At 62.0% G+C, this 57671-nt stretch carries 49 protein-coding genes (2 of these 49 cut by a window edge); 30 read left to right on the forward strand and 19 right to left on the reverse strand.

The window, feature by feature from the left end:
• Both nifJ and INF37_RS00805 read left to right on the forward strand, forming a co-directional pair.
• Positions 1-487, forward strand: partial view of a pyruvate:ferredoxin (flavodoxin) oxidoreductase gene (gene nifJ, locus INF37_RS00800; protein ID WP_193535808.1) — the 3' end only. 3050 nt of this gene lie to the left of the window's left edge; the window shows 487 of its 3537 coding nt (coding positions 3051-3537); its start codon lies beyond the left edge, outside the window; the stop codon is at positions 485-487.
• Positions 488-905: 418 nt separating this feature from the next.
• Entirely contained in the window at positions 906-2279 is a 1374-nt protein-coding gene (locus INF37_RS00805; RefSeq protein ID WP_193535810.1) for an MATE family efflux transporter, read from the forward strand.
• Positions 2280-2340: 61 nt separating this feature from the next.
• Here the strand turns inward: INF37_RS00805 and INF37_RS00810 are convergent, their stop codons facing one another.
• A complete protein-coding gene (locus INF37_RS00810; RefSeq protein WP_193535812.1) occupies positions 2341-3114 on the reverse strand; it encodes a protein-ADP-ribose hydrolase in 774 nt (257 codons plus the stop codon).
• Positions 3115-3277: 163 nt separating this feature from the next.
• Here INF37_RS00810 and INF37_RS00815 point away from each other — a divergent pair, with 163 nt between their 5' ends.
• Positions 3278-4525 carry a M16 family metallopeptidase gene (locus tag INF37_RS00815; RefSeq protein ID WP_193535814.1) on the forward strand — a complete coding sequence of 416 codons (1248 nt, stop codon included), beginning with the start codon at positions 3278-3280 and terminating at the stop codon, positions 4523-4525.
• Positions 4526-4568: 43 nt separating this feature from the next.
• Positions 4569-5783, forward strand: a complete 1215-nt coding sequence (locus tag INF37_RS00820) for an amidohydrolase family protein (RefSeq protein WP_193535817.1) — start codon at positions 4569-4571, stop codon at positions 5781-5783.
• Positions 5784-5833: 50 nt separating this feature from the next.
• On the opposite strand, the gene INF37_RS00825 is transcribed toward INF37_RS00820, so the two are convergent.
• Entirely contained in the window at positions 5834-6841 is a 1008-nt protein-coding gene (locus INF37_RS00825; RefSeq protein ID WP_193535819.1) for an ATP-binding protein, read from the reverse strand.
• 3 nt (positions 6842-6844) lie between these two features.
• Positions 6845-7825: a DnaD domain protein gene (locus INF37_RS00830; RefSeq protein WP_193535821.1), complete on the reverse strand. Its 981-nt coding sequence runs from the start codon at positions 7823-7825 to the stop codon at positions 6845-6847.
• Between the two features lie 241 nt (positions 7826-8066).
• On the opposite strand from INF37_RS00830, the gene INF37_RS00835 reads away from it, so the two are divergent.
• The 13 genes from INF37_RS00835 (at position 8067) to cuyB (ending at position 24957) form a co-directional block, all read left to right on the forward strand.
• Positions 8067-8381, forward strand: a complete 315-nt coding sequence (locus INF37_RS00835; protein ID WP_101692419.1) for a cell division protein ZapA — start codon at positions 8067-8069, stop codon at positions 8379-8381.
• Positions 8382-8462: 81 nt separating this feature from the next.
• Positions 8463-10544 carry a U32 family peptidase gene (locus tag INF37_RS00840; RefSeq protein ID WP_193535823.1) on the forward strand — a complete coding sequence of 694 codons (2082 nt, stop codon included), beginning with the start codon at positions 8463-8465 and terminating at the stop codon, positions 10542-10544.
• 33 nt (positions 10545-10577) lie between these two features.
• A complete protein-coding gene (dut, locus tag INF37_RS00845) occupies positions 10578-11027 on the forward strand; it encodes a dUTP diphosphatase (protein ID WP_101692417.1) in 450 nt (149 codons plus the stop codon).
• Between the two features lie 15 nt (positions 11028-11042).
• Positions 11043-11639: a Maf family protein gene (locus INF37_RS00850; protein WP_101692416.1), complete on the forward strand. Its 597-nt coding sequence runs from the start codon at positions 11043-11045 to the stop codon at positions 11637-11639.
• Positions 11640-11657: 18 nt separating this feature from the next.
• On the forward strand, positions 11658-12500 hold the full coding sequence (gene mreC, locus INF37_RS00855) for a rod shape-determining protein MreC (protein ID WP_101692415.1): 843 nt from the start codon (positions 11658-11660) through the stop codon (positions 12498-12500).
• Between the two features lie 12 nt (positions 12501-12512).
• On the forward strand, positions 12513-13025 hold the full coding sequence (locus INF37_RS00860) for a rod shape-determining protein MreD (protein ID WP_193535825.1): 513 nt from the start codon (positions 12513-12515) through the stop codon (positions 13023-13025).
• 54 nt (positions 13026-13079) lie between these two features.
• The gene (locus INF37_RS00865) at positions 13080-15311 is read left to right on the forward strand and encodes a penicillin-binding transpeptidase domain-containing protein (protein ID WP_193535827.1); all 2232 of its coding nucleotides are present in this window, start codon (positions 13080-13082) and stop codon (positions 15309-15311) included.
• Between the two features lie 36 nt (positions 15312-15347).
• A complete protein-coding gene (locus INF37_RS00870; protein WP_193535829.1) occupies positions 15348-17237 on the forward strand; it encodes a glycoside hydrolase family 13 protein in 1890 nt (629 codons plus the stop codon).
• 137 nt (positions 17238-17374) lie between these two features.
• Positions 17375-18520, forward strand: a complete 1146-nt coding sequence (locus tag INF37_RS00875) for an MFS transporter (protein ID WP_193535831.1) — start codon at positions 17375-17377, stop codon at positions 18518-18520.
• Between the two features lie 74 nt (positions 18521-18594).
• Entirely contained in the window at positions 18595-20664 is a 2070-nt protein-coding gene (gene recJ, locus INF37_RS00880) for a single-stranded-DNA-specific exonuclease RecJ (RefSeq protein WP_193535832.1), read from the forward strand.
• A gap of 33 nt (positions 20665-20697) precedes the next feature.
• Positions 20698-22935: a RelA/SpoT family protein gene (locus INF37_RS00885; protein WP_193535834.1), complete on the forward strand. Its 2238-nt coding sequence runs from the start codon at positions 20698-20700 to the stop codon at positions 22933-22935.
• 76 nt (positions 22936-23011) lie between these two features.
• Positions 23012-24220 (forward strand): carboxylate--amine ligase, encoded by a 1209-nt coding sequence (locus INF37_RS00890; protein WP_193535836.1) that lies wholly within the window; start codon positions 23012-23014, stop codon positions 24218-24220.
• Between the two features lie 20 nt (positions 24221-24240).
• Positions 24241-24957 carry a cysteate racemase gene (gene cuyB / locus INF37_RS00895; protein ID WP_193535838.1) on the forward strand — a complete coding sequence of 239 codons (717 nt, stop codon included), beginning with the start codon at positions 24241-24243 and terminating at the stop codon, positions 24955-24957.
• Between the two features lie 50 nt (positions 24958-25007).
• Here the strand turns inward: cuyB and INF37_RS00900 are convergent, their stop codons facing one another.
• The 4 genes from INF37_RS00900 to selD form a co-directional block, all read right to left on the reverse strand.
• Positions 25008-25250: a DUF3343 domain-containing protein gene (locus INF37_RS00900; RefSeq protein WP_101692406.1), complete on the reverse strand. Its 243-nt coding sequence runs from the start codon at positions 25248-25250 to the stop codon at positions 25008-25010.
• A 1-nt stretch (position 25251) separates the two neighbouring features.
• On the reverse strand, positions 25252-25455 hold the full coding sequence (locus tag INF37_RS00905) for a sulfurtransferase TusA family protein (RefSeq protein ID WP_101692405.1): 204 nt from the start codon (positions 25453-25455) through the stop codon (positions 25252-25254).
• A 22-nt stretch (positions 25456-25477) separates the two neighbouring features.
• Entirely contained in the window at positions 25478-26542 is a 1065-nt protein-coding gene (gene yedE, locus INF37_RS00910; protein WP_101692404.1) for a YedE family putative selenium transporter, read from the reverse strand.
• 311 nt (positions 26543-26853) lie between these two features.
• A complete protein-coding gene (gene selD / locus INF37_RS00915) occupies positions 26854-27909 on the reverse strand; it encodes a selenide, water dikinase SelD (RefSeq protein ID WP_101692403.1) in 1056 nt (351 codons plus the stop codon).
• 115 nt (positions 27910-28024) lie between these two features.
• Between selD and INF37_RS00920 the strand changes: the two genes are divergently transcribed.
• A complete protein-coding gene (locus INF37_RS00920; RefSeq protein ID WP_193535840.1) occupies positions 28025-28963 on the forward strand; it encodes a selenium metabolism-associated LysR family transcriptional regulator in 939 nt (312 codons plus the stop codon).
• Positions 28964-29022: 59 nt separating this feature from the next.
• Here the strand turns inward: INF37_RS00920 and INF37_RS00925 are convergent, their stop codons facing one another.
• From INF37_RS00925 to xdh, 3 genes are all read right to left on the reverse strand, one after another.
• Positions 29023-30066 carry a BMP family lipoprotein gene (locus INF37_RS00925; RefSeq protein WP_193535842.1) on the reverse strand — a complete coding sequence of 348 codons (1044 nt, stop codon included), beginning with the start codon at positions 30064-30066 and terminating at the stop codon, positions 29023-29025.
• Positions 30067-30220: 154 nt separating this feature from the next.
• Positions 30221-31294 (reverse strand): BMP family lipoprotein, encoded by a 1074-nt coding sequence (locus INF37_RS00930; RefSeq protein WP_193535844.1) that lies wholly within the window; start codon positions 31292-31294, stop codon positions 30221-30223.
• A 487-nt stretch (positions 31295-31781) separates the two neighbouring features.
• A complete protein-coding gene (gene xdh, locus INF37_RS00935; RefSeq protein WP_101692399.1) occupies positions 31782-34355 on the reverse strand; it encodes a selenium-dependent xanthine dehydrogenase in 2574 nt (857 codons plus the stop codon).
• Between the two features lie 358 nt (positions 34356-34713).
• Between xdh and dpaL the strand changes: the two genes are divergently transcribed.
• From dpaL to INF37_RS00970, 7 genes are all read left to right on the forward strand, one after another.
• The gene (gene dpaL / locus INF37_RS00940) at positions 34714-35967 is read left to right on the forward strand and encodes a diaminopropionate ammonia-lyase (protein ID WP_193535846.1); all 1254 of its coding nucleotides are present in this window, start codon (positions 34714-34716) and stop codon (positions 35965-35967) included.
• Between the two features lie 127 nt (positions 35968-36094).
• The gene (locus INF37_RS00945) at positions 36095-37507 is read left to right on the forward strand and encodes a YgeY family selenium metabolism-linked hydrolase (protein WP_101692398.1); all 1413 of its coding nucleotides are present in this window, start codon (positions 36095-36097) and stop codon (positions 37505-37507) included.
• A 145-nt stretch (positions 37508-37652) separates the two neighbouring features.
• Entirely contained in the window at positions 37653-38852 is a 1200-nt protein-coding gene (ygeW, locus tag INF37_RS00950) for a knotted carbamoyltransferase YgeW (RefSeq protein ID WP_101692397.1), read from the forward strand.
• Between the two features lie 299 nt (positions 38853-39151).
• Entirely contained in the window at positions 39152-40093 is a 942-nt protein-coding gene (arcC, locus tag INF37_RS00955; protein WP_101692396.1) for a carbamate kinase, read from the forward strand.
• Positions 40094-40188: 95 nt separating this feature from the next.
• A complete protein-coding gene (locus INF37_RS00960) occupies positions 40189-40563 on the forward strand; it encodes a Rid family detoxifying hydrolase (protein ID WP_186963141.1) in 375 nt (124 codons plus the stop codon).
• A 251-nt stretch (positions 40564-40814) separates the two neighbouring features.
• Positions 40815-42155 (forward strand): uracil-xanthine permease family protein, encoded by a 1341-nt coding sequence (locus INF37_RS00965; RefSeq protein WP_186963140.1) that lies wholly within the window; start codon positions 40815-40817, stop codon positions 42153-42155.
• A 206-nt stretch (positions 42156-42361) separates the two neighbouring features.
• Positions 42362-43699, forward strand: a complete 1338-nt coding sequence (locus tag INF37_RS00970; RefSeq protein ID WP_193535848.1) for a uracil-xanthine permease family protein — start codon at positions 42362-42364, stop codon at positions 43697-43699.
• 58 nt (positions 43700-43757) lie between these two features.
• Here INF37_RS00970 and INF37_RS00975 read toward each other — a convergent pair whose 3' ends face one another.
• Complete coding sequence (locus INF37_RS00975; RefSeq protein ID WP_101692391.1) at positions 43758-44243, reverse strand: deoxycytidylate deaminase; 486 nt, start codon at positions 44241-44243, stop codon at positions 43758-43760.
• A 191-nt stretch (positions 44244-44434) separates the two neighbouring features.
• On the opposite strand from INF37_RS00975, the gene INF37_RS00980 reads away from it, so the two are divergent.
• Positions 44435-44824: a hypothetical protein gene (locus tag INF37_RS00980; RefSeq protein WP_101692390.1), complete on the forward strand. Its 390-nt coding sequence runs from the start codon at positions 44435-44437 to the stop codon at positions 44822-44824.
• 56 nt (positions 44825-44880) lie between these two features.
• Here INF37_RS00980 and INF37_RS00985 read toward each other — a convergent pair whose 3' ends face one another.
• The gene (locus INF37_RS00985) at positions 44881-45912 is read right to left on the reverse strand and encodes a YeiH family protein (protein ID WP_193535850.1); all 1032 of its coding nucleotides are present in this window, start codon (positions 45910-45912) and stop codon (positions 44881-44883) included.
• Positions 45913-46021: 109 nt separating this feature from the next.
• Here INF37_RS00985 and INF37_RS00990 point away from each other — a divergent pair, with 109 nt between their 5' ends.
• The gene (locus tag INF37_RS00990; RefSeq protein WP_193535852.1) at positions 46022-46882 is read left to right on the forward strand and encodes a LysR family transcriptional regulator; all 861 of its coding nucleotides are present in this window, start codon (positions 46022-46024) and stop codon (positions 46880-46882) included.
• A gap of 83 nt (positions 46883-46965) precedes the next feature.
• Positions 46966-48750 carry an ABC-F family ATP-binding cassette domain-containing protein gene (locus INF37_RS00995; protein ID WP_186963136.1) on the forward strand — a complete coding sequence of 595 codons (1785 nt, stop codon included), beginning with the start codon at positions 46966-46968 and terminating at the stop codon, positions 48748-48750.
• 62 nt (positions 48751-48812) lie between these two features.
• Here the strand turns inward: INF37_RS00995 and INF37_RS01000 are convergent, their stop codons facing one another.
• From INF37_RS01000 to INF37_RS01010, 3 genes are all read right to left on the reverse strand, one after another.
• The gene (locus INF37_RS01000; RefSeq protein ID WP_193535854.1) at positions 48813-50195 is read right to left on the reverse strand and encodes an MATE family efflux transporter; all 1383 of its coding nucleotides are present in this window, start codon (positions 50193-50195) and stop codon (positions 48813-48815) included.
• Positions 50176-50661, reverse strand: a complete 486-nt coding sequence (locus tag INF37_RS01005; RefSeq protein WP_101692385.1) for a MarR family winged helix-turn-helix transcriptional regulator — start codon at positions 50659-50661, stop codon at positions 50176-50178. The genes INF37_RS01000 and INF37_RS01005 overlap by 20 nt, the downstream gene beginning before the upstream one ends.
• Positions 50662-50806: 145 nt before the next feature.
• Positions 50807-51601 carry a DUF4358 domain-containing protein gene (locus INF37_RS01010; RefSeq protein WP_193535856.1) on the reverse strand — a complete coding sequence of 265 codons (795 nt, stop codon included), beginning with the start codon at positions 51599-51601 and terminating at the stop codon, positions 50807-50809.
• 171 nt (positions 51602-51772) lie between these two features.
• On the opposite strand from INF37_RS01010, the gene INF37_RS01015 reads away from it, so the two are divergent.
• Complete coding sequence (locus tag INF37_RS01015) at positions 51773-52717, forward strand: putative ABC transporter permease (protein ID WP_193535858.1); 945 nt, start codon at positions 51773-51775, stop codon at positions 52715-52717.
• Between the two features lie 79 nt (positions 52718-52796).
• Here the strand turns inward: INF37_RS01015 and INF37_RS01020 are convergent, their stop codons facing one another.
• The gene (locus INF37_RS01020) at positions 52797-54953 is read right to left on the reverse strand and encodes a YcdB/YcdC domain-containing protein (RefSeq protein WP_193535860.1); all 2157 of its coding nucleotides are present in this window, start codon (positions 54951-54953) and stop codon (positions 52797-52799) included.
• 145 nt (positions 54954-55098) lie between these two features.
• Positions 55099-55575, reverse strand: coding sequence for a Cys-tRNA(Pro) deacylase (gene ybaK / locus INF37_RS01025; protein WP_101692381.1), 477 nt, complete (start codon positions 55573-55575; stop codon positions 55099-55101).
• An 85-nt stretch (positions 55576-55660) separates the two neighbouring features.
• Between ybaK and INF37_RS01030 the strand changes: the two genes are divergently transcribed.
• Positions 55661-56701 carry a M42 family metallopeptidase gene (locus INF37_RS01030; RefSeq protein WP_101692380.1) on the forward strand — a complete coding sequence of 347 codons (1041 nt, stop codon included), beginning with the start codon at positions 55661-55663 and terminating at the stop codon, positions 56699-56701.
• Positions 56702-56713: 12 nt separating this feature from the next.
• Here the strand turns inward: INF37_RS01030 and INF37_RS01035 are convergent, their stop codons facing one another.
• Both INF37_RS01035 and INF37_RS01040 read right to left on the reverse strand, forming a co-directional pair.
• Positions 56714-57142, reverse strand: coding sequence for a CBS domain-containing protein (locus tag INF37_RS01035; RefSeq protein WP_101692379.1), 429 nt, complete (start codon positions 57140-57142; stop codon positions 56714-56716).
• Between the two features lie 67 nt (positions 57143-57209).
• On the reverse strand, positions 57210-57671 hold the 3' portion of the coding sequence (locus INF37_RS01040; protein WP_193535862.1) for an epoxyqueuosine reductase. 378 nt of this gene lie beyond the right edge of the window; only the last 462 of its 840 coding nucleotides appear in the window; its start codon lies beyond the right edge, outside the window; its stop codon occupies positions 57210-57212.

Raw genomic sequence — 57671 nt, forward strand, 5'->3', positions numbered from 1 at the left:
GGCTCAGTTTGCCGCTGCCGGTAAGCGTGTGGCCAAGAAGAGCCTGTCTGAGATCGCCATGCAGTACGGCTACGTCTATGTGGCTCAGGTGGCCATGGGCGCCAACCCCGCTCAGACCCTGAAGGCCATCAACGAGGCTGTCAACTACCACGGTCCCTCTCTGATCATCGGCTATGCTCCCTGTGAGATGCACTCCATCAAGGGCGGCATGACCAACTGCCAGAGCGAGATGAAGAAGGCTGTGGAGTGCGGCTACTGGAACCTGTTCCGGTTCAACCCCGCCGCCAAGGCCGAGGGCAAGAACCCCTTCACCCTGGACTCCAAGGCCCCTGCCGGCGGCTATCAGGAGTTCCTGATGAACGAGGCCCGCTACTCCTCCCTGACCCGCTCCTTCCCCGAGGAGGCCAAGGAGCTCTTCGCTCAGAACGAGGAGGCCGCCAAGGCTCGTTACGAGCACCTGGTGCGTCTGACCGAGCTGTACAAGTAAGCAGAACCCAAGAGACCCCCAGACACAATGTGTCTGGGGGTCTTTTCATAGGCGGCCTCCTCCCCCGCCGGCGGCGGGGCGGCACGCCGTACAAGCATTTTGCTGGAGGCAAAATCTTGGCGCAGGGGCAATTTACTTGCCCCGAGCAAGTCAAATTGTTCTCTGGGGGCCCGGCAGAGCATGGCTCTGCCGGGAACTGGCCGCCAAGGCTCGTTACGAGCACTTGGTGCGCCTGACCGAGCTGTACAAGTAATCCAGATCTGCAAGATCCCCGGGCACCATGTGTCCGGGGATCTTTTTATCCTTTTTGAAAATAATTAGTTGACCGGTCAACAGGATTGACAACCCATATCCAATCGTATATCCTAATAGAACAGCCATTTTTTTGAGAGAAAAGAGAGAAGAAAGGAATATGTCTATGCCGGAAGAAAAACAGCGGCACAGCCGCTACGAGCGGGACCTGACCGAGGGGCATGTGGTAAAACAGCTCATCCTGTTTGCCCTGCCTTTTTTGGCCTCCAACCTGATCCAGTCCCTGTACAGCGTGGCAGATATGCTCATTGTGGGTAATTTTGCGGGCAATATCAGCATGTCGGGCGTCAACATCGGCAGTCAGATCACCTTTATCCTGACCAACATCGTGGTGGGACTCTGTACCGGCGGAACCATCCTCATCGCCCAGGCCATGGGGCGCAGGGACCGCAAGGCCATTGAAGAGGTGACGGCCACTCTGATGACCACCCTGCTGATCGCGGGCGTCATCATCACGGCGCTGATGATCTTTCTACGGGTGCCCATCCTTCGGCTGATCCAAACGCCGAAGGAGGCTTTTGACGAGGCAAACCGCTATCTGGTGGTGACCTGCGCAGGCATCCTCTTCATTTTTGCCTACAATGTGCTCAGCGCGGTGCAGCGGGGCATGGGAGACTCCAAGCGCCCCTTCTACTTTGTGCTCATCGCCTGTGTGACCAATATCGTGCTGGACTATGTGCTGGTGGCCATTTTCCACATGGGAGCGCTGGGCGCCGCTATCGCCACGGTGTTCTCCCAGGGGCTGAGTGTGGTGCTCTGTATGGTGACCCTGGCCCGGGACAACTTTGTCTTTGACTTTAAACCCAAATCCCTCCGGGTGGACCGGCACTATGTGGGCCGGATCTTCCGCCTGGGCCTGCCCTCTGCGGTGCAGAATGGAGTGACCAGCTTCTCCTTCCTGATCATCACGGTACTCACCAACTACATCGGCGGAGTCAACGCCTCGGCAGCTGTGGGTGTGGTGTCCAAGTTCAACGGCTTTGCCATTATGCCTGCCGTGGCGCTGGCGGCCTCTATCTCCACCATCTGTGCACAGAACATCGGCGCCGACCGCTGGGACCGGGCGGTCAAGACCTGCTGGATCGGCACCGGAATTGCTGCCATCATCAGCGTGCTCATCTTCCTGGTGACCCGGATCTTCCCGGCCGAGATCATCGCCCTCTTTAACCGGGACCCGGAACTGGTGGGGTACGGCGTGGTCTACATGAACACCTTCTGCTTTGATTATCTGTTCGTGCCCTTCTGCTTCTGCATCAACGGCCTGTTCATTGCCAGCGGGCACACCACCTTCTCCCTGACCAACAACCTCATGTCCTCTCTGATCCTGCGTATCCCGGCGTGCATCCTGTTCTCGCTGGTGCTGGACTGGGGCATGATAGGCGTGGGCGTGGGCGCCCCGGTGGCCTCCGCCGGCTCCCTGTGTGTGATCATCGGCTACTATCTCTCCGGAAAGTGGAAAGAGAACCGAGCCGGCCAATAAATAAAATGCACCCCCGGCCATCCATTCGGATGGCCGGGGGTGCTGTTCTGTTGGGAGCGATTCAGAAGAGTAAGGCGCGGTAGAGCACCTCATCCCGGGGGGTAAAGACGTTGAAGATCACCTGCCGGATTTGAGGAAGATGGTCCAGCTCCTCCCGAACGGTGGCCACAGCCAGCGCGGCGGCCTCTTCCCCGGGAAAGCCATATACCCCGGTGGCGATGCAGCAGAAGGCCACCTGCTCGATCTGGTTTGTGGCCGCCAGGGATAGGCAGAAGCGGTAGCAGCTCTCCAGCGCGGTCCGATCTGCCGGGGTGACCTCCCCCTCTACCCGGGGGCCCACGGTGTGGAGCACATATTGGGCGGGCAGGTTGTAGGCCGGGGTGAGCTTGGCCTTTCCGGGCGGCTCGGGGTGGCCCTGGGCCTCCATCCGGGCGTGGCAGGCCAGGCGGAGCTGAATGCCTGCGGCCGAGTGGATCACATTGTCAATGCAGTTGTGCAGGGGACGAAAGCAGCCCAGCAGGGCGGGATTGGCCGCATTGACCACGGCCTGGCATCGCAGGGCGGTGATGTCTCCACGCCAGAGAGAAATGCGGCGGTCCAGGGGGACCGGCGGGAGCGTATCTGCGTCGGTGAGCACGCGGCGGGAGAGGTCATCCTGGAGGATCTGGTCCTGCAAAACCAGCAGCTCCGGGGCAATGGGCTTTGGCGGGCGGGTGTTCATCAGCGCGCGCAGGAGTTTCCGCCGCTCCTCTGGCCCGGCGGGGAGAGACACGGTTTTCCCCTGTTCCTCCAGCAGGGCGGTGAGCAGCGCCCGGAGCGCAGCGTCGTAGGTCATGGGAAGGCCCCCTTCCAGATGGATTTTTCCCCAGTATAGCACAATTTGGGGGAGAAATGGCAGCCCCAAGGGGATCTTTCCTGCTGACAGGGGGGTCGGATGGTGCTATAATGACACCATCCGACCATATGTCCTGTGAAAGGGACAAAAAGAAAGGAATTGTATGGATCAGACGATTTTACTGCCCAACGGCGTGCGCATCTGTACCGAAGCGGTGCCCGGCGTGCGCTCGGCGGCGCTGGGCATCTGGGTGGGCACCGGCTCCCGCCATGAGAAGGCGAGCGAGAACGGGGCGGCCCATTTTATTGAGCACATGGTATTCAAGGGGACCCAGCGGCGCACCGCCGCCGCCCTGGCCGAGGAGATGGACGCCATCGGTGGACAGGTCAACGCTTTTACCACCAAGGAGTGCACCTGCTTCCACGCCCGGGTACTGGACACCCACCTGCCCCTGGCCACCGATATTCTCTGTGATATGTTCTTCTCCTCCCGCTTTGCCGAGGAGGATGTGGAGACCGAGCGGGGGGTCATCCTGGAGGAGATCGGCATGTATGAGGATAACCCCGAGGACCTGTGTGCCGAGCGGCTGGCCCTGGAGGTCTACCGGGGCTCCTCCCTGGCCCGGCCCATCCTGGGCCGGAAGGCCACCCTCAGCAAAATGACGGGCGAGTGGCTGCGGACCTATATGCGGGAGCACTACCGTCCGGACCGGATCGTGGTCTCCCTGGCGGGAAGCTTCCGGAGTCAGGATGTGGAGGAACTCAAGGAGCGCTTCTCGGCGCTGGAGCCGGGCAAATCCCCCGCCTCCCGGCCGGGAGCCTACCAGGCGGCCTTCACCCTCAAGAAAAAGGCCATCGAGCAGAACCACCTGACCCTGGCCTTCCCGGGCCTCCCCTACGGCGATGACCGGCGCTTTGCCCTTCAGCTCCTCTCCACCACTCTGGGAGGCGGAATGTCCTCCCGGCTGTGGCAGGAGGTGCGGGAGAAGCGGGGACTGTGCTACTCGGTCTACTCCTACACGGCGGGCCACGCCGAGACCGGCCTCTTCGCCATCTATACCGCCCTGGGCCGGGAGATGGAGGAGGAGGCCCTGCGCACCATCTGCGCCGCAGTGCGGGACTATGCCGAGCACGGGATCTCGGAGGAGGAGCTCTCCCGGGCCCGGGAGCAGGCCAAAGCCAATATTCTCATGGGACTGGAGTCCACCCAGGCCCGTATGAGCCATATGGGACGGGGGGAGCTGCTCTACGGCCGGGTCCTCACCCCGGACGAGATCATCGGGGGCTATGACGCGGTGGAGCGGGAACAGATCCGCGCCCTGGCCCAGGAGCTCTTTGACTTCCAGCAGGTCTCCCTGTCCGCCGTGGGGCGTGTGGGGAGCGAGGAGATGTACCGCAGTATCATCCACTGACGCGGAAGGGGCCGCGTCCAATCCAAATAAGGAGGAGCAAGCGATGGGTATCTGTGATGTGTTGATCCGTGGAGCGACGGTGTTCGGCGTGGGAAAGGGCCTGGACATCGCCATTTCCCAGGGCCGGATTCAGGCCGTGGGCGAAGGGCTGCCCGATACGGGGGCCATGGAGGTGGAGGCGGCCGGTAAGCTGGTCATTCCCAGCTTTGTGGAGTCCCACACCCACCTGGACAAGGCTCTGACCGCCGTGGAGGAGGACACCCCCAATCTGGAGGAGGCCTACGGGATCTTTGCCCGCTATCTGGCACGCATTCCCGAGGGGGGCATGGTGGAGGACATCAAGGCCCGCTCCCGCCGGGTGCTGGACTGGGAGCTGGCCTCCGGCACCGGCACAGTCAAGACCCATGTACTGGTCTGTCCCGAGTGGGGCATGGCCTCCCTTCAGGCCCTGGAGGAGCTGAAGGAGGAGTACCGGGGCAGACTGGACCTGCTGGGCATCGTGCAGTACCGGGAGGAGTATGACGCCGAATTCCGGGCGGCTGCCCGGGCGGGCCGGGTAGATTTCCTGGCGGGCTATCCCCTCTTTACCCCTGACCCCATGGGGGAGATCGACCGGCTCTTTGCCCTGGCCGACGAGTACGGCCTTCCCCTGGACCTCCACATCGACGAGCATGACCGGCCCAATATCGACTGCTTCCTCCGGGTACTTCAGCGCGCCCGGGAGTATCACATGGCCGGCCGGGTGACCTGCGGCCATGTGACGGCCCTGAGCGCGGTGGACGACGACCTGGCCCGCCGGGCCATCGGGGAGTGCGCCGAGGCCGGCGTCCATGTGATCACCCTCCCCTCCTGCAACATGTACCTGATGGGCCGCAAGGACCATCAGCCCATCCGCCGGGGTGTGACCCGGGTGGACGAGCTGCTGCGGGCGGGCGTCAACGTGGCGGTGGCCTCGGACAATGTGCGGGACCCCTATCGCCCCTTTGGAAACGGCGATCTGCTGGAGGAGGCCCTCTTTGCGGCCCAGGTGCTCCAGTACGGCACGGGGGAACAGCTGGAAAAGGTCATGGAAATGGTGACCTTTGGTCCGGCCCGCAACGCCCTGCTCCAGGACTACGGGCTCTCCCAGGGGTGCCGGGCCGACCTGGTGGTGCTGGACGCGCCCACCGCGAAGGAGGCCATCATCAGCCACTCCAGACGGCTCTATGTGTTCAAAGAGGGACGCCTGGTGGCGAAAGACGGCCAGATCCTCTCCTGACAGAAAAAAGCTTCCCTTCCGGCCATTCGGCCGGAAGGGAAGCTTTTTGTTCAGATCGGACGCTGCTTCCGCAGCAGGCGAATATCCTCGCCGTAGAAGGGCAGGACCCGATACTCTCCCTCCAGACGGGAGGCGGTCTGACCGGAGTAGCGACGGCGCACCTCGTCCATGGACAGGTTGGAGGAGATCACGGTCCGCCGTCCCGCCGTGAGGCGGGTATTGACCAGGGTATAGAGGGCGGACTGGACAAAGGGCGTGGTCATCTCACTGCCCAGGTCGTCCAGAATGAGCAGGTCGCAGTGGAGGTAGCGCCGGGTCTCATCCCGGGCATCCCGGATATCCAGCTCATCCCGGGAGAACTTCTGCTCCTCAAACCGGGCAAAAATGTTCACCGCCGTGTCATAGACCACAGAGTACCCCTTCTCAGCCACCGCCCGGGCGATGCAGGCCGAGAGAAAGGTCTTGCCCAGACCGGGGGCGCCAGTGAGGAAGAGGTTGCGGTAGACGAATTTGGGGAAGCGGCTGGCATAGTTGTAGCACACATCCCGGATGAACTCCATCCGCTCCCGGGGAGACTCCAGCTCACCGGGCCAGGGACGGTCGCTGTAATAGTCCAGGGAGAAGGTGTCAAAGGACTGCTCCCCCAGGTCCAGGAGCTTGGAGAGCTCCCGGATCTGCTCCTGGGCGCAGAGCTTTTTCAGACAGGAGCACATATTGGCCCCCACCCAGCCGGTATCCCCGCAGGTGGGGCAGGCGGGACGGGCGTCCAGGGCATCGGCGGGATAGCCGTTTTCCAGAAGCAGCTGGGTCCGGCGCTCCTGAAGGGCCTGGTTTTTGCGCTTGACCTCCCCAATGGCGGGGGCGGGATCGTCGCCGGTGCGCAGGGAGGCGGCGATGATGTCCACGATGGTGCGGCGCAGCTGCTGGTCGATCTGGGCCACCTGGGGGAGCTTTTGATAGATCTCAGCCCGGCGGCGGTCCTGCATCTCCTCCCGGAGCCGCCGCTCCTCGGAGAGCCGCTGGGTGGCTCGGCGGAGCACATTGGAGTCGTATGCCATGACTTAACCTCCCTTGGGATCGTCGCTCTGCTGGCGCAGGTATTCCCGCATCCGCTCCAGGTCCTCCCGCACCCGGCGGTCGGCCTCGCCGGGGGGCGTGGGCATGGGCTGGGGCGCGGAGGAGACCCGGGGCCGGTCGGAATCTCCGGCCTGGACCTGGGCCACGGTGTGCAGTCCCTTCTGGTGCCAGCTCTTCAGGATGGAGTTGAGATAGGGCCAGTTCATATTGCCCTTTTGCAGGACGGTGCGCTCATAGGCCAGGCGGATGGCCCCGTCCTCAAAGCCCATGTCCAGCCAGGCGGCGATGTATTTGCGCTCGGCCTCCACCGGCGCGCGGCCTGTGATGCCCAGCAGGGGCAGCACGGCGGCGGTGCGGGTGCGCAGGGTGGCCTGCTTGCGCAGATAGGCGTCGGCCGCCTCAAAGGTGTCCACCCCCAGACGCCGCCAGACAAAGCCCTCCTTGCGGATCTGGGAGAGGCGGGGCTTGCGGCCCGGCCCATATTTGTGCTCCATCTCCTCCACACAATAATTGACCAGCAGAAGGATGACCTCCGCCGGGAGGGAGAGAAAGTCGTAGAGGGTGTAGAGCATCTTCAGATCGGAGGTGGAGAGGATCTTGCCCAGGCGGCGCTGGACCTCGCCCACCAGTCCGGGGAAGGGGGAGGAGCCGTCCTCCAGCTCCCGGGTGAGGTCGGCGGCGGTGTACTCGGGGGGCTCTTCAGGCTCCTGGGGGGCGGCCGGCGGGGAGACCTTCTCACTCCGGTCGGCCAGACCCAGCTTCACCAGGGCCTCAAAGGCCTCCTCCACCCGGTCAGGGGACCAGTGGAGCAGGTGGGCGGCCCGGCGGGGATCAAACTCACCCGCCCGGCGCAGCAGATGGAGATAGAGCAGCGCGGCGTCTCCGTTTCCCGCGGAGCAAAGACGGTCGGCACAGTCAGCCGAGAGCGACAGGATGGCGCCGGGATAGAGCAGTTTTCCAGCCATGGAGCCTCCCCCCTTTCCAGTACAGAATTACACATTATCATACCACAAAATCCACCGGGGGGAAAGGCGGGGGTGGGAGAAATCTTTTCCTTCCGCCCGGTCGGAGGGCCTGCGGGCCGGAAAATTCACAATATCAGGCTTTTTAGTTGGGGCGGCGTGTGTTATACTATTGACAAGTCTGAACACCCGAGTTATTGGGTTGACATAATTATAACGAGAGAACAGGCGGGAGGACACAGCTATGAGGAACCACATCACAGTCACCATTGCGGGACAGGAGTATACCATCGTGGCCGCCGAGGAGGAAAACTATGTCCGCCGGGTGGCCGGTCATGTGGACAATAAAGTACAGGAAGTGCTCTCCAGCGGCCGGGCTTCCCTGGTGGAGAGCGTGGTGCTGGCGGCACTGAACATTGCCGATGAATACTATAAAGAGCAGGAGGCGTCGGAGAATCTGCGCCGCCAGCTCAAGGAGTACCTGGAGGAGGGCACCAAGCTGAAAATGGAGCTCTCCGAGGCCAAACGGGAGATCTTCAAGCTCCAGAACCGGAAATAAGACGCCGGGCAGGATGCGGGGCGGTCTCCGGCCGCCCCGTGTTCTGCCTTTATCCATCCCAGATACCACAAAGGAGGACGTATGCTGGAATTGCTCTCACCCGCCGGCTCCATGGAGGCCGTCCATGCTGCCGTACAGAACGGCGCCGACGCCATCTACATGGGATACGGCGATTTCAACGCCCGCCGCAACGCGAAGAACTTCACCCGGGAGGAGTTTGCGGCGGCGGTTTCTTACTGCCATCTCCGGGGCTGTAAGGTCTATCTGACCCTCAACACCCTGCTGGGAGACCGGGAACTGCCCGCGGCCGCCGAGTGTGCCGCCGACGCCAGCGACATCGGCGTGGACGCCATCCTGGTCCAGGACCTGGGGGTGCTGCGCATGGTGCGTCAGGCCGCCCCCGATGTGCCCATCCACGCCTCCACCCAGATGACGGTGCACAACCTGGACGGCGTGAAGAAGATGGCCGATTTTGGCATGACCCGGGCGGTGCTCTCCCGGGAGCTGTCCCGGGACGCCATCGCCTATATCTGTGAGCACTCCCCCATCGAGATCGAGGTCTTTGGCCACGGCGCCCTGTGCATGTGCTACTCGGGACAGTGCTTCATGTCCTCGGTCATCGGCGGGCGCAGCGGCAACCGGGGCCTGTGCGCCCAGCCCTGCCGCATGCGCTATGGCTGGAACGGGAAGGCCGACGGCAACCCCCTCTCCCTCAAGGACATGTCCCTGGCCGGACACCTGCGGGAGCTGCGGAAGATGGGCGTGGCCTGTCTGAAGCTGGAGGGGCGGATGAAGCGGCCCGAGTATGTGGCCGTCATCACCCGGGTCTATGCCTCCGCCATCCGCGAGGGGCGGGAGCCCACCGCCGAGGAGGTGCGGCAGCTGACCGAGGCCTTCTCCCGCCAGGGCTTTACCGAGGGCTTCTACCAGGGCAAAACCGGACCGGATATGTTCGGTATCCGGGAGGAGCAGAAGGAACCCCGGGAGCTCTTTGCCCTGGCCCGGCAGACCTATGAGGACGGGGAGAGCCAGCGGGTGCCCATCACCTTCTACTCCCTGATCCGAAAGGGTGAGCCGGCCCAGGTGGGCGTGAAGGACGACCGGGAGAATGTAGTCACGGTGGAGGGCCCCGTCCCCGAGGCGGCCCGCACCAAGCCCCTCACCCCGGAGGGGGTGGAGAAGCAGCTCTCCCGCACCGGAGGTACACCCTACCGCTGTGAGGGGGTGCGCTCGGTGGTGGACGAGGGACTCTCCCTCCCGGCCGCCGCCCTCAACGCCCTGCGGCGGGAGGCACTGGAGGAGCTCTCTGCCCGGCGCATGGCGCCCCCTGTCCGGCGGAGAGGGACCTTCCAGCCCGGTGTGCGCTATGAGAACCGGCGGGAGGAGCCCCTCCTCACCGTGTCGGTGAGCCGTGCTGAGCAGGTGACGGGCGCCCTTCTGGCCCTCTCCCCCGCCCTGATCTATGTGCCGCTGGAGGAGCTGGCCGCCCATCCGGAACTGGCCGGGCGGGGCAATCTGGCTGTCACTCTCCCCCGCATCGCCTGGGACCGGGAGTGGAAGACCATGACCGAGCAGCTCCGCCGGGTGAGGGATATGGGCGTGGAGGATGCCCTGGTGGGCAATCTGGGCATGCTGGATGTGGCAAAGGAGATGGGCTTCGGCCTGCGGGGCGACTTCGGCCTGGAGATCTTCAACTCCCAGGCCCTCAAAGAGCTGCGCCACATGGGGCTCAAGTCGGCCGCCGTGTCCTTTGAGCTCAAGCTGGCCCAGATCCGGGATCTCTCCAAGGCGGTGGACACCGAGATCATCACCTATGGCCGCCTGCCCCTGATGATCATGGAAAACTGCATCATCCGCAACCGCACCGGCGGCGTGTGCCGCCACGCCTGCGAAGGGGAGGAGAACCTCCTCACCGACCGCAAGGGGGCCCGTTTCCCGGTGGTGCGGACCTACGGCTGCCGCAATGAGATCCTCAACTCCAAAACCCTTTTCCTGGGGAATAAACAAAACGACGTCCGCCGCTGCGGGGCGTGGGCCCAGCGGCTCATGTTCACGGTGGAATCCCCCGCCGAGTGTGTCCGTGCGGTGGAGCGCTACCTGGGGCGGAGCGACTGGGAGCCCAGGGAGTATACCCGGGGCCTCTACTACCGGGACGTGGAGTAAGCGTCCCCACCCTATGACAGGAGAACGATACGCATGAATCTGAAAATCAAAGCCGTGTCCCCCAAGATCGGGACCGATATTCCCTTTCCCTTTTACGCCAGCGCGGGCGCGGCCGGGATGGACCTGTGCGCCTGCATGGATGAGCCGGTGACCATTGCGCCCCGGCAGATCGTCTCTCTCCCCACCGGCATTGCCATTGCCCTGCCCTCGGCGGACTATGTGGCCCTGGTGTTTGCCCGGTCGGGTCTGGGCATCAAGCACGGAGTGGCCCTGGCCAACGGAGTCGGGGTCATCGACAGCGACTACCGGGGGGAGATCCGGGTGGGATTGGTAAACCAGTCGGACGTCCCCTATACCATCCAGCCCGGCGACCGGGTGGCCCAGCTGGCCGTGATGCCGGTGGTGCAGGCCCAGCTGGAGCGGGTGGAGACGCTGGATGAGACTGAGCGGGGAGCCGGCGGCTTCGGCTCCACCGGAAAGTAAAGGAGTTTACAAAAGATGAACATCATTCTGGCTTCCCAGTCCCCCCGGCGCAAAGAGCTGCTCTCCCGGATGGGGCTGAGCGGATTCAAGACCATGTCCCCCGACATCGACGAAAATCTGGGCGGCGGACTCTCTCCGTCGGAGCTGGTCAGCCGCCTCTCCGCCCTCAAAGCCCAGGCGGTGGCCGAGCGGGCGGGCGGAGATACCCTGATCATTGCGGCCGATACCGTGGTGGCGGTGGACGGCGCCGTCCTGGGCAAGCCCTCCGACGCGCTGGAGGCCTTCAAAATGCTCTCCACCCTCTCGGGCTGCCGCCATCAGGTCTACACCGGCGTCACGGTGCTGCGGGGGGAGGAGCGGTACACCGAGTATGAGGTGACCGATGTCTCCTTCCGGGAGCTGTCCGAGCGGGAGATCGAGGACTATATCCGCACCGGGGAGCCCATGGATAAGGCCGGCGCCTACGGCATCCAGGGCTATGGCGCCCTCTTTATCCAGGGCATCCAGGGGGACTATTACAATGTCATGGGCCTGCCGGTGTGCCGCCTGGGCGGTATGCTGGAGCGGCTGGGGGTCCACTGTATGGCCCTGGCCGCTGAGCGGGATGGCTAAGAGAGGGACGGTGCGGCGATGAAGGATTTTCTGCGCAACAACGGTGTGCTCATACTGATCATTGCCGTGCTGCTCACGCTCATCGTGGCGGTGACCTCCGCGCTGATGGGCGGGGTGGCCGATCCACTGTCCAATCTGGTGGGGATCGTGACCACGCCGGTGCGCAACGGCGTCAACGCGGTGGCCAACTGGACCGAGGGGCAGTACCAACGCCTGTTCCTCCAGGATCAGATGCAGGCCGAATATGAGCAGCTCAAGCGGGACTATGCCAAGCTGGAAGAGCAGCTCCGGGAGGCTGAGAGCGACGCGGAGGAAAATGAGCGCCTGCGCAACCTGCTGGGCCTGCGGGAGAAGCGGCGGGACTTTGAGTTTGAGTCGGCCACGGTGACCTCCCACGGCTCCTCCAACTGGGATTCCACCCTCATTCTCAGCAAGGGAAGCTCTGTTGGTGTGGAGGCCGGAGACTGTGTGGTGGATGAATACGGCAACCTGGTGGGTATCATTGATGAAGTGGGAGTCAACTGGTCCCAGGTGATGACGGTGGTGGACTCCGACCTGGAGATGGGCGGCCTCATCGCCCGCACCGACAGCGCCGGTATCCTGGAGGGACAGTTCGATCTGATGGGAGAGGGCAAGCTCAAGCTCTCCTACCTGCCGGAGAACAGCGAGTTCATGGCGGGCGATCAGGTCCTCACCTCCGGTCTGAGCGGCATCTATCCCTCCGGCCTGGTGGTGGGCCACGTGGAAGAGGTCCTCACCGATGCCTCGGGCATGACCCGCTATGCGGTCATCGTACCGGAGACCGATCTCAATTCGCTGGAGCAGGTCTTTGTCATCAAGAGCTTTGATATTATTGAGTAAGGGGGGAGCCATTTGACCCGCCATGATTTTCTGGTGAAATGGGGCGTGTATGCCCTGGCCCTCCTGCCCGTCTGGTTTTTTGAGGGGTATTTCCTCACCCGCCTGCCGGTGACGGCGGTGCAGCCCATGCTTCTGCCCCTGGCCGTGGTGGCGGTAGCCGTACTGGAGGGCTGTGTCGGCGGGGCCGGGTTTGGCCTGGGCGTGGGTCTGCTGTGCGCCTGCTTCTATCCAGGGATGGAGGAGTGGATGCCCCTGGGCCTGGCCCTGGTCGGCCTGGGCGCTGGCCTGCTGGCCCAGTATGTGCTGCGCCAGAACCTGTGGGGCTGCCTGGTGTGCGCCCTGCTGGCCCTGGCCTTTGTGGACGGCGTGCGGATTTTGCTGCGCCTGGCCTGGGGGGAATATGCACTGGGGCCCATGCTCCGTCTGACCGGGATGGAGATCGGCTGTTCCCTCCCCTTTGTGATCCCGGTGTACGCGGTCTTTTTATGGGTGTATCGCCGGGTCCCCAAACGGACCCACTTCTGAGCCGCGTCTGTCCCTGCGTTTTATTTGGAGTTCCCGTAACAGAAAGGTTGCCCTATGGACAAAAAACAATTTCAACGGCGTGTATATGTGGTGTCGGGTGTGTTGGGCCTGCTGTTTTTCCTGTTTGTGGGCGTGCTCTATCAGCTTCAGATCATCCAGGGCCCCTATTACCGGGCCCAGGCTACCAAGCGAAACGCCCAGACCGAGACGGTGGAGGCCGTCCGGGGCGAGATCCTGGACTGCAATGGCCGGGTGATGGTCTCCAACCGCTCCACCTACCAGGTGCGCCTCAACACCAGTGTGATGGGCACGGAGGAGGAGCGCAACGCCATTCTCACCGCCTTGCTTCAGATCTGCCGGGAGCAGGGTGTGACTTGGACGGACACCCTGCCGGTCACCGGCGCACCTCCCTTTGAGTACACGCTGGGTACCGCCACGGGGACCAACCGCCGGGCCTTCCTCAAGCTCATGGATATCCTGAGCGAGAACAACAGCAGCTGGGAGACCGCGTCAGCCTCCGGCGTGGCGCTGGGCGAGGAGTGGGAGGCCTACCGGAAGGCGGTGGATGCCGCCTCCCAGACCACCGAGACCGGGACCCAGGCGGCGGAGACCCCCGCCGCGCCGGAGGATACGGTTTCAGCCGCCCCTCTCATCGCCAAGATGAAGGATCACTTCGGCATCGATCCCACCATGCCCGATGAGGAGGCCAGGGACCTGATCGGCGTGCTCTATGAGCTCACCCTGCGCAGCAAAGGCGCGGCCACCAGCGAATATATTTTTGCCCAGGATGTGGATATCCGCTTTATCACCGCTGTCAAGGAGCAGGGCCTCAAGGGCGTCAAGATCGAGCCCACCACCACCCGGGTCTATGAGACCTCCTACGCCGCCCACATCCTGGGGCGCGTGGGGCCCATTTTTGCGGAGGAGTGGAACGAGGAGGACTCCTATTACAAGAATAACGGCTATAAAATGGACGACATTGTGGGAAAGGAAGGCATGGAGAAGGCCTTCGAGTCCTATCTCCGGGGCGAGGAGGGCACCCAGATCGTGGAGCTCAACAGCGAGGGGAAGGTGGTCAGCGAGACCTGGAAGACCGACCCCGAGACCGGAGAGCCCATGGCCCCCAAACCGGGCAACAATGTGGTCACCACCATTGACCTGCGCCTTCAGGAGGCGCTGGAGCAGTCTCTGGCTACCCGGGTACCCGGACTCTCCGACACGGTAGAGGGTGCGGCAGGCGTGGTCATCGACATGAAGGGCGGAGTGAAGGCTATCGCCTCCTATCCTACCTTCGACATATCCCAGGCCTATAAGGACAGCAGCCTCTACAACGAGCTGCTCAAGGACCCCCTGCGTCCCCTGTATAACCGGGCCACCATGGGACTCTACTCCCCCGGCTCCACCTTTAAGATGATCACCGGTGTGGCCGCCCTTCAGGAGGGGCTGACCACCCCCTATGAGGAGATCCTGGATACGGGTTATTTCCGCTATCCGGAGGGAGAAAAATACCCCTACGGAGACTACCATCCGAAATGCTGGATTTATCGCCAGCAGGGAGGCACCCATGGCTGGGAGGATATGGCCCATGCTATTGAGGACTCCTGCAACGTCTTCTTCTTTACCCTGGCCGACCGGCTGGGGATCGACCTGCTGGATGAGTACGCCGCCATGTTCGGTCTGGGTCAGTCCACCGGCATCGAGGTGCCCGAGTATACCGGCTATGTGGCCGGACCGGAGACCAGTGAGCGTCTGAATCAGGAATGGTATGGCGGACTACTCCTCTCGGCTGCCATCGGACAGGGCAATACCCTGTGTACCCCCCTCCAGCTGGCCAACTACATCGCCACGCTGGTCAACGGCGGAAACCACTATCCTGCCCACCTGCTCCAGACGGTCAAGAGCAGCGACTACTCCCAGGTGGTGCTGGAGAATGAGCCGGAGCCCCTGGACACCATCAACATCAGTGAGGAGAACCTGGAGGCGGTCAAGTACGGCATGTACCTGCTGGGCACCGAGGGCAGCGTATCCAAGTACTTTAAAGACCTGCCCGTAGAGGTGGGTGCCAAGACCGGTACCGCCCAGGTAGGCTCGGAGACCACCGAGGCCAACGCCGTCTTTGTGTGCTTTGCCCCCTATGATGACCCGGAGATCGCCATCGCCCTGGTGGCCGAGCACGGTGACTCGGGCGGCGGACTGGCAGCAGTGGCCGCCGATGTGCTCTCGGTCTACTTCGGACAGTCGGGCACTTCCCAGGCCGTCAATGGCGAGGGCGTGCTCATCCGCTGAGCGCAGTTCAACTTTGGAAGATTGGAAGGAATGCCCATGACGAACCCCTTTATCTTCGACCCCCGGGACCCGGAGAGTAAGTTTCCCTACGGCGCGGTCCCGGCGGGGACCCAGGTACGCTTTACCGTCCGCCCGCCCCGGGCGGGGGGATACTCCCGCGTGATCCTCACCGCCCGGTTTGAGAGCCGGGACAATGCCGTGGTGGAGCGCATCTTGCTCTGGCATGGGATCGAGGGCGCCCGGGATGTCTTCACCGGCACGCTGGAGACAGGGGAATACGTGGGGCTGGTCTGGTATACCCTGCGCCTGGAGGGATTGGACGGACGCAGTGCGGAGCTGGGCAAGTATCAGCTCACCGTCTATGACGACTCTGAGACGGTCCCCGGGTGGTTTGGAGAGGGGCTCACCTACCAGATCTTTCCCGACCGCTTCCGCCGGCGCGCCATTCCCGACCCGACCGGCATGGTGGGCGGACGTACCGTCCATCAGAGCTGGGAGGAGGAGCCGGTCTACCTTCCCGATGAGCACGGAGAGATCCGCAACCGGGACTTTTTCGGCGGGAGCCTCGCCGGGGTCCGGGAGAAGCTGACCTATCTGCGGCGTCTGGGGGTGGAGACCATCTACTTCTGCCCCATCTTTGAGGGGGTGGAAAACCACCGCTACGGCACTGGCGACTATGAGAAGATTGACCCCATGCTGGGGGACGAGGCCCAGTTCCGCCTCCTGTGTGAGGAGGCCCACCACCTGGGGATGCGCATTATGCTGGACGGTGTGTTCAACCACACGGGCTATATCAGCCGCTATTTCAACGGGGACGGCTCCTACCCCTCAGAGGTGCCCGGTGCGGCCCAGTCCACGGAGAGCCCCTATTATCCCTGGTATCATTTCACCCACTGGCCCGACCGGTACGACTCCTGGTGGGGGATCTACTCCCTCCCGGCGGTCAATGAGAGCGAGAGCACCTATCTCGACTATATCATCCGGGGGGAAAACAGCATCGTCAAGCGTTGGCTGCGGGCCGGGGCGGACGGCTGGCGGCTGGACGTGGCCGACGAGCTGCCCGACTCCTTTGTCCACGCCCTTCACACCGCCGCCCGCGAGGCCAAGAAGGACGCGGTGGTCATCGGCGAGGTGTGGGAGGACGGCTCCAACAAGATCGCCTACGGGGTGCGGCGCAAGCACATTCTGGGGGGACACTGCGACGGTCTGATGAACTATCCCTTCCGCAACGCGGCCATCTCCTATCTGCTGGGCGGGGACGCCCGCTGGTTCCGGGAGACCATGGAGGGGTTACGGGCCAATTATCCGTCCACCGCCTACTATTCCGCCATGAATGCCCTGGGGACCCACGATACCCCCCGCATCCTTACCCTGCTGGGGGTAGGCTCCCCCTGCACGGAGTACCCCAAATCCTGGCGGGCCGACTTCCGCATGAGCGAAGAGGAGTATGCCCGGGGCAAGGCCCGGCTCAAGCTGGGTGCGGTGCTGCTCTACGCCTTCCCGGGCTCCCCCACCCTGTATTACGGGGATGAGGCCGGGATGGAGGGCTTTGAAGATCCCTTCAACCGCCGTACCTTCCCCTGGGGACGGGAGGACAGTGAGCTGGTGAGCTGGTTCACCGCTCTGGGCTGCATCCGCAGCTGGTCCCAGGCCCTGCGAAAGGGAGATATTTCCTATGTGGAGGCCGACGGACCGGTGCTGGCTTTCCGGCGTACCTGGGAGGAGGAGAGCATGCTGGTGGCTCTGAACGCCGGAGCAGAACCGGCCTCCCTGCCTCTTTCCGGTCCTATGAAGGATCTGCTCACCGGAGAGGTCTTCCCCGCCCCCGGTGCCCGCACCATGGAGGCGGCCCTGCCCCCCTGTACGGCACGGCTGCTGGTTCCCCTGCGCCTGCATCTTGCCTGCCGGGCGAAGGAAACGATTTAAAAGATTATGAAAAAAAGGAGCGCGGAATCGCCATGTACCGTCCCATCTGATGCCAACTGATCGGATACCGGAGGCGCCCTCCCATGGGAGGGCGTGCTTTGGCATGTGTAAAACATCCGGATCAGGAGGAATCGGTATTGGAACGGAACAGACGAAACCGGACGCTTCTTTTTTTGGCCTATGCCCTCCAGGGCATGGTATTTTATAACCCCATCGCCACCCTCTACCGCCTGCAAGCGGGGGTGACCCTCACCCAGATGCAGGTCATTGAGGGGATCTCCCTGCTGGTCATGCTGGGGCTGGAAGTGCCCTGGGGCCGCTGGGCTGACCGGATCGGGCACCGGCGGTCCATGGTACTGTGCTTCGGCGTGCTGGCCCTCTCCAAGGTGGTGTTCTGGCGGGCTGAGACGGTATGGGGCTTTTTGGCGGAACGGCTGCTGCTTTCCTTTGCCCAGGCCGGGCTGAGCGGCTGTGACACGGCCTATCTCTATGCCTGCTGCCGGGACCCGGAAGAGCACCGCCGGGCCTTTGCCCGCTGGCAGGGCGTGCAGGTGGCGGGATTGCTGCTGGCCTCCCTGGCCTGGCCCCTGCTGGGCGGGGATTACCGCCTCTCCGCGCTGCTGACCGTGGGGAGCTATACCCTGGCCCTAGGGGTCACCTTACTGCTGCGGGAGCCGGAGGGACAGCGGGCCGAGGAGCAGGCCCGGGAACCCCGCCCGCCCCTGGGCGAGATGCTGCGGGAGAGCCGGAGGATGCTGGCCTTTTTGCTGGGTGTGGCCCTCTTCGATCAGACGGCCCAGGCGGCAGTCACCTTTTTCAGCCAGCTCCAGTACGGGCGCTGTGGGATTGCAGAGGGGGCCTTTGGAGTCCTGGCGGCCCTGAGTGCCGGGGCCGGGCTGAGCGGCGCTCTGGCCCACCGGATGGTGGGGCCGGGCGGGCCGGAGCGGGTCTGCCGGCGGCTGATTACGGTGGGGGGCGCAGTCTGTCTGCTGCTGGCCGTCACCACCGCGCCGGCCGTCTCCGCCCTGGGTATCCCCCTGCTGGCTGCCCTGCGCTCCTGTGCAGCGCCCCTGGCCCTTGCGGTGCAGAATGAGCGGGTGAGCCCCGGTGGACGGGCTGCCCGGCTCTCCTGCAATGCCATGGTGCTGGAATGTACCGGGGTTTTACTGGCCCCGGTCCTGGGCTGGACAGCCGAACAGTGGCTGCCCGGAGGTTTTCTGCTGGGGGCGGTCTTCTGCTGGGCGGGAAGCCTTCTGCTTTGGCAGGATGAAAGACGCCGTTGACTTGTATTTTTGGGGTATATTTGATATAATAAAGGGTAATTTTTACCGTCTTACCGGAAAGGAGGGCGAAGCCAATGAAATATCAGCAGTGGAAGCGCCCCGCCGGAGACGGAACGGGCCGGGCGGCCCTGGAGGAGGCGGGCATCCCGGCTCTTCCCGCCCTGGTCCTCTCGGCCCGTGGCATTGACACGCCCGAGAAGGCCAGGGAGTTTCTGGCGGGCGGACCAGAGCGCCTGGAGGACCCCCTCCTGCTCCGGGACATGGACCGGGCAGTGGAGCGCATCCGGCGCGCGGTAGAGCAGGGAGAGTTGCTGGCTGTCTACGGAGACTATGACGTGGACGGCATTACCTCCACCTGCCTCCTCACCAGTTTTCTGCGCAGCCGGGGGGCGGATGTGGTGCCCTATATCCCCGACCGGATGGAGGAGGGCTATGGACTCAGCTGTGCAGCCGTGGACACCCTCCACGCCCAGGGAGTCACCCTGATCATTACCGTGGACTGCGGGATCACCGCGGTGGAGGAGGCTCGCCACGCCGCGGAGCTGGGCATGGATCTGGTCATTACCGACCATCACGAGTGCAAGGAGGAACTGCCCGCCGCTCTCGCGGTGGTGGACCCCCGGCGGGGCGACTGTCCCTATCCCTTCAAGTCCCTGGCCGGCGTGGGGGTTGCCCTCAAGCTGGTGCTGGCCCTGGGAGAGATGGAGGAGCGGCCCACGCTCCTGCGGCAGTATGCCGACCTGGCCGCCATCGGCACGGTGGCCGATGTGATGCTCCTGACCGGAGAGAACCGCTCCATCGTACAGATGGGACTCTCTTCCCTCCGCCATACCCGCCGCCCCGGGCTGGCCGCCCTGCTGCGGGAGGCGGGACTGAGCGAAAAGCCCCTGACCTCCATGGCCATCGGATACACCCTGGCCCCCCGCATCAACGCCGCCGGGCGGATGGGATGCGCCCGGGTGGCGGCCGAGCTGCTCCTGACCGCCGACCCGGTGCGGGGCGAGGAGCTGGCCAAGGAGCTGTGCAGCCTCAACCGGGAGCGGCAGTCCATTGAGGCGGATATCTTTGCCCAGTGTGCCCGCCTGGCCGAGAGCGCGCCGCCGGAGGAGCGCAGCGCTCTGGTCTTGGCCGGAGAGGGGTGGCACCAGGGCGTGGTGGGCATTGTGGCCTCCCGCCTTTCAGAGAAGTACTCCTGCCCCACCTTCATGATCTGCCTTCAGGACGGGCACGGAAAGGGCTCCTGCCGGTCCTTCGGCGGGTTCAACCTCTTTGCCGCACTGGAGTCCTGTGCCGAGCTGCTGGAGGGCTTCGGCGGGCATGAGCTGGCCGCCGGCTTTACCATCCGGGAGGAACAGATCCCGGCCTTCCGCCGCCGGATGAACGAGCTGGTCCGTCTGCGCACCGGCGGAGAGGAAATGACCTCCGAGCTGGAGATTGACGCGGATATTCCAGACCCCTCGATCCTCACCCAGGAACAGGTGGAGGCACTGGACATCCTGGAGCCCTATGGCGCGGGAAATGAGAAGCCGGTCTTTTTCCTGGGGGGCTGTACGGTCTCCTCCCTCAATGAGGTGGGCGGCGGACGCCACCTCAAGCTCCGCCTCCTGGCGGGCGGAAAGCCCTTTGACGCCATCTTTTTTGCCGTCACCGCCGCCGAGGCGGGGGTGCGGCCCGGGGACCGGGTGGATATCGCCTTCTGTCCCCAGATCAACGAGTACCGGGGCTGGCGCTCGGTGCAGCTCCAGATCACGGATCTGCGTCCCGGGATGACCCGGGCCCAGAGTGAACAGGCCCTCTATGAGCGCTTTGCCCGGGGGGAAGATCTGAGCCCACAGGAGGCCGCCTTTCTCCTGCCCAGCCGGGAGGAGTTCGTCACCCTCTGGCGCTACCTGAAGGTCCGCTCCGGCGGCGCAGAGCTGGAGGAGACGCCCCGCCGTCTGACCCGGAACCTGTCCCGGGATTTCGGACGCCATGCCCCCCTGCCCCGCACCCTGGTGTGCCTGGAGGTCTTTGACGAGCGGGGGCTGATTTCCCTGGAACAACACGCCGGCTGCTTCCGGATCGCCCTCCAGAAGGTGGAGGGAAAGGTGGATCTGGAGCAGTCCGCCATTCTGCAACGGCTCCGACAGCTGATGAGCGGCTGAGGGCCGCTCATCTCAACGAAATGTGGTGATCGTATGGACCCTATTTTAGAGCGATATCAGGCGCTGGAGGATAAGATCAAAGCCTATAACCCCGGGGTGGATACCAAGCGGCTCTATGACGCCTTCTCCTATGCCGACAATGCCCACACGGGGCAGATGCGCAAGGATGGATCCCCCTATATCACCCATCCGCTGGCCGTGGCCGAGATCGCCGCGGAGCTGGAGCTGGATACCGACTCCATCATCGCATCTCTCCTCCACGATACGGTGGAGGACACCAACGCCACCTATGACGACGTGGCCAAGCGCTTCGGCAAGAGCGTGGCCGATCTGGTGGACGGTGTGACCAAGCTGACCCAGGTCAAGTATGTCTCCAAGGAAGAGGAGCAGATGGAGAATCTGCGCAAGATGCTCATGGCCATGGCCAAGGACATCCGGGTCATCCTCATCAAGATCTGCGACCGCCTGCACAACATGCGTACCATGCAGTACCAGTCCCCCAAGAAGCAGCGGGAAAAGGCCCTGGAGACCATGGAGATCTATGCCCCCATTGCCCACCGCTTGGGCATGCAGCGGGTCAAGTGGGAGCTGGAGGACACCTCTCTCCAGTACCTGGACCCGGTGGGCTACAAGGAGATCAGCGACGAGCTGGCCACCCGGGCCGCCGCCCACGAGGAGTTTATGGCCACCATCCAGCGGAAGATCGAGGAGCGGCTGGCCGAGGAGGGGATCAAGGCCACCGTCTACGGGCGCATCAAGCACGCCTACTCCATCTACCGCAAGATGTACGGGCAGAACAAGACCATGGATGAGATCTTTGATCTCTACGCCTTCCGGGTCATCGTGGACGACATCCCCTCCTGCTACAATGTGCTGGGCTGCATCCACGACATGTTCAAGCCGGTGCTGGGCCGCTTTAAGGACTATATCGGCACCCCCAAGCCCAACATGTACCAGTCCCTCCACACCACCGTCATCGGCCGGGAGGGCCTTCCCTTTGAGGTGCAGATCCGCACCTGGGAGATGCACCACACAGCGGAGTACGGCATCGCCGCCCACTGGAAGTACAAGCAGGGCATGGCCAACCAGAATCTGGGCAGCGAGTCGGCCTTCGAGTGGGTGCGCAAGCTCCTGGAGGCCCAGCAGACCACCGACGCAGAGGAATTCCTGCGCTCCATGCGGGTGGACCTCTTTGCCGACGAGGTCTTCGTCTTCACTCCCAACGGCGACATCATCAACCTGCCCGCCGGGGCCACCCCCATTGACTTTGCCTACTCCATCCACTCGGCGGTGGGCAACCACATGACAGGGGCCAAGGTCAACGGCCGCATGGTGCCCTTTGATACCCAGCTCCAGAACGGCCAGATCGTGGAGGTCATCACCTCCAAGTCGGCCCACGGCCCCAGCCGTGACTGGATGAAGCTGTGTAAATCCAACGAGGCCCGCAACAAGATCCGCCAGTGGTTCAAAAAGGAGCGCCGGGAGGAGAATATCGCCACCGGCCGGGCCTCCTTCGAGTCCGAGCTCAAGCACGCGGGGATCTCTCTGGCCTCTATTACCACGGAGGAGATGCTCCCCCACATCCTCAAGAAGGTGCGCTTCGGCTCTCTGGACGAACTCTATGCCGCCATCGGTTACGGCGGTATGAGCGCCCAGAAGGCGGTGGTGCGCATCAAAGACGAGATCAGCCGCCTCAACCGGGTGCAGGCCGAGCGCAGCGCCGCCCTCCAGGCGGAGCAGACCCCGGTCATCCTGCCCGGCCGGAGCACACCGCCCAAGCAGGAGCCCGCCGCGGCCAAGACCCCCAAGCGCTCCTCCAACGGCATCGTGGTGGAGGGACTGGACAACTGTCTGGTCAAGTTTGCCAAGTGCTGTACCCCCGTGCCCGGGGACCCGGTGGTGGGCTTTATCACCCGGGGCTTCGGCGTATCGGTCCACCGCTCCGACTGTCCCAACTGCGCCCCGGAGAAGCGAAAGCCCGAGGAGGCCGGGCGCTGGGTCAAGGTCTCCTGGGTGGCGGGAGATCAGACCACCTACCAGACCGCGCTGGACATCTCGGCCAAGGACCGGGACGGCCTGACCCTGGATGTGGCCATGGTCCTCTCCGCCGCCAAGGTGAAGGTGAACGGACTCAACGTCCACGCCACCCCCGACGGCTACGCCATTGCCTCCATTCTGCTGGAGGTCAAGAACCAGGACGAGCTGACCAGCGTCATCAACAAGCTGGGGCAGATCCAGGGGGTCTATCAGGTCAAGCGTACCACGGGCTGAGCCAGTCCGTTATACAATCATTATTCCAGGGAGTCCCGCCGTTGGAGGGGCTCCCTCCGCTGTGGAGGCGTGTTCAATGGAAAAGCGTTTTGTGCCCCTTCTGCTGGGGGCGGATATCAATGTGTACAGCATGGCCCGGGCCTTTCATGAGGCCTACGGCGTGCGTACCGTGGCCTATGGGATGTATCCCTCCGGCCCCTGCGTAGGCAGCGACATCATCGACTACCGGGTGTGCGCCAACAACGACGCCCCGGAGGTGGTGCTGGAGAATGTGAAGAAGGTGGCCGCCGAGTTCTCCGACCGGAAGGTCATCGTGCTGGGCTGCGGAGACAACTATCTGACCTCCATCGCCTGCAATCTGCCCCATTTCCCGGAAAATGTCATTGCGCCCTATATCGATCTGGCCACCATGGAGGTCCTGATCCACAAGGAGAAATTCTACGAGCTGTGCGATCAGCACGGCATCGACCACCCCGCCACCTTTGTCTACAAAAAGGGCATGGGGCACGACTTCACCCTCCCCTTCTCCGGCCCCTTCGTGGTGAAGCCGGCCGAGTCGGCCACCTACTGGGACCATCCCTTTGACACCCAGAAGAAGGCCTATATCCTCCAGACCCGGGAGGAGGTAGACCGGGTGCTGGACGAGATCTATGAGCACGGCTATGAGGACTCCCTCATCATTCAGGACTTCATCCCCGGGGATGACAGCTTCATGCGGGTGGTCACCAACTACTCCGGCGAGGACGGCAAGGTGCGTCTCATGTGCGTGGGCCACGTGCTCCTGGAGGAGCATACCCGCCACGGCATCGGCAACCACGCCGTCATCATCACCGAGCCCGAGCCAGAGCTGTGCGAGAAGCTCCGCTCCTTCCTGGAGGCCATCGGCTATACCGGCTTCTCCAACTTCGATGTGAAGTACGACCAGCGGGACGGCAAGTTCAAGGTCTTTGAGATCAATACCCGCCAGGGACGGAGCAACTACTATGTCACCGGCGCGGGCTACAACCTGGCCAAATATCTGGTGGAGGACCGCATCGAGCACAAGAGCTGCGAGCTGACCATCACGAAGAACCGCCATATGTGGCGGGTCATTCCCCAGAGTGTGGCCTACGACTACATTCCCAAGCGCTTCCACGGGGAGATGAAGGCCCTGGAAGAGCAAAACGCGGTGGTCAACCCCCTCTTTTACAAGGCCGACCGCAATCTGATCCACAAGCTGCGCATCATCCGGGATCAGTGGCGCTACAAGAAGCGCTATGCCAGCTCCATGGAGAAAGCCAACTGACCGACCGAGAGGAGGAGCCCATGGCAAACGACCGACCGAAGCTGGGTATCCTGGGCGGCATGGGCCCCCAGGCCACGCTGGAGCTGTGCCAGCGCATCGTGGACTATACCGACGCCGACCGGGACCAGGACCATATCCCCACGCTGATTTACAACGATACCTGGATCCCCGACCGTACCGGGGCCATTCTGGGCGGCGATGCCCAGCGGTGCTATGAGGCCCTCCTGTCCGGGGGCCGGGTGCTGGAGGGGGCGGGCTGCTCCATTCTGGCCATTCCCTGCAACACCTCCCACTACTTTGCCGCCCGGCTCCAGGAGGACCTGGGGGGCATGAAGCTGCTCCACATGGTCCGGGAATCGGCCGCTGTGCTGGCCCGGCGGGGATGCCGCCGGGTGGGCGTTCTGGCCACCGACGGCACGGTGCGCACCGGTGTCTATCAGCGGGAGCTCCAGGCGCTGGGGATCGAGTGTCCCCCGCTGCCGGAGGAGATCCAGCGCCGGGTCATGTCCATCATCTACGATGAGATCAAGCGGGGCCGGCGAGGTACACCGGAGGACTTTGCCCCCATTGACCGGGCCGTGCGGGAGGAACTGGGATGCGACGGCGCGGTGCTGGGCTGTACCGAGCTGTCGGTCTTCCGGACCTTCCACGGCCTGCCGGAATTCTACCTGGACGCCCTAGATGTGCTGGCCCGTCGGTGTGTGACCGCCTGCGGTTATCCACTGCGGGAGTGCTAAATGTGGAAAACCCCCGCCGTTCCAATGGGAACGGCGGGGGTTTTTGCTGTTTATTCCTCTTCGTTTTGGAAGAGCAGGCGGTACTTCCCGCTTCCCTCTACGGCGTAGACCGCATCCAGGTCCTCGTCGGCCATGGCGGGGTCAAAGTCCATACCGAACTTGACACAGGTGCCGCAGGAGGCGGACAGTGCCCGGGGCACCGGCATCATGGCGGCGCTGTCTCCCAGCGCCCGGAGTTTCTTCTGAAAGGTCAGGGCGCCGAAGTGGGTGTGAAAGGTGGCAATCTGTTCCATCTTACTTGGTAATGGTCAGCTCAAAGTCCTCGCCCACGGCCCGGTGGCTCACCTGATAGCCGGCGTTGGAGGCGAAGCGGGTGATGTTCTGCACGGGAGTCATGCTGTCCACCAGCACCTTGAGGGGGGTGCCCTTCTGAAGGGCCTTCTTGGTCATCAAAACGGGTTCGGGGCAGGAGTAGCCCCGGGCGTCCAGTTCATTCATGGTTCTATGCTCCTTTCCGAAATCAGGCTTTCTTGCGGTTGAGGTTGGCAGCGCCGATGGCGGCCACCACGATCAGACCCAGGATCACAGCGATCTGGCCATTGGCGGTGGGACCCTTGGCAGAAGAGGCCAGACCGAAGTTGTGGCAGAAGGCGGCGCCCACGACCATGCCCAGAACGGCCACGGAGGAGTCACTGTTGCCGCTGCCGGAGAGGATGAGCTGCCGCAGGGGGCAGCCGCCCAGCAGGACCGAGCCGAAGCCCACCAGGACCATGCCCAGCAGGTTCCACAGGCCGTCGTTATAGGCCACGGGCTGATCGGTAAACGAGAAGTTGACCGGATTGCCCAGGATCAGGTTGCCCACCAGGGCGGCCACAAAGATGGCGATGAAGCCCAGCAGCAGGTGGAAGTCCTGGAACAGGATGGCGTCGCGGATGCCGCCCACCATGCACAGGCGGGTCTTCTGGGCCAGAGCACCCACCACGAGGCCGGCGATCAGGGCCAGGGCGATGGGAGCGGCCTTGGAGCCGGGAGCTTCCGAGGAGAAGAAGATGAAGGCGGGACGGAGCACCAGCAGCACCAGCAGACCCAGGGAGATCAGGGGCATCACGAAGCCTTCGGCCTTGGGCTGGGGGGTGGATTTCTTCAGGGTGAAGCCGGCGCGCAGGAAGAAGGTGCCCACCAGAATGCCCAGAGCGAAGCCGATGAGGCCGAGCACCGCATTCAGGTCACCGCCGCCCAGACGCAGGACCATACGCAGGGGGCAGCCCAGGAACATCAGGGCGCCCACCATCACACAAAAACCGAGCACAAAGCGCAGGACCGGGGACGAACCGCCGCGGACGTTGAATTCCTTCCCCACCATGGCCATGCCCATGGCGCCCAGAACCAGGCCGATGATCTCAGGCCGGATGTACTGAACTGTCTCTGCACGGTGGAGTCCCACAGCGCCGGCGATGTCCCGCAGGAAGCAGGCAATACAAAAGCCCATGTTGTAGGGATTCCCCTGCCAGGAGAGGATGGCGGCGATCAAGCCCACCACCGCGCCGGCCACGATAATGAGGCCGTGCTGTTTCAGCTTTGACATAAAAAGTTCCTCCTTTACCCTTGCACGCCACACAATGCGTACTTACTCGTTTATTATAGCCGCCCTTTCCGCAGAATGGAAATTGAAAACAACGATATAAATATGGTGGTAATATTGAGAAAATCAATAAAGAAGCATGTGGAATAATTACAATATAATTTATTTTATTTTTAAATAAAATATTTCCAAGTGCAAACGGAAGGTGTATACTGAGGGGGAACAGTATGGGGAGGAGCATCCTGTGAGATCCGCGCAAAAAAACGGACCCCGGCTGAGCCGGAGTCCGTCTTTCTATCGCGTGAAGCATAAAATCAATAGCCGGGACGCAGACGTACCAGCTTGTCCCCGCGCGCTTTCACCATACCGATGGCAGCGCCGGGCACGCCCAGGTCCTTCAGACGCTGGAGGAGCTCACCGGAGCGGGATTCGGGCACCGTGATGAGCAGGCCGCCTGCCGTCTGGGGATCGTACATGGCGTCGGACCGCTCCAGCGCCACACCGGGCTCCACCACCACATCGTCGGCCAGATAGCCCATGTTGTTGTAGGCGCCGCCCGGGATGATGCCGTCTTTCGCCAGCTCCAGAGCCTTGGGGACGATGGGCACCGCGTCGGCCCAGAGTTCAAAGCTCAGGCCGCATCCCTTGGCCATCTCCTGCACGTGGCCCAGCAGGCCGAAGCCGGTGATGTCGGTACAGGCGGTGGGATGCACGGGGAGCATGGCCTCCTGTCCCTTTTTGTTGAGGGTGGTCATGATCGCGAGCATCTCGTCATACTCCGCCTGGGTGAGAAGCCCAGCCTTAGCGGCGGTAGAGAGAATGCCGGTACCAAGGGGCTTGGTGAGGACAAGGATATCGCCCTCTTTGGCCCCGTCATTGGTGAGAACCTCGTCCGGATGGGCAAATCCCATCACGCACAGCCCGTATTTGGGCTCCTTGTCCTCAATGCTGTGGCCGCCGACGATGACGGCACCCGCCTCCATCACCTTGTCATATCCGCCGGCCAGGATGCCCTGCACCACCTCCAGAGGCAGGCAGTTGGGGAAGGTGAGCAGATTCATGGCGATTTTCGGCGTGCCGCCCATGGCCCACACATCGGACAGGGCATTGGTGGCGGCCACCTGACCGAACTGGAAGGGATCGTCCACAATGGGAGGGAAGAAATCCACCGTGGCGATCATGGCCGTCTCATCGTTGACGCGGTAGACCGCCGCGTCGTCGCTGGAGTCAAACCCCACCATCAGATTCGGATCATAGATGCGGGGCAGATCGGCGAGCAGTTTTCCAAGGACACCCGGTCCTATTTTGGCCCCTCACCCACCGGCTGAGGTCATCTCGGTCAACTTGATCTTGCTTACATCCGACGACATATTCCGCACCCACTTTCTTGTGTTATGGCTCTCCGGGGGAGAGCGTGTTCTATTCTAACCCTGTTTCCTGCAAATAGCAACCACAACCCGAGAAGAAGAGAGAGGAACGATCATTATGCAACTCAAGCAACTGGAGGTCTTTGTGCAGGTGGCCCGCCTCAAAAGCTTTTCCAAGGCTGCCGACGCCCTCTACCTGACCCAGCCCACCATCAGCGCCCACATCAGCGCACTGGAGGGGGAATTGGGCAGTAAGCTGGTGGTCCGCTCCACCAAGGAGATCCAGCTTACCGCAACCGGCAATATCCTCTACGGCTATGCCAACCAGATCCTGGGCCTGTGCGAGCGGGCGGAGCAGGAGGTCAAGACGGCCTCCTCCGACATCCAGGGCGCCCTGTCCATTGCGGCCTCCACCGTGCCCTCCCAGTACCTGCTGCCCCGCATTCTGCCCCATCTGCGCAAGCGCTATCCCAAGGTCTTTTTCCAGGTGTTTCAGGGGGACAGCAGCCAGGTGGCCCAGCGCATCTTTGAAAACGGCGCGGAGATGGGAATCATCGGCTCGCCGGTACAGAAGGCGGGATGCGTCTGTACGCCCTTCTTTTCCGAGCGCATGGTGATCGTTACGCCCAATACGCCGGAATTCCGGGAACTGGACGGGACCATTTCCGGACAGGTGCTGCGTGCCAGTCCCTTCCTGGTGCGGGAGCCCGGCTCGGGTACCCGCAAGCGCAGCGAGGAATTCCTGCGGGGCATTGGGATCGATCCCCGGGAGCTGACCCTGGCGGCCCAGCTTCAGAGTACGGAGAGTATTTTGCAGGGGGTCAAGAACGGCCTGGGGATCTCCATTGTGTCTGGGCTGGCGGCGGCGGACTATGTACAGATGGGCAGTATCCTGTCCTTCGACTACGATAGTCCTCTGCTGGACCGGCAGTTCTATCTGATCCATCACCGCACCCGGCCCCACTCCCCGGCCGCATCTATGCTGCTGCAGGAGCTCCCCCGGTATTTTCAGGGGGAGATTGAGGCGGGCAGCCTGAAAGCGGAACCGACATCGTAAAAACCGGCCCTGCCGCAGCTGCGGCAGGGCCGGTTCCGTTCGCTTCTCAGGGGCGAAATTTAGTTGAAATACTCGGTAATACCGGTCTCGCCGATGTCGTACTCGTTGGGGATATCGATCTTACCGGCCTTGATGTCTTCCACGGTCTGCTCGACCTGAGCCACCACATCCTCAGGCAGGGTGGCCTTGAAGTCCTCGTTCCACTGGAAGGAGATAATGCCCTCCTTCATGCCGAGATACTGGATCTCGCCGGAGGCCTCACCGTTCATGACGGACTCAAACGCAGCCACATAGGCGCCGGGGGCGTCCACCATCATGTTGCCGGCCACCTGCTCAGGAGCACCGGAAATGTAGTCGCCAAAGACGCCGAAGGCATACACACCCTCGGACTCAGACACGGCCTTGATGGCGCCGCTGTTGCCCTCGTCGGCATTGGGGAAGATCACGTCGGCGCCGCCCTGGATCTGGCTCTGGATGGTCTCATAGGCCTCGTTGGAGTTGGAGGCGCTCAGGACGGAGAACTTGACCACGTTGTTGGGGTCCACGCTCTTGGCGCCCAGGGCAAAGCCCACGCCGGGCTTGGTAAAGGAGGGGTAGTCGCCGCTGACGATGGTGCCCATGACGCCGCTCTGGGTGAGCAGGCCGGCCAGAACGCCGCAGACATAGCCGCCCTCCTCGGTGCTCATGCACATGGGGAACTGATTCTCACCGGTCACGGCACCGCCGTTGGTAATGAACCAGGTGTCGGGGTAGTCGGGAGCCACTTCGGAGAAGTACTCGGCAAACTGGCCGCCCTGGCCAAAGACGATCTTGTAGCCCTCGGCAGCCATATTTTCGGCCTCGGCCCGGGCGTCGTCAGCCGTGGTGACCGAGTCGATGATGGCCACCTGGCAGCCGTACTTCTCCTCAATGGCACGCACGCCGTCGGCGCCCTGCTGGCAGTAGCCGCCGTCGGTGGGAGAGCCGGAGAGCATGACGCCGACTTTCCAGGTAGAGGGGTCGTCAGAAGCAGCCTGGGTGGGTTCGGTCCCGCCGCCGCCACAGCCGGAGAGAGCCGCTGTGAGAAGAGAGCAGGACAGGAGCAGAGAAAGTGCCTTTTTCATGTGGGTATCCTCCTCAAAATGAATCAGTGCGCGGGGTCATCAGAAGAATTTTCCGATACCACTATCATAATCAAAAAGGATTCCGCCGTCAAGGGAAACGGCGGTAAAATGGGCCCGTTTGGTCATCCAAACGGGCCCATTTTGATGGTGTGATTTAGTTGAAATAGACCTCGGTTCCGGTCTCGCCGATCTCATACTCGTTGGGGATGTCGATCTTGCCGGCCTTGATATCCTCGATGGTCTGCTCCGCAGCAGCCACCACATCCTCGGGCAGGGTGGCCTTCAGGTCCTCGTTCCACTCGAAGGAGATGACGCCTTCCTTCATGCCCAGGAACATAATGTCGCCCGTGGTCTCGCCGTTCATGATGGCATCAAACACGGCCACATAGGCGCCGGGGGCGTCGGGCAGGCTGTTGCCGATGACCTGGTTGGGGGCGCCGGAGATGTAGTCGCCGAACACGCCGAAGCCATAGACCTCGGGGTTCTCAGACACGGCCTTGATGGCACCGGAGGTACCCTCGTTGGCGTTGGGGAACAGGAAGTCGGCACCGCTCTGGATCTGGCTCAGCGCGGTCTCATAGGCCTCGTTGGTGTTGGTGGCGCTGAGGACGGCGGATTTGACCGTCACATCGGGGTTGACGCTCTTGGCGCCCAGAGCAAAGCCCACGCCGGGCTTGGTAAAGGAGGGCCAGTCACTGCCGGCAATTACGCCCAGCGTATTGGTCTTGGTCATCATGCCAGCGATCACGCCGCAGACATAACCGCCCTCCTCCGTGCTCATGCACATGGGGAACTGATTTTCGCCCACCACGGAACCACCGTTGGTGACGAACCAGGTGTCAGGATAGTCGGGAGCCACTTCGGAGAAGTACTCGGCAAACTCACCGCCCTGACCAAAGATGACTTTGTAGCCCTCAGCGGCCATGTTCTCGGCCTCGGAGCGGGCCATGTCGGCCGTGGTGACCGAGTCGATGATCGCGACCTGGCTGTCATCCAGACCGTATTTTTCCTGAATGGCACGTACGCCGTCGGCGCCCTGCTGGCAGTAGCCGCCGTCGGTGGGAGGGCCGGAGAGCATGACGGCAATCTTGATGTCATCATACTCAGAGCCGCCGGAAGCACCGGAATCGCCTGTGGGAGCAGTGGACGGCTCGGCCGAAGAGCCGCCGCAGGCGGACATCCCCACCATGAGAGCGCCGGCGAGGAACAAGGGAATCAGCTTTTTCATTACATTATCCTCCTTTTGATTGGCATGACTGGGTGCATCTAGTCTATGCAGTGGGATACGCGCCCATGAGAGCGGGCTGATTCGCCGGTGTGACAGACACCGCCGGATATGCCTCCTGTATGCACCTCCAGATGGAAGATGCGGGCACAGGCTTGGAGAACCTCTGAGACCCTTCGGCATGGGGACAGAGTTGCGTCCGTCCAAGGTCATACCCCCGTGGGTGAAAGGAATGGCTCACCACAGTGATATCGTCAAGAATCACAAAAAGATTATATCATATGAAGACTATATGTGGTGAACTTGCCACTATTCTAAAGGACGAATGAAAAAAAGTCAAGAGGAAATGGTCTATTTAAATAAAATAAAGGTGATTATTTAAAAGGTATTTGTCAAAATAGACAAAAATGAAATGAGGAGTTTACCTTATGGAACTTCAAAAAAGCGGCGTGCAGTTCATCTGCACGCCGCCTTTCGGTCAGGGTAAAATTTACTTTTTGCGGGAATAGGGGGTGTTCTCCAGGGGGAGGGTGGTACGGAACTGGCCGTCCATCTTATAATAGGCACCCTGCACCGCGGGAGGGGTGGGGATGGATGTGATCTCACCGATGCCGACTGCGCCATAGCCCAGTTCAGAGTCCTGGTTGGCCTCCACGATGATGGCCTCCACCGGGGGGGTCTTGTTGGCGCGGAAGAGTCCCAGGGTACCGAACTTGGCGGTGGGCTTGCCTTCCACCAGGGGGAAGTCCTCGGTCAGCGCATAGCCAAGACTCATGACCACGCCGCCCTCGATCTGGCCCTCTACGCTCAGCGGGTTGATGGCCCGGCCCACGTCGTGAGCGGCCACGACCTTTTCGATGGTGCCGTCCTCATTGAGGCAGACCACCTGGGTGGCATAGCCGTATCCCACGTGGGAAACGGGGTTGGGCTTGTCGGCGCCCATTTTGTCGGTGGCGGCCAGGTACTCGCCATAGAACTCCCGGCCATTCAGATCGGCGAGGGAATTGCCGGCGTCCAGGACCTTCTTGAGCTCCAGACAGGCCCGGCGGCAGGCCTCACCGGTGATGAGGGTCTGACGGGAGCCGGAGGTGGTACCGGCGTCCGGGGCATTGTTGGTCTCGGCCTGGGGATAGACCACCACGTCCTGATGCACGCCCAGCGTCTCGCAGGCGATCTGGGTGAGAACGGTGCCCAGGCCCTGTCCGATGCAGGAGGCACCGGCCCGCAGCCAGATCTTTCCGTCCTCCACCGTGATGCGGCAGCGGCCCCAGTCGGGGAGTCCCACGCCGACGCCGGCGTTCTTCATGGCGCAGGCAATGCCGGCTCTGGGATGGTTCTCATAGACCTCTTTGACGGCCTCCAGAGTCTGCGCCAGGGCAGTGCCGGGGAAGGCGATCTGACCGTTGGGCAGGACCTGGCCCGGACGGATGGCGTTGCGGTAGCGGATCTCCCAGGGAGAGATACCAACTGCCTCTGCCAGCAGGTTCAGGTTACACTCGGTGGCAAAGCAGCTCTGGGTCACGCCGAAGCCGCGGAAGGCGCCGGCGGGCGGGTTGTTGGTGTAGACGGCGGTGCCGTCGATGTCGATAACCTGATAGTTATAGGGGCCGGCGGCGTGGGTGCACAGGCGCTGAAGCACGGGGCCGCCCAGGGACGCATAGGCGCCGGTGTCGGTGACCACCACGGCCTTCATGGCGGTGAGGTAGCCGTTCTCATCACAGCCGGTGGTGAACTCCATCCAGGCAGCGTGGCGCTTGGGATGGATGAGGATGCTCTCATCCCGGGTCAGCTTGACCTTGACCGGACGGTGGGTGTGGTAGGCCAGCAGCAGGGCGTGGTGCTGTACGCTCACGTCCTCCTTGCCGCCGAAGCCGCCGCCCACCAGGGCGTTGATCACGTGGATCTGCTCCGGCTTCCAGCCCATCATGAGAGAGCACTCATGCTGGGTATCATAGGTGCCCTGGTCGCTGGAGTAGATGAGGGCCTCCTGATTCTCGTCATCCACCATGGCCACGGCGCACTCGGGCTCCAGGAAGGCGTGCTCGGTGGGAGGCGTGTAGTAGGACCGGGTGACCACATGGGCCGACTTGGCCAGCACCTCGTCGGCGTTGCCGCGGACCAGATGCTCATGGGCCAGGATATTGCTGCTGCTGCTCTCGTGGACCAGCGGGGAGCCCTCTTTTAGGGCCTCCCGGGCGTCGAAAATGCCGGGCAGCACCTCGTATTCCACCTTGATCAGGGCCTTGGCCTGCTGGACCTGCTCCCAGGTCTCGGCGGCCACCAGGGCCACGGCATCGCCCAAGTAGTGGGTCACATGGCCCACGGGAACCAGTGCGTCCCAGTCCTGCTTCAGATGGCCAACCTTAAAGGAACCGGGGATATCCGCCGCCGTGAGAACGGCATGGACGCCGGGCACGGCCTTGGCCGCGCTGGTGTCGATGGAGAGTACCCGGGCCCGGGGATACTGGGCGCGCAGAGCGGAGCCCACCAGCATGCCGTCGATCTGGATGTCATTGGTATACTGGCCGTAGCCCAGGACCTTCTCGGCCACGTCCACCCGGTGGGCCCGCTGACCCACGCCGGTGACCACCGGAGGCTTGAGATCTCTGCGGTCCTCCCGGATCAGGCGGGCGGCCAGCTCGATGGCGTCGATGATCTTCTTATAACCGGTGCAGCGGCAGATGTTGTTGCGGATGGCAAAAGCGATCTCATCCCGGGTGGGATTGGGATTGCGGTCGATGAGGGACTTGCCGCACAGGACCATGCCGGGGATGCAGAAGCCGCACTGGACGGCTCCGGCCTCGCCGAAAGCGTAGACATAGACCTCACGCTCCCGCTCGCTCAGTCCTTCGACCGTGAGGATTTCCTTCCCTTCAAATTTGGAGACCTTCTGGACGCAGGCCTTGATGGGGGCGCCATCCACCAGAATGGTACAGGCGCCGCAGGCGCCCTGGTCGCAGCCGTCTTTGACGGAGGTGAGTTTCAGGTCCTCGCGCAGGACATCGATAAGTTTGCGGTCCTGCTCGACGGTTACGGTCTTGCCGTTGACGTTCAGAGTGAACATCTTAAGTTGCCTCCTTTAAATCCTTTGAGATGGTTCTTACCGTGCGGGAGTGGGGTGTAGATGCGGATCGAACGTATCCGGCGGGGGCGATACAGCCCATCTGCATTTTGCACATTCCAATCTCAAAATAAGCCTATTTTCCTTCTTGTTTATAGCTTAGCACTAATTTTTTGGAAAGGCAATATTGGGCTTGTAGGTAAAATAAACAAAATTCAAAAATAGTTTTAGTTAAAATAAAAAATTTTTAGGATACCACTTGACTTATCAGTATAATATGGTATTATGGTTGCGGAAAGCGGGAGAAATTCCGCGAGGTAATCTCTCAAATTTTTACGGAGGCGAATGAAGTAAAATGGAGATGGAACAGATTAAGTGGGTACCCAATCGGATGCCCAAGAGCGACGACAAGTGGCTGGAAGTCATGTCCCTGGAGAACGTGGCCAAGGCCCGCGCGTTTCACAGCAGCTTCCCTCAGTATTCCGTGACCCCTCTGGCCAACCTGAAGCGGATGGCCACCTACATGGGCCTGGGCGGCATCTATGTTAAGGATGAGTCCTATCGCTTTGGCCTGAACGCCTTTAAGGTGCTGGGCGGCTCCTTTGCCATGGCCCGGTACATCGCGCAGAAGACCGGCAAGGACGTGTCCGAGATGACCTATGACTACCTGACCAGCGAGCAGCTGCGCAAGGAGTTTGGTCAGGCCACCTTCTTCACCGCCACCGACGGCAACCATGGCCGCGGCGTGGCGTGGGCTGCCAACAAGCTGGGTCAGAAGGCTGTTGTCCATATGCCCAAGGGCAGCTCCATTGCTCGTTACAATAACATTGCCAAGGAAGGCGCCAAGGTCACTATCGAGGACGTGAACTACGACGACTGCGTGCGCATGGCTGCGGCTGAGGCCGACGAGTGCGAGAACGGCGTCATCGTGCAGGACACCGCCTGGGAGGGCTACGAGGACATCCCCTCCTGGATCATGCAGGGCTACGGCACCATGGCTTCTGAGGCGGCCGAGCAGCTGCGTCAGATCGGTGTGAACCGTCCCACTCACGTGTTCGTGCAGGCGGGCGTGGGTTCTCTGGCCGGCGCGGTGCAGGGCTTCTTCCACAACCTCTTCCCCAATGATCCTCCCAAGGTGGTCATCATGGAGACTTCCGCGGCCGACTGCCTGTTCCGCGGCGCTCTGGTGGGCGACGGCAATCCCCGCATCGTCACCGGCGATCTGAAGACCATCATGGCCGGCCTGGCCTGCGGTGAGCCCAACATCATCGGCTGGGACATCCTGCGCAACCACTCCAGCGTCTTTACCTCCTGCCCCGACTGGGTCAGCGCCAAGGGCATGCGTATGCTGGGCGTTCCCTGCGACGGCGACCCCGTGGTCATCTCCGGCGAGTCCGGCGCCGTGGGCATGGGCTGCCTGGATGCCATCATGAACAACCCCGATTACAAGGACCTCAAGGATTATCTGGGCCTGGACCGCTTCAGCCAGGTGCTGATGATCTCCACCGAGGGCAACACCGATCCTCAGAAGTTCCGCCGCATCATCTGGGACGGCGAATATCCCACCACCAGCACGCCGCTGGCTGAGTACGAAGGTTATCGACTGAACAAGTAAGACTGGTTCCTGCGATACAAGCGAACAGACGTCTCTCAGCAAACGGCGGCCCCGTGGCCGCGGGGCCGCCGGATTGCTTGCCCATTGTTTACAAAAAAAGTCATATATGTAATTTGGAGGATTAGTCATGGATTTTGAAAAGATCAAGGCCGCAGCCGAGAGCTACCGCGCTGACATGAGCCGCTTCCTGCGGGACATGATTTCCCATCCCAGCGAGAGCTGCGAGGAGAAGGAAGTCGTCATGTGCATCAAGGCCGAGATGGAAAAGCTGGGCTACGACAAGGTCGAGATCGACGGCCTGGGCAACGTGATCGGCTGGATGGGCGAGGGCGACAAGATCATCGCTTTTGACTCCCACATCGACACCGTGGGCATCGGCAACATCAACAACTGGGAAGCCGACCCCTACAAGGGCTACGAGGATGACGCCGTGATCTTCGGCCGCGGCGGTTCCGACCAGGAGGGCGGCATGGCTTCCGCCACTTACGGCGCCAAGATCATGAAGGATCTGGGCCTGATTCCTCCCGGATACAAGATCATGGTGGTGGGCACCGTTCAGGAAGAGGACTGCGACGGCATGTGCTGGCAGTACATCGTCAACAAGTTCTTCCCCGCCAACGGCATCAAGAAGGAGCAGGTCGAGTTCGTGGTCTCCACTGAGCCCACCGACGGCGGCATCTACCGCGGTCACCGCGGCCGTATGGAGATCCGCGTGGACGTGAAGGGCGTTTCCTGCCACGGCTCCGCTCCCGAGCGCGGCGACAACGCCATCTACAAGATGGCCGACATTCTTCAGGATGTCCGCGCCCTCAACGAGAACGACGACGCCGACTCCACCGAGATCAAGGGCCTCGTGAAGATGCTCAACCCCAAGTACAACCCCGAGCACTATGAGGATGCCCGCTTCCTGGGCCGCGGCACCTGCACCACCTCCCAGATCTTCTACACCTCTCCCAGCCGCTGCGCTGTGGCTGACTCCTGCGCCATCTCCATCGACCGCCGTATGACCGCCGGCGAGACCTGGGATTCCTGCCTGGAGGAGATCCGTCAGCTGCCCAGCGTGAAGAAGTACGGCGACGACGTGAAGGTCTCCATGTACATGTACGACCGTCCCGCGTGGACCGGCGAGGTCTATGAGACCGAGTGCTACTTCCCCACCTGGATCAACAAGGAGACTGCCGCCCACGTGCAGGCTCTGGTGGACGCTCACCACGGCCTGTTCGGCGACAAGCGTCTGGGCCACACCGACGCCGATCCCAAGCGCGACGCCATGCATCTGCGCGAGGGCCGTCCTCTGACCGACAAGTGGACCTTCTCCACCAACGGCGTGGCCATCCAGGGCCGTTACGGCATCCCCTGCGTCGGCTTCGGCCCCGGTGCTGAGAGCCAGGCTCATGCCCCCAACGAGATCACCTGGAAGGACGATCTGGTCCGCTGCGCCGCCCTGTACTCCGCCGTGCCCGGCCTGTACAAGGAGGAGAACAAGACCGACGACGTGACCCAGTTCCGCGCCACCCTGACCGACAACGACATTAAGTAAGTTTTTCCTGTGCATACAGGCGGAGGACCGCCGGAAGGTCCGGCGGCCCCCTCCTCCCTGTTCCATCTGAATCTGTGACGACCCGATTCGCCTCCGGTCCATACAGAACTGAACTGAAAACTCAAATATAAAGGAGAACAAGATTATGGATGCCAAACTGCAGGCTTATATTGACAAGCTCAACAAGCTCAACTTCAAGGAGATGTACGAGGGTGACTTCTTCCTGACCTGGGACAAGACCGACGACGAGATCGAGGCTGTCTTCACCGTGGCCGACGCCCTGCGCTACATGCGTGAGAACAACATTTCCACCAAGATCTTTGAGAGCGGCCTGGGCATCTCCCTGTTCCGCGACAACTCCACCCGTACCCGTTTCTCCTTCGCCTCCGCCTGTAACCTGCTGGGCCTCGAGGTGCAGGATCTGGACGAGGGCAAGAGCCAGATCGCCCATGGCGAGACCGTCCGTGAGACTGCCAACATGATCTCCTTCATGGCCGACGTCATCGGTATCCGTGACGACATGTACATCGGCAAGGGCCACACCTATCAGAAGGAAGTGGTCGAGGCCGTGACCCAGGGCAACAAGGACGGCGTCCTGGAGCAGAAGCCCACTCTGGTCAACCTCCAGTGCGACATCGACCACCCCACTCAGGCCATGGCCGACATGCTGCACATCATCCATGAGTTCGGCGGCGTGGAGAATCTGAAGGGCAAGAAGATCGCCATGACCTGGGCTTACAGCCCCTCCTACGGCAAGCCCCTCTCCGTGCCCCAGGGCATCATCGGCCTGATGAGCCGCTTCGGCATGGACGTTGTCCTGGCCCATCCCGAGGGATATGAGGTCATGCCCGAGGTCGAGGAGGTCGCCAAGGCCAACGCTGCCAAGAGCGGCGGTACCTTCACCAAGACCCACTCCATGGCCGAGGCCTTCAAGGATGCCGACATCGTGTATCCCAAGAGCTGGGCTCCCTTTGCCGCCATGGAGAAGCGCACCAACCTGTACGCCGAGGGCGACAGCGAGGGCATCAAGGCTCTGGAGAAGGAGCTGCTGGCTCAGAACGCCAACCACAAGGATTGGTGCTGCACCGAGGAGCTCATGAAGACCACCAAGAACGGCAAGGCTCTGTACATGCACTGCCTGCCCGCCGACATCAACGACGTCTCCTGCAAGGACGGCGAGGTCGAGGCTTCCGTGTTCGACCGCTATCGTGACCCCCTGTACAAGGAGGCTTCCTTCAAGCCCTACATCATCGCCGCCATGATCTTCCTGGCTAAGGTGAAGGATCCCCAGGCCACTCTGAAGGCCCTGGAGGAGCGCGGCATGGCCCGTTGGTTCCAGAAGTAAGTCTTTTTTGGAGATACCTCACGGTTTTTCTCAGTAGTATGGCGCGACCGGTTTCGCCTCCGGCCCTCACGCCTGCTATATAACCCCTTTGCGCAAGGCAAGGCCCGCTTGACGAATCATGGTTTGTCGGGCGGGCCAAACCAATTTCTGGGTGCTGCGCGGCGGGAAAGAGAAAAGAAATTAGAAGAGTTTACAATTTTGTCTGAAATACCATTTGACATCTGAAGACTTTGGCTTTATGATAGCCTTATCAAATTAGACTGCGTATTTTAATAATACGGAAAAATGAGGTGCGACTAATGGGTAAAAAAATCGTCATCGCCCTGGGCGGCAACGCGCTGGGCAATAACCTTCCCGAGCAGATGATCGCCGTGCAGCAGACCGCCAAGGCCATTGCCGACCTGATCGAGGAGGGCCATGAAGTCATTATTGCCCACGGCAACGGTCCCCAGGTGGGCATGATCCAGAACGCCATGACCGAGCTGACCCGCTCCAACCCCGAGAAGTACATCCCCTGCCCCCTGTCCGTGTGCGTGGCCATGAGCCAGGGCTACATCGGATACGATCTGCAGAACGCCCTGCGGCAGGAGCTGCTGGACCGGGGCATCAACAAGCCCTGCGCCACCGTTCTGACCCAGGTCATCGTGGACAAGAACGATCCCGCCTTCGAGAATCCCACCAAGCCCATCGGCGCCTTCATGACCAAGGAAGAGGCTGAGAAGCTGGCTGCCGAGCGCGGCTATGTGGTGAAGGAGGACGCCGGCCGCGGCTACCGCCGTGTGGTGGCCTCTCCCAAGCCCCAGGCCATTGCCGAGATAGATACCGTCAAGGCCCTGGTGGACGCCGGCCATGTGGTCGTTGCCTGCGGCGGCGGCGGCATCCCCGTGTTCCACGGTGAGGGCAACCGTCTGGACGGCGCTGCCGCTGTGGTGGACAAGGACTTCGCCTCCTGCGTGCTGGCTCAGCAGCTGGACGCCGACTGCCTGATCATCCTCACCGCCGTGGAGAAGGTGGCCATCCACTTCGGCAAGCCCGATGTGAAGTGGCTGGACGAGCTGACTCCCGCTGAGGCTGAGAAGTACATCGCTGACGGCGAGTTTGCTCCCGGCTCCATGCTGCCCAAGGTGCAGGCTGCTCTGCAGTTTGCCCAGTCCAAGCCCGGCCGTACCGCCCTCATCACTCTGCTGGAGAAGGCTAAGGACGGCGTTGCCGGCAAGACCGGTACCAGCATCCACTGCTGATTTTCCGTATTTACCGGGCCGGGGCGTAACACGCCCCGGCCCTTCCGTAGTTTTATCCGGGAGAGAAACTCCCGCATCTGAATGGAGGTTTTCCCATGAACAAGACCATTACCGCTGCCGCCGCCCCTACCGCGACCGGCCCCTACTGCCACGCCAAGCAGGCGGGCAACATGCTCTTCATCTCCGGCCAGCTGGGCGTGGATAAGGCCACCGGCACCCTGGGCAAGGATGTATCCGAGCAGGCCACTCTGGCCCTGAAGAGCATGGGTGCGATTCTGGAGGAGGCCGGCATGAGCTATGCCGATGTGGTGAAGACCACGGTCTTCCTGGCCGACATCAACGATTTTGCCACCATCAACGCCATCTACTCCGGCGTGTTCCACACCGATCCCCCCGCCCGCTCCTGCTATCAGGTGGCAAACCTGCCCAAGGGCGCACTCTTTGAGATCGAGGCCATTGCGGTAAAGTAAGCGGCATCCTTGACGTTGTACAATGGATCCCATTCCCGTCTCGGGAATGGGATCTTTTTTATGCGCTGATCTGGTACTACCATTGTGATTATCCACAAAATGGAAGGTTAGAATTTTTGACAATGAGCAATGGTTTTTTCTTGCGGGCAATTGTGCAATGTGTTATAGTGATATAGTCATCTGATGTATTAATCGCGTTACCCCTCCCGTACATTGGATACAGAAGAAGAGGAATTAGGAGGTAACCAAGTATGAGTAAAGCACAAGGTGTCTCAAAACCGGTGGCGGCAGCAGATCCACTGTTCCAGTGGAAGGCAAAAGCATCTCTCCCCAAAATACTGCCCATGGGCATGCAGCACGTGGTGGCAGCTGTGGTCAGCACGGTGGGACCGGCCCTGATGGTGTCCAAGAACTGCGGACTGGATGATGCCACCACCACCCTGCTGGTGCAGATGGCCCTTCTGATGACCGCGTTTTCCACCATTTTGATGCTCTTCCCCGTTACCAAATACATCGGCTCCGGCCTGCCGGTCATTATGGGCGTAGGGTTTACCATCCCCACGCTGATGAGCAAGACCTTTACCCTGCCGGAGATCCTGGGGGCCCAGATCATTGCAGGCGTGGTGGCGATTCTCTTTGGACTGTGCATCAAGCCCATCCGGAAGCTCTTCCCGCCTCTGGTGACGGGTACCGTTATTCTGGCGGTGGGCATGAACCTCTATCCCGTGGCCATTAAATACATGGCGGGCGGCGCAGGTACCCCGGATTTCAGCTCCCCCAAGAACTGGGGCGTGGCCATTTTTACCTTTGCACTGGTGCTGGCCTTCCAGAATTTCGGGAAGGGCTTTCTGAAGCTGGGCGCCGTGTTGTGGGGCCTGGTGGGAGGCTATCTTCTTGCCCTGCTCCTGGGAATGGTGGACTTTAGCAGCGTGGGCGGCGCCGGATGGTTTGCCGTGGCAACGCCGGTAAAATCCTTTGGCCTGGAGTTTAACGGCTCCGCGATCCTGGCCATGGCCATCCTCTACATTGCCAACTCCCTCCAGACCATTGGAGATATCAGCTCGACTACCATGGGCGGCATGGAGCGCATGCCCACCGATCAGGAGCTTCAGGGAGGTATCATCTCCCAGGGTGTCACCTCGGTGATCGGCGCTCTGTTTGGAGGACTGAGCACCTGTTCTTACAGCCAGAACGTGGGCATCGTGACCATGAACAAGGTCATTAACCGCAGTGTGTTCGCCTTTGCAGCGGTGGTGCTGGGTGTGGCCGGATTGGTGCCCAAGTTCTCGGCGGTGCTCACTACCATTCCCAATGCCGTTCTGGGCGGCGCCACTATCTCGGTGTTCTCCATCATTGCCATGACCGGCGTCAATATGATCGTCTCTGCCGGCCCCTTCACCATGCGCAACCGCACCATCGTGGGACTGGCGGCGGCCCTGGGGATCGGTGTGACCATGGCCCCTGGCTGCCTGGAGCTCTTCCCCATGTGGGTGCAGAATGTGTTTGGCTCCTTTGCACCTGTGGGGGCCGCGGTGGTGGCTGTGATCCTCAACCTGATCCTGCCGAAGGACCCTGACCCTGAGACAAAGTGATTTTATCTTGAGTTTGGACAAAATCCGTCAATATATCGCTCTGGTTGGATTGACCAGGGCGATATATTGTTTTTTGCACAAAAAGATTGGGGATAATTTGATGATCTGCCGGACATATTTTTCTTGAAAATGAAAAAGAATGGGGGTATCATTTTATTAAAGAAAATATTTTATGAAAACTAAAAAAAATTAATGAGGTGATTTGGATGAAGCAGACTTCCCGTGAGGGGCGGGCGTCCGTATTCCAATATGAGGGCATACCTGCTCCAGGTCAATTGGTCCCTCTGGGACTTCAGCATGTGGTGGCCGCGGTAGTAGGAATCGTGACCCCGGCCATTCTGGTGGCCAACACCTGCAACATTACCGGATCGGACCGAACACTGTTGATCCAGGTCTCTCTGCTGGTGACGGCGCTGGCGACCCTGATCCAGCTTTTCCCCATTTTTGGGCGCATCGGCGCGCGCCTTCCGGTGGTTATGGGCATCAGCTTTGCCTATGTCCCCACACTGCTGGCCATTGGCGGGCAATTTGATCTGCCCACTATTTTGGGCGCGGAAATCTTTGGCGGTATCATTGCCATCCTGTTTGGTATTTTTGTCAAGCAGATCCGGGTCTTTTTCCCGCCGCTGGTGACCGGTACGGTCATCTTTACCATTGGCCTTTCCCTGTACCCCACGGCCATCAAGTATATGGCCGGCGGCGCAGGCACCGAGGGCTTTGGTTCCATGAAGAATTGGCTGGTGGCCATTGTGACCTTCCTGGTGGTGGTCATCCTCAACAACTTCTCCAAGGGCGTGCTCAAGCTGGGCGCCATTCTCTGGGGCATGATCGTCGGCTATGTGCTGGCCTTCTTCCTGGGCATGGTGAGCTTTGACGCGGTGAGCGAGGCGGGCTTCTTCCAGGTTCCCATGCCTCTGCACTTTGATATTTCCTTTAATGTGAGCGCCATTATCTCCCTGGGTATCGTGTATGTGGTCAACGCGGTGCAGACCATCGGAGATCTCTCCTCCACCACCATGGGTGGTATGGACCGTATGCCCACCGACAAGGAGCTTCAGGGCGGCATCATTGCCCAGGGTATCGTCAGCATCGTAGGCGCGCTGTTCGGCGGCCTGCCTGCGGCCACTTACAGCCAGAACGTGGGTATTGTGACGGTCAACCGGGTCATTAACCGGGCCGTGTTTGCCTTTGCCGCCATTATTCTGGCGATTGCGGGCTTTGTTCCCAAGTTTTCCTCTCTGCTCACCACCATTCCCCAGAGCGTCATCGGCGGCGCGACGGTGTCTGTATTTGCTATGATCACCATGACCGGTATGCGCATGATCACCTCTGAGAACTTCACCATGCGCAGCAGCACGGTAGTCGGTCTGTCTGTGGCACTGGGCGTGGGCATCACGCAGGTGCAGGACTGCCTCCAGGGTTTCCCCCAGTGGGTCACCACCGTATTCGGCAGCAGCCCCGTGGTAGTCACCGCCATCATGGCCATCATCCTCAACCTGGCGCTTCCCAAGGATGCTCCGGTGCAGGAGAGCAAGAGCGTATAATTGTCTGCATGAAAAAAGGCGCGCACCTGTTTTATCAGGTGCGCGCCTTTCTGATCTGTCACTTTACAGAGCTGGGAAGAGAATCGTCTTCCCGGATCCAGTCCTCCACGTGGACCACGGAGTAGTCCTCTTTCGTGCGGCGGATCACCACCCGGTCGATCCCGGCGTTGATGATGAGGCGCCGGCACATGGAGCAGGAGGTGGCATCGGAGAGCAGTTCTCCCGTCTTGGCGTCCCGGCCGGCCAGATAGAGCGTGGCGCCGATGGACTGGCTGCGGGCGGCAGAGATGATGGCATTGGCCTCCGCGTGGACCGAGCGGCACAGCTCATACCGCTCGCCCGAGGGGATATTCATGGCCTCCCGGGTGCAGTAGCCCAGATCCCCGCAGTTGCGCCGTCCACGGGGGGCGCCATTGTACCCGGTGGAGACAATCTCATCATTTTTGACGATGATGGCGCCGTAACAGCGGCGTAAACAGGTGGAGCGCTCCAGTACGGTCTCCGCAATGTCCAGGTAATAGTTTTCTTTGTCAATACGTGCCATGATAATTCCCTCCCGAGGGATCTATTTTTTTTAGTATAGCGGTTTTGTCCGCCCCACGCAAGCACAATTCACATATTGTTTACGTTTGATTTCTTGACGATTGGGGGGTCAGGCAGTATCATTAGAACAGAAAATAATTCGGGGACGCATCTGCGTCCCCATACTTCACAGCAAAGGAGACGACCGCACATATGAACTGGCTTCGGAGATTCATGTATGGGCGATATGGCGGCGATCAACTCTCCTGGTTTCTTCTGGCGGTCTATGTGCTCCTGGTAGTTCTGTCCGGACTGCCCCATCTGGAGCTCTTGTCCTGGCTGGCGCTTGCGGTGCTGTTCTGGTCCTTTTACCGCATCTTCTCCCGGCAGTATGCCAAGCGCCGGGCGGAAAACGCCCGCTTTCTTACCCTGGCTGGACCGGCCATCCGTTGGTGTAAAATGCGCCGGACCATCTCGCGGGATAAGGAACACCGCTATTTCAAGTGCCCCAATTGCGGACAATATCTGCGGGTCCCCAGAGGAAAAGGAAAGATCACGGTCAATTGCCGCAACTGCGGCGTGAGCTTTGAGGAAAAAAGCTGAGTGAACGCTGTAAGGCGCGTCCCCGATCGGGGACGCGCCTTGTCTTATGTCCGGGATTACAGCAGGCCCAGCAGATGCTGCATGCCCAGGCTCACACCCGTGATACCGGCCCAGCAGCACACGCCCATGAAGATGGGCTTGCCGCCGGTGCGCACCAGTTTGACGATGTTGGTGTTCAGACCGATGGCGGCCATGGCCAGGATGATGAAGAACTTGGACAGCTCCTTGAAGGGCTGGAAGAAGGCGGAGGGCACACCGCAGGAGGTGGAGAGAGTCGTAATGACCGAGGCCAGCACAAAGAAGAGGATGAAGAAGGGGAAAATCTTCTTCAGATCAAAGGTGCCGCTGGAGGTATTGCTGCCCCGCTTGACCTGCCAGGTCCGCCAGAAGGCGAGGGCCAGCGTGATGGGGATGATGGCCAGGGTGCGGGTGAGCTTGACGATGGTGGCGTACTCCAGCACCGCGCCGTTGGTGCCGTGGAGGGTATCCCAGGTGGACGCGGCAGCGGTGACCGAGGAGGTGTCGTTGATGGCGGTCCCCGCAAAGAGGCCGAAGCCCTCGTTGCTCAGGCCAATGGCCCCGCCAAAGGTGGGAAAGAGCAGGGCGGCCAGTACGTTGAAGAGGAAGATTACCGAGATGGCCTGGGCGATCTCCTCATCGTCGGCTCCGATGACCGGAGCGGTGGCCGCGATGGCGGAGCCGCCGCAGATGGAGGAGCCCACCCCAACCAGGGTGGAGATGTTGGCGGGCATCTTCAGCAGCTTATAGAGCACAAAGGAGATGATGAGGGAGGTGGCGATGGTGGAGCAGATGATGGGCAGGGATTTTGCCCCTACCTTGGCGATCTCCGAGAGATTGAGGCCAAAGCCCAGCAGGATGACCGCATATTGCAGGATCTTTTTGGAGGTGTAGGCGATGCCCGGCTGGAACCGGGTCTTATCGGTCAGCAGCAGGGTGATGATCATGCCGCAGAGAATGGCGAAGACCGGTCCGCCAATGACCGGGAAAAGCTTGCCCAGCCACCAGGAGGGCAGCGCGATAACCAGACAGAGCAGCAGGCCAGGTCCTTTCTGTTTGACAAAGTTCATATCAGAACGCCCCTTTGTTTTCGTTTTCCCCTTGATTATAGTACGGCCTGACGATAAAATAAAATGATGATTTTTTATCTTTCCATAATTTTCTGTAATGGGTGATTGTATGCTGGATCCCAAACTCCATACCTTCCTGGTCCTGTGCGAGACCATGCACTATACCCGGGCGGCCCAGCGGCTGTGCGTGACCCAGCCGGCGGTCACCCATCAGATCCGCGCGCTGGAGGAGCACTATGGCTGCCGGCTCTTCTCCTATGAGGGAAAGACCCTGCGCCTCACGGAGGCGGGCGTGCGCCTGCGGGAGATGGCCCGTTCCCTGGCCTACAACAGCCGGAAGATGGAGCAGGCCATGGCCGTTCCAGCGCCCCGGATCCTGCGGGTGGGGGCCACCAAGACCATCGGAGAGTTTGTCATTGCCCCGCTCATCAGCCGCTTTCTGCGCCGCCATCCGGAAGGGACGGTCTCCCTGACGGTGGAGAATACCCGCGCTCTGCTGCGGGCACTGGAGGAAGGACGGCTGGATTTCGCGCTGGTGGAGGGCTTTTTTGACCGGGAGCGGTATGCCGTGCGCCTCTACCGGAGGGAGTCCTTTTTCGGCGTGTGTGCGCCCGAGCATCCCCTGGCGGGTCGGACGGTCCCCTTAGCGGAGGTCCTGGGCGAGCGCCTCCTGGTCCGGGAGGCGGGGTCGGGTACTCGGGCCATTTTGGAGGCCGCCCTGCGGCAGAACCACTGTACCCTGCGCAGCTTTTCCGGCGTGGTGGAGATCAGCGACTTTTCCACCATCAAGGCCCTTGTGGTGGAAAACCTGGGGGTCTCTTTCCTCTATGCCCCGGTGGTGGAGCGGGAGCTGGCCGCCGGCAAGCTGGCCCGCTTTGATCTGGCCGGGCAGGCCCTGAGCGGGGCCTTCCACTTTGTCTGGCTGCGGGACAATCTCTTTGCCGGGGAGTGGGAGGACTGGATGGCGTAAGGCCCCGGAGCAGTTGTCTTTTTTCTCCCGTTCGTGTATACTGGTGTGACCTTTTGTGATGCACCGAGCAAAGGAGCGTTTGTATGCTGTTATCCGCAGAATCCATTACGAAGACCTATGGGACCCGGGTCCTGCTGGACCGGGTGTCCTTCTATCTGGAGCCCGGGGAGCGTGTGGGCGTCATCGGCGTCAACGGCGCGGGCAAGTCCACCCTGCTGCGCATTCTGGCCGGGGCGGAGGAGCCTGAGACCGGTTGTGTCACCCGCTTCCCCAATGTGCGCCTGGAGTATCTCCCCCAGAATCCGGAATTTGCCCCGGGGACCACGGTGCTGGAGCAGGTGCTGCTGGGCCTCTCCACCGATGCCCGTGCCCTGGCGGAGTACGAGGCCAAGACCATCCTGACCCGGTTGGGGATCACCCGCTTTGAGCAGCGGGTGGAGGAGCTCTCGGGCGGGCAGCGCAAGCGGGTGGCCCTGGCGGCTGCTCTGGCCCGGCCCTGTGACGTGCTCATCCTGGACGAGCCCACCAACCACCTGGACAGCGAGATGGTCACTTGGCTGGAGGAGTGGCTCCAGCGCTTTGCCGGCGGGCTGGTGATGATCACCCATGACCGCTACTTCCTGGAGCGGGTCACCAACCGCATGGCCGAGGTGGACGGGGGAAAGCTCTACTTCTACGAGGGCAGCTATGAGGACTTCCTCCGCCGGAAGGCAGAGCGGGAGGAGTCGGCCCGGGCCAGTGAGCGCAAGCGGCAGTCCATCCTCCGGCGGGAGTACCAGTGGGTCATGCAGGGCCCCACCGCCCGGGGCACCAAGAGCCGGGAGCGTCTGGAGCGCTACGAGGCCCTGAAAAATCAGAGCGGCCCCACCGAGCGGGCCGGGCTGGAGCTCTCCTCGGTGGCCAGCCGCCTGGGGAAAAAGACGGTGGAGCTCCGGGGGGTCTCCAAGTCCTTTGAGGGGCGGCAGGTGCTGCGGGACTTTGACTGCATGCTCCTGCGGGATGACCGGATCGGCATCGTGGGGGTCAACGGCAGCGGCAAGTCCACTCTGCTCAATCTGATCGCCGGGCGCCTCTCGCCTGACCAGGGGGAAGTCATCGTGGGTGAGACGGTAAAGATTGGCTACTTTTCCCAGGAAAACCCGCCCATGGACGGCGAGACCCGGGTCATCGACTATGTGAAGGAGATCGGGGAGCGCATTGAGACGGTGGACGGCGTCATCACAGCCAGCCAGCTGCTGGAGCAGTTCCTCTTCCCCGCCGATGTCCAGTGGAGCCCCATCGATAAGCTCTCCGGCGGGGAGAAGCGGCGGCTCTTCCTCCTCTCTATCCTGGCCTCCGCTCCCAATATCCTGCTGCTGGACGAGCCCACCAACGACCTGGACATTGAGACCCTCACCATTCTGGAGGACTATCTGGAGACCTTCCCGGGGGCGGTGGTGGCGGTCTCCCACGACCGCTATTTCCTGGACAAGGTGGCCCGCCGCATCTTCGTGGTGGAGGGGGACGGCCGGGTCACCCCCTATGCCGGAGGCTACACCGACTATCTGGCGGCCCTGGCCGAGCGGCGCCGGGCGGAGAAGAAGGCCGAGAAACCGGCCCCCAAAAAGGAAGAGTCCCGGCCCTCCGCGCCCAAGAAGCTGAAGTTCAGCTACAAGGAGCAGCGGGAGTACGAGACCATCGATGCAGACATCGCAGCGCTGGAGGAGCAGCTGGCCGACAATCAGGCCCAGCAGAGCGCATGCGGCAGCGACTATGTGGCCCTGCAGCGGCTCCAGGAGGAGCAGAGTCAGCTGGAGAGCGCGCTGGAGGAAAAGATGGAGCGCTGGGTCTATCTCAACGATCTGGCCGAGCGCATCGCCGCCCAGTAGGGCACAAAAAAACGCGGGCAGCCTGAAGAGGCTGCCCGCGTTTTTATTACAGTTGGAGCGATTTATCCGGCATTCTGGGCTTCCAGTCCCCGGATGCGCTTCATCTCCCGGGAGACCAGACATACCGTGGTGAGAAAAGCCATCGTGTCGGCTACCGGTCCGGCAAAGAGAATGCCGTCGATCCCGCCCATCAGGATAGGCAGAAGGAGCAGCAGCGGAATCAGGAAAAGGACCTGCCGGGTCATGGAGAGGACCAGGCCCTTGACCGGCTTTCCAATGGCCGAGAAGAAGCTGGAGGAGAGCATCTGTACCCCGTTGACCAGCACCATAAAGAGGAAAATACGCATAAACCGGACGGCAAACTCAAAATAGAGCGCGTTGCCGCTGCCAAAGATAGAGATGATCTGACGGGGACAGAACTGGAAGAGAAGGAAGCCGACCAGGGAGACCACCAGATTGCATCCGATGGCCAGGCGATAGATTCCACGGACCCGGTCGTACTGCTTGGCGCCGTAGTTGAATCCAATGATGGGCTGGGAGCCCTGGGAGATCCCGATGACGACAGCCAGCAGGATGGCGTTGGTCTTCATCACGATGCCGCAGGCGGCCAGGGGGATGTCGGTGCCATAGATCGAGCTGGCGCCGTAGTGGGTCAGAGAGTTGTTGATGACGATCTGTACAAAGGTGATTGCCACCTGGTTGAGGCTGCTGCTCATGCCGAGAGAAGCGGTCTGAAGGCTCTCACTCAGGCTCAGGCGCAGGTGTTCCCGCCGCAGGTTAATGTGCTGGAAGCGGAAGGCATAGCGCACAGCCAACAGGAAGGAGAAGAACTGACCAATGACCGTGGCCAGGGCAGCGCCGGCCACCCCCTGGTGAAACACGAAAATGAAGATAGGGTCCAGGATCGTGTTGATAACCGCGCCCACCAGCATACAGGTCATGGAGTATTTGGGACTGCCGTCGGCCCGGGCCAGGTTGCTCATGGCATTGGTCACGATGAGCAGGGGCATGCCCAGAGCCGTGATCCGGGTATACTCGATGGCATAGGGCATGACATCGGGCGTGGCACCGAAGGCCAGGAGAAGCGGGTGCAGAAAGAGCTCTACCAGCAGCGCATAGAGGATGCCCAGGACCGCCATCATGGCGATGGCGTTGCCCACCACCCGGGCGGCCTGCTCCGGCTCCCCTGCGCCCAGGGAGAGAGAAAAGCGGGAGGCACTTCCGATGCCGATAAGCAGGGCGATGGCCAGACAGATGGTGGTCAGGGGATAGGCCACATTGGTGGCCGCATTGCCCAGATAGCCCACACCCTGCCCAATGAAGATCTGGTCCACAATGTTGTACAGAGAGCTGACCAGCATGGCGATGACGCTGGGGACGGCGAAGCTGCGCAGCAGTTTGGGCAGCGGCTCATACCCCAGTGGATTACTGAGATGATTCTCCATATTCCTCTTCCTTTCCGATCAGACTGATGGGGGCCAGGGCATAGTCGGCCCCGGCGAGGGAGACGGACCGCTCCCCCACACGCTGGAGGAGGGTCAGAAAGATCTCCCGCTCCTCCGGGGAAAAGGGCTCCATGACCTGCTCCTGCCACTGGCGTACCAGAGAGAGGATCTGGGGGCGGGCATCCAGGGCCCGCTGGGTGGGAAAGAGCCGGCAGGTGCGCTTGTCTTCCGGGTTGGACTCCCGCCGGAGAAAGCCGGCCTTTTCCAACGCGGAAAGAGCCCGGGTCACATTGCTGGGGTGGACATAAAAAAAGTGCATGAATTGATCTTGTGTGACCCCCGGCATCTCGCAGATTTTCACGACGTACATATGCTGGCTGCTGTTTAACCCCAGCGGAGCCAGCGAGCGGTCCAGGTACATCTTGGTGTGCCGGTCGGAAATCGAGAGCCATTTGATCAGTTTCATCCCGGTTCACCCCCCTTCTCCCTGTTTTAGCAGACTTATTATAGCAAAGACTATTTGCTTGCGCAAGCAAATAGTAGGCAAAAAACCTCCCACGCAGCTGCGTGGGAGGTTGCAGGATAGAGTCTGCAAAGGGAATTGGAGAGAATCAGCCCTCCAGGCCAGCCAGTCCGCTCTCAAAGGCGGCCACAGCCTCATCGGCGTTCTCGGCGATTACAAAGAGGAAATAGCCGTCCTTCACCACCGTGCGGGCGTCCTGCACCTTGGGGAGGTTCTGGGAGAGATACCAGGAGAAGGTGTCCTCCTGCTGCTGGCGATAGGCCTCCAGATCCGCCTTGGCCTGATCCTCCTTACCCTCGGCCAGCTTGCCGATGATGATGGTGTCGGGGGAGGTGATCATGGGGAAGAAGCCGGCCGCCTCCGTGAAGCTGTCGCTGTGGATGCCATAGGTGTCCAGGCCCTCGGCGTCCACGGCCATGCCATAGCCAACTCCGCCGGCGTCGGCCACTTCATAGGCCAGCTTGACCAGGGGGGAGTTGTTGGGGGTGGTGATGCTCACACCGGCCTCAGTCTCCTCCAGCGTGATGCCGTCCAGACCGTCCAGCACGGTGGTGGGGACAAAGGTCACGCCGTCCACGACCTGCGCCACGGCATCCTCCACCAGGTTGTCGTCCACGGTGATGGAGCCGTCCTGGAAGGAGACCTCCACGCGGTGCTTGCTGAAGTAGAAGGAGCTGGAGTTCTCCTCGGCGAACCAGGAGGCGGAGCCGTGATCGGCCTCAGCCACCAGCCGGAGCGGAAGCCCCTGGGCCTCAGGAAGCGCGGAGGTGTCCAGCGCGGTACCGTTGACCGTGATGGAGGTCGCATAGCCTGCGGCCAGGGCGGGAGTGAGAAGGCTGCCAGTCAGGGCGGCGGCCAGAGCAAATGTGCCGAGCTGTTTCATACCGTTATATCTCCTTTGTGTCCTCCGGCAGAGGGGCCGGAAAAGTTGGTCGCAGAGTTAGACGGGGACGGGACAAAAAAGTTCCCTGTTCGCTGCAGAAATATGTTAAAATAATTTTATCAGGTTTTGAAAGCAGGGGGCCAGTCCCCCAGTCAAAAGAAGGAGATTGTGATGCGGGAAATCTATCCGATTCTATGGTATTTTTTTGTGTACGCCTTTCTGGGGTGGTGCAGTGAGGTGTGCTATGCGGCCCTGCGGACCGGGAAATTTGTCAACCGCGGATTTCTCAACGGCCCCCTCTGCCCGATCTACGGCTTTGGCGTGGTGTTGGTGACCTCCCTGCTGGCCCCGGTGCGGGAGCGCTTCTTGCTGCTCTTCCTCTGCTCGGTGGTGCTGTGCAGCGCGCTGGAGTGGGTGACCGGGTTTGTGCTGGAAAAGCTCTTTCATCAAAAGTGGTGGGATTACTCCGACCAACCCTTTAATCTCAACGGCTATATCTGCCCCCTTTTCTCTCTGCTGTGGGGCTTTGCCTGCTTGATCATCATGGATATGATCCACCCGGCGGTGATGGGGCTGGTGCGGCACATCCCCCGTCCGGTGGGGCTGGTGCTTCTGGTGCTGTTCCTCGTGTTGACGGCGGTGGATCTGTCCGCCACGGTGGCCTCCATGATTGGCCTGAACAAGCGTCTGCGTCAGTTGGAGGAGATGGCGGCCCGGATCAAGGCGGCCTCCAACGAGCTGGGCGAGAACCTGGCGGACGCCACCCTCTCCCTCTCTGAGCGGGGAGCCGACCTGAAAGAGGACCTGAATGACCTGCGGGATGACCTGGCTGAGCGGGGTGCCGATCTTCGGGAGGACCTCACGGAGCGTCTGGCGGCCCGGGAGGCGGAGCAGACCGCCCGGCGTATCGCCCGGGAGGCCGCTCTCAAACGGCGGGAGGCCGCGCTGGCCGAGCTCAAGGCCGCCAACGAGGAACTGCTCTCCACCTATGGCTTTGGCCAGCGGCGTCTGCTGCGGGCCTTCCCCCATATGACCTCCACCCGGTATGCCGCCGCTCTGGAGGAGCTGCGCAGACGGGCCCGCGGCATGCGGAAAAAGGACGAAGAGGATACATAGGAGAAATATACGTACTTATAAAATGTGCCCGGTCCCGCAGACGAGGGGCCGGGCGCATTTGCTGTGTCATTTTGTGAGATCAACGCTCCATCAGGCGGCAGAGAAGGGCGGCAGCCTCGCCCCGGGTGGCATTTCGGGTCCCGGACCAGGGGCCGCTCACCAGACCCAGACCCTGGGCCAGGGCGGCATAGCCCAGATCGGCGGCAGGGATAGCGGCGCGGTCGGGATAGGAGCAGGTGAAGATCCCATCCAGACGGGCCACGGGACCGTATCCGGCGCCGTCCAGCAGACAGCGGATGAGGTCGGCGCGGGTGAGGATAGCTTCCTCGGAGCGCTGATCCCGGGTGAGGAATCCCAGCTCGTAGGCGGCGGAATAGGCGGTGTCTCGCTCTTCCGGGGTGGCATTTGCCGGGTCCAGGGGACGATAGCGGAGACTGAACAGGAGACAGACCAGATCCCACTGGGTCAGAGTTTGGGACGGGCGGAAGGAACCGCCCTCGTACCCCACTCGGTACTGGGCCAGACGCTCAATGCTGGCGCGGGCCCAGTGGCCCTCCAGATCGTCATAGGTGAGGGTGTCGCTCGAACTGGTGTAGTCGAAGCGGATGAGCTCGCCGGTCCCGGCATGGACACCCTGATAGGCCTCCTCCTGGTCCATGGTATAGCCCAGGCGCAGGGTGTAGTAGGAGGTCCACCCCATCTGGGACAGGCGCAGGGCGGCGGGGTCAGACGGATCCAGCGTCTGGGGCACCAGCAGATAGCCCAGGGTCACCGGATAGGTCTCCGCCCAGATGGCCAGGGCCTCCTCCATCGTGCAGAGATCCTCGGGAAGCGGGAAGGTGACCCCCTCGTCATAGCAGAAGGACAGGCCGCACACCGAGCCGTCCTCTCCGTCGATCTCCAGGGAGTAGAAGTGTTCCGGGAAGAAGTATCCATTTTCCTGACGGGCAAACTGGAAGGAGTAGACAGCTTGTGCCTCCTCCCCGGCCTCCTCCGGCTGGTAGAGGGCCAGATGATCGGCCCGCTCCCCGCAGAACTCGGCCAGGAAGGCCTCGGCCCGGCGGAGGGCCTGTTCCTGAGAGAGGGCGGGGCTGGGCTCTTCCTCCCAGGGGCGGGAGGAGAAGAGAGACTGCACCGCGCCGGTACGGGCGTCGACCACAAAGGTGCGGGAGTAGACGCCCGCGTCGGCAGAGCGGCTGTACCGGAGGACACAGCGGACCGCGGGCTTTTCCGGGTTCTCCGGTGCTTCCTCCAGGGAAAAGACGGCGGAGACCAGCTCATAGCGATCCAGACCATAGGCGGGAACAGAGCGCAGCTTCTGGTCCAGCGCGTCGGAGGAGAGAACCCCCTCCAGTTTGCGGATGCCCTCCTGTTCGGCCTCGGAGAGCCCCTTGTCCGGAGCGGCCTCCGGGGCGGCGGCATCGCCGTTGCTGCCGCCGCCGGCGGTAGACATATCCCGCTCCAGCTCCGTGAGATCGGTGAGCCGGCCGGTCTGGGCGTCTACGTAGAAGCGGTGGCTGGACTCGGGCAGGTAGACCAGTGTAGCGGCGGAGTCCTCTTCCTCGAGGCGCACATATTCCAGACGCAGTTCCAGGGTATCATGGAGGGCCTGGCTTGCTTTGTCCAGATCGGTCCGGGAGACGGGAGAGGGCACATTGCCCAGGAAGAGGATCTCAGGCACATCCCGGTAGAAGCGGGTGACCGTACGGTCCTCCGCCCGGACGGTCAGAGAGTAGTGCAGCGGAGAAGGCAGGTCGTGGAGGAGGACCGAGCCGGAAAAGCGGTAGGAATCGCTGTCCAACCGGTCCGGGGTGGCCGGTTCCTCCAGCGTGACCGACTCTGACGTGGGGTCCAGCACCCGGTCCAGGAAGGCCTGGGCGGAGGCTCGGGCCTCTGCCGGATCTCCAGCGGGAAAGGCGGGCAGGGAATTCTGGGAGAGGGGCTCTGCTTCCGGGGTGTCCAGCCGGTACTCCACAATGGTGCCGTCCTCCAGGGCGCTGACGGCGAGAGAGCCCTCCTCCCCCTCCCAGTAGAGGGACCAGAGGGTGGCGAGGGTCTGTTCCTGCCGTTCCCCGTGGAAGGATGTGTAGCATTCCGTGTCCAGATCCAGTGTGGACTTGACGGCCTGGGTCACCCGGGCCAGCTGGGCGTCGGCAGAGTCCTCCGCCGCCAGCGCGGGCAGGGCAGCTCCGGTCAGCAGTGCGGCACAGAGCAGCAGAGAGAGCAGCTTTTTCATAAGTACCTCCTTTTTCCGTTGTCTGCCGTTTTTGCAGGGGTTTTCACCTCCATGCTATCATAGAGATAGACGAAAAGAAACCCAAAGAGTTCCAAATTATGAAAAAGTCCCGGACGACAGGTCCGGGACTTCAGGCGGGGGTATACTATTTTGCCACGGGGGCGAACTGGGCCCGGGCCAGCCGGGCCAGCTCCGCGGGCGGGAGCTCCACCTGCGCGCCGATCTTCCCGGCGCTCACCACCATGGTCTCCAGGCTTTGGGCGCTCGCATCCAGCACGGTGCGAAACTGCTTTTTCATCCCCAGGGGAGAGCAGCCGCCGTGCACATAGCCCGTAAGCGGGAGAAGCTCCGCCTGCCGGAGCATGGCGATGGACTTCTCCCCCACCGCCTTGGCCGCGGCCTTGAGATCCAGCTCCCGGAGGACGGGGACCACAAAGACATAGTGGGCGCCGGAGGGGGCGCAGGTCACCAGGGTCTTGAATACCTGTTCGGGGGCGCGGCCGATGAGCCCGGCCACGGTGACGCCGTCCACCGCGCCGTCGGGAGAGGCATAGTGGTGCGGGGTATAGGGCACCTTCTTCTGGTCCAGAAGGCGCATGACATTGGTCTTTTCTTCTGCCATGATGGATCGCTTCCTTGCTTTTTCGTTGGAATAGGGGTATGCTGGAACTGCTTTTTACCATACCACAAGCAAGGAGACGTTTCAAATGGATTTTCAGCATATGATCCCCTGTCTGAAGGAGACCGCCCATGCCATCCTGGGGGTGGACAGCCCCACCGGGTTTACCGCCCGGGCGGTAGAGACCGCCGAGCAGATGGCCCGGGCCATGGGATATGAGACCCGCCGGAGCAAGAAGGGAAACCTCACCATCCTGGTGGAGGGCCGGGACCAGACCCGTACCGTCGGGATCTGCGCCCATGTGGACACCCTGGGCCTGATGGTGCGCGCCATTACCCCCGCCGGAGAGCTGATGTTCACCAAGGTGGGGGGCGCGGTGCTTCCCTCTCTCCACGGGGAGTACTGCAAGATCTACACCCGGGACGGGCGGATCTACACCGGTACTATTCTCTCCCTCTCCCCGGCGGCCCACGTCTTTGACGACGCCCGCACCCGGCCCCAGGACGAGCAGAATATGTACGTCCGGGTGGATGAGAAGGTGCACTCTGCCGAGGATGTGCGCGCCCTGGGCATCGAGGTGGGGGACTATATCTGCTACGATCCCAAGACGGTCTTTACCGACAGCGGCTTCCTCAAGTCCCGCTTCATCGACGACAAGGGGAGCGTGTCCATCCTGCTCACCCTGCTGCGCTGGATGAAGGAGAGCGGCAAGCGCCCCCGCTGCAATGTGGAGGTGACCTTTACCGTCTATGAGGAGCTGGGCCACGGCGGGGCCACCTTCTCCCCCGATCTGGAGGAGCTGCTGGCCGTGGATATGGGCTGCGTGGGGGCCGACCTGAACTGCGACGAGTACCATGTCTCCATCTGTGCCGCCGACAGCTCCGGTCCCTTTGATTACGGGATGGTGAGCCGCCTGGTCTCTCTGGCCAAAGAGAACGGCATTCCCGCCGTGCTGGACGTCTACCCCCACTACTCCTCCGATGTGGCGGTGGCCTGGAAGTCCGGCCTGGATGCCCCTGCCGCCTTGATCGGTCCCGGAGTGCAGGCCTCCCACGGCATGGAGCGCACCCATCTGGAGGCCATGCTGGGAACCATGGCCCTGGTGGAGCGCTACCTGGACTGCCAGTAACGGCCCGCACCCCTATACCCGGCGCACGCCCTGGGAGATGTTGGCCAGAGCCGCCCCCGCCTCCATATCGCAGGTGCGGCTGCGTGCCAGGTCGCCCAGGGAGACCATGCCCACCACCCGGCGGTCCTCCACCACCGGCAGCCGCCGCACCTGGGCCGCTGCCATGACCGATGCGGCCTCCCGCACGTCGGCATTGGGACTGACCCAGGCGCAGGAGCGGGTCATGATGTCCCCTACCGGCAGGCGCTCCGGATTCTCGCCGGGGGCCAGACACCGGAGGACCAGGTCCCGGTCGGTCACCATGCCCTTGAGCCGTCCGTCGTTCTGACACACCGGCAGGGCCCCCAGATCATACCGGGAGAGCAGCCGGGCCGCCAGGGCCGCGCTCTCCACGGGGGTGATGGAGACCACATGGGGATTCATCAAATCACGTACCAACATAAAACCGCCGCCTTTTCTGGTGTTTGATACCTGAGTATCGCCAGAACAGGCGGCGGTTATGCGTTTGTCACTTCTTTTTTTGCAGGGCTAAATTGCGCCGCAGGACGGCCGGGCCCCGCCAGGCAAAGGCCCGTTCTCCGTAGGCCTCCCGGAACTGCCGGTTGGTGAGGCCTTCCACCGCCTCGCTGGTGAGAGAATCGAGCCGATCCTCCCGGAAAGGGGCGAGCGGGGTCTCCACGGCTCCGGCGTTGTGGGGACAGACCAGCTGGCACACGTCGCATCCCCAGATGAGCGGGTGGGCGGCTACCAGGGCCTCCTGTTCCGGTGGAAGCGCTCCCTTTTTCTGGGTGAGGTGGGAGAGGCAGCGCTCCGGATCAAAGGAATCTCCCCGCAGCGCGCCGCCGGGACAGGCAGAGAGGCATTTGCCGCACGCCATACATCCCCCGCTGGGCAAAGCGGGTGGGAGGGAAAGGTCCAGATCGGTGAGGATGGTGCCCAGGAAGATCCAGCTGCCGTAGGGCGGCAGGAT

Source organism: Pseudoflavonifractor gallinarum (assembly GCF_014982855.1).
GTDB classification, from domain to species: Bacteria; Bacillota; Clostridia; order Oscillospirales; family Oscillospiraceae; genus Pseudoflavonifractor_A; species Pseudoflavonifractor_A gallinarum.

What these genes read in the sequence shown, in the direction of transcription:
- INF37_RS00920 (WP_193535840.1), top strand. Translation starts at nt 28,025, where the DNA reads ATGCAACTCAAGCAACTGGAGGTCTTTGTGCAGGTGGCCCGCCTCAAA.
- INF37_RS00840 (WP_193535823.1), top strand. Translation starts at nt 8,463, where the DNA reads ATGCTGGAATTGCTCTCACCCGCCGGCTCCATGGAGGCCGTCCATGCT.
- INF37_RS00850 (WP_101692416.1), top strand. Translation starts at nt 11,043, where the DNA reads ATGAACATCATTCTGGCTTCCCAGTCCCCCCGGCGCAAAGAGCTGCTC.
- INF37_RS00830 (WP_193535821.1), bottom strand. Translation starts at nt 7,825, where the DNA reads ATGGCTGGAAAACTGCTCTATCCCGGCGCCATCCTGTCGCTCTCGGCT.
- INF37_RS00960 (WP_186963141.1), top strand. Translation starts at nt 40,189, where the DNA reads ATGAACAAGACCATTACCGCTGCCGCCGCCCCTACCGCGACCGGCCCC.
- INF37_RS01000 (WP_193535854.1), bottom strand. Translation starts at nt 50,195, where the DNA reads ATGGAGAATCATCTCAGTAATCCACTGGGGTATGAGCCGCTGCCCAAA.
- mreC (WP_101692415.1), top strand. Translation starts at nt 11,658, where the DNA reads ATGAAGGATTTTCTGCGCAACAACGGTGTGCTCATACTGATCATTGCC.
- dut (WP_101692417.1), top strand. Translation starts at nt 10,578, where the DNA reads ATGAATCTGAAAATCAAAGCCGTGTCCCCCAAGATCGGGACCGATATT.
- INF37_RS01005 (WP_101692385.1), bottom strand. Translation starts at nt 50,661, where the DNA reads ATGAAACTGATCAAATGGCTCTCGATTTCCGACCGGCACACCAAGATG.
- xdh (WP_101692399.1), bottom strand. Translation starts at nt 34,355, where the DNA reads ATGTTCACTCTGAACGTCAACGGCAAGACCGTAACCGTCGAGCAGGAC.
- INF37_RS00925 (WP_193535842.1), bottom strand. Translation starts at nt 30,066, where the DNA reads ATGAAAAAGGCACTTTCTCTGCTCCTGTCCTGCTCTCTTCTCACAGCG.
- arcC (WP_101692396.1), top strand. Translation starts at nt 39,152, where the DNA reads ATGGGTAAAAAAATCGTCATCGCCCTGGGCGGCAACGCGCTGGGCAAT.
- INF37_RS00890 (WP_193535836.1), top strand. Translation starts at nt 23,012, where the DNA reads ATGGAAAAGCGTTTTGTGCCCCTTCTGCTGGGGGCGGATATCAATGTG.
- INF37_RS01015 (WP_193535858.1), top strand. Translation starts at nt 51,773, where the DNA reads ATGCGGGAAATCTATCCGATTCTATGGTATTTTTTTGTGTACGCCTTT.
- INF37_RS01035 (WP_101692379.1), bottom strand. Translation starts at nt 57,142, where the DNA reads ATGTTGGTACGTGATTTGATGAATCCCCATGTGGTCTCCATCACCCCC.
- INF37_RS00905 (WP_101692405.1), bottom strand. Translation starts at nt 25,455, where the DNA reads ATGAATGAACTGGACGCCCGGGGCTACTCCTGCCCCGAACCCGTTTTG.
- INF37_RS00975 (WP_101692391.1), bottom strand. Translation starts at nt 44,243, where the DNA reads ATGGCACGTATTGACAAAGAAAACTATTACCTGGACATTGCGGAGACC.
- INF37_RS00970 (WP_193535848.1), top strand. Translation starts at nt 42,362, where the DNA reads ATGAAGCAGACTTCCCGTGAGGGGCGGGCGTCCGTATTCCAATATGAG.
- INF37_RS00885 (WP_193535834.1), top strand. Translation starts at nt 20,698, where the DNA reads ATGGACCCTATTTTAGAGCGATATCAGGCGCTGGAGGATAAGATCAAA.
- INF37_RS01020 (WP_193535860.1), bottom strand. Translation starts at nt 54,953, where the DNA reads ATGAAAAAGCTGCTCTCTCTGCTGCTCTGTGCCGCACTGCTGACCGGA.
- yedE (WP_101692404.1), bottom strand. Translation starts at nt 26,542, where the DNA reads ATGTCAAAGCTGAAACAGCACGGCCTCATTATCGTGGCCGGCGCGGTG.
- ygeW (WP_101692397.1), top strand. Translation starts at nt 37,653, where the DNA reads ATGGATGCCAAACTGCAGGCTTATATTGACAAGCTCAACAAGCTCAAC.
- INF37_RS00835 (WP_101692419.1), top strand. Translation starts at nt 8,067, where the DNA reads ATGAGGAACCACATCACAGTCACCATTGCGGGACAGGAGTATACCATC.
- recJ (WP_193535832.1), top strand. Translation starts at nt 18,595, where the DNA reads ATGAAATATCAGCAGTGGAAGCGCCCCGCCGGAGACGGAACGGGCCGG.
- INF37_RS00995 (WP_186963136.1), top strand. Translation starts at nt 46,966, where the DNA reads ATGCTGTTATCCGCAGAATCCATTACGAAGACCTATGGGACCCGGGTC.
- INF37_RS00865 (WP_193535827.1), top strand. Translation starts at nt 13,080, where the DNA reads ATGGACAAAAAACAATTTCAACGGCGTGTATATGTGGTGTCGGGTGTG.
- INF37_RS00945 (WP_101692398.1), top strand. Translation starts at nt 36,095, where the DNA reads ATGGATTTTGAAAAGATCAAGGCCGCAGCCGAGAGCTACCGCGCTGAC.
- INF37_RS00990 (WP_193535852.1), top strand. Translation starts at nt 46,022, where the DNA reads ATGCTGGATCCCAAACTCCATACCTTCCTGGTCCTGTGCGAGACCATG.
- INF37_RS00825 (WP_193535819.1), bottom strand. Translation starts at nt 6,841, where the DNA reads ATGGCATACGACTCCAATGTGCTCCGCCGAGCCACCCAGCGGCTCTCC.
- INF37_RS00980 (WP_101692390.1), top strand. Translation starts at nt 44,435, where the DNA reads ATGAACTGGCTTCGGAGATTCATGTATGGGCGATATGGCGGCGATCAA.
- INF37_RS00820 (WP_193535817.1), top strand. Translation starts at nt 4,569, where the DNA reads ATGGGTATCTGTGATGTGTTGATCCGTGGAGCGACGGTGTTCGGCGTG.
- INF37_RS00870 (WP_193535829.1), top strand. Translation starts at nt 15,348, where the DNA reads ATGACGAACCCCTTTATCTTCGACCCCCGGGACCCGGAGAGTAAGTTT.
- cuyB (WP_193535838.1), top strand. Translation starts at nt 24,241, where the DNA reads ATGGCAAACGACCGACCGAAGCTGGGTATCCTGGGCGGCATGGGCCCC.
- INF37_RS00900 (WP_101692406.1), bottom strand. Translation starts at nt 25,250, where the DNA reads ATGGAACAGATTGCCACCTTTCACACCCACTTCGGCGCCCTGACCTTT.
- INF37_RS00815 (WP_193535814.1), top strand. Translation starts at nt 3,278, where the DNA reads ATGGATCAGACGATTTTACTGCCCAACGGCGTGCGCATCTGTACCGAA.
- INF37_RS01030 (WP_101692380.1), top strand. Translation starts at nt 55,661, where the DNA reads ATGGATTTTCAGCATATGATCCCCTGTCTGAAGGAGACCGCCCATGCC.
- INF37_RS00965 (WP_186963140.1), top strand. Translation starts at nt 40,815, where the DNA reads ATGAGTAAAGCACAAGGTGTCTCAAAACCGGTGGCGGCAGCAGATCCA.
- INF37_RS00805 (WP_193535810.1), top strand. Translation starts at nt 906, where the DNA reads ATGCCGGAAGAAAAACAGCGGCACAGCCGCTACGAGCGGGACCTGACC.
- INF37_RS00930 (WP_193535844.1), bottom strand. Translation starts at nt 31,294, where the DNA reads ATGAAAAAGCTGATTCCCTTGTTCCTCGCCGGCGCTCTCATGGTGGGG.
- ybaK (WP_101692381.1), bottom strand. Translation starts at nt 55,575, where the DNA reads ATGGCAGAAGAAAAGACCAATGTCATGCGCCTTCTGGACCAGAAGAAG.
- dpaL (WP_193535846.1), top strand. Translation starts at nt 34,714, where the DNA reads ATGGAACAGATTAAGTGGGTACCCAATCGGATGCCCAAGAGCGACGAC.
- INF37_RS00810 (WP_193535812.1), bottom strand. Translation starts at nt 3,114, where the DNA reads ATGACCTACGACGCTGCGCTCCGGGCGCTGCTCACCGCCCTGCTGGAG.
- INF37_RS01010 (WP_193535856.1), bottom strand. Translation starts at nt 51,601, where the DNA reads ATGAAACAGCTCGGCACATTTGCTCTGGCCGCCGCCCTGACTGGCAGC.
- INF37_RS00985 (WP_193535850.1), bottom strand. Translation starts at nt 45,912, where the DNA reads ATGAACTTTGTCAAACAGAAAGGACCTGGCCTGCTGCTCTGTCTGGTT.